The organism is Janthinobacterium longum (genome assembly GCF_051380735.1).
Taxonomy (GTDB): domain Bacteria; phylum Pseudomonadota; class Gammaproteobacteria; order Burkholderiales; family Burkholderiaceae_D; genus Janthinobacterium.
Genome location: NZ_JBNYXQ010000007.1, coordinates 55804 through 113274, shown reverse-complemented (window position 1 = coordinate 113274; position 57471 = coordinate 55804). Strand labels below are relative to the sequence as shown.

Here is a 57471-nt window from a genome sequence, read left to right as displayed (position 1 = left end):
TATCGCCGATCAGGGACAGGTAATCGATAATGCGGTTCGGTGGCACGCCAAACTTGGCCAGCACGGCCGGCTCGTCGAGTTTTTCGTTGCTCATGGTATTGATCAAGGTTACCTGGCTGTTGACCAGCTGCGCCAGGTCTTTGTCGCCGGTCGACACCACCACGTTCATGCCGGCCGCTGCCGCCTGCACGGCCAGGGTGCCGATCACGTCATCGGCTTCCACGCCATCAACCATCAAAATCGGCCAGCCCATGGCTTTCACGGCTTCATGGATCGGTTCGATCTGCAAACGCAGATCGTCCGGCATCGACGCGCGCGTCGCCTTGTATTCCGGATACATATCGTCGCGGAAGGTCTTGCCCTTGGCATCGAACACGCAGGCGATATAGGCGGCCGGGTAATCGGCGCGCAGGCGGCGCAGCATATTGACCATGCCGTGCATGGCGCCGGTAGGGTAGCCGTCCGGGCTGCGCAGGTCGGGCAGCGCGTGGAAGGCGCGATAAAGGTAACTGGAACCGTCGACTAACAGCAGGGTGTTTTGCATAATGCCAATAAAATAAGGTGAGCCGCGCCTGCCAGAGGAAAACATGGGCCAGGCGGGTGGAATATCGTCCAATTATCGCAGAGTTTATGGGCGCGCAACCTTGCGCACGCAGCGCTGTTTTTGCCCGCCTGGCCGGGCGTGCCGGCGCGCCCGGCTATTTCTCTGCATTTAAAACAGCATCGCTTACCAGTTTGTTACAATGCCCCATAGATAACAACGGCTTATTGACAGCCTGTACACTGCAGCGTCACGCCGCAGTCACACTTGGAAGCGACCCCATCATGATGCCTACCTCCACCTTCTGGCGACTTCTGGCACTGCCTGTGCTGGCCGTGTCCGCGCTTGCCGGCGCCCAGACTCCACCGAAACCCAGCGATGCGCCACCGCAGCTGGAACGAATCGAAGAAATGGGCGAAGCGCCCATTACCGTCACGCCAGCGGCGCCAGCCCAGCAGGTCACGGAAAAACGCGAGAACGGCGTCACCTCGGAAGTGAAAGTCACCTCGGGTGGCAGTACCTATTACATGAAGCCGGGCGCCGGCAGCGACCAGGCACACAGCAACACCCTGCGCGGCCCGCAATGGAAGGTGATGGAATTTGACTTGGGCAAGAAAAAACAGAAACAGCGTGACGAGGAAGCAGCCGACGATGTGCCGGCGCCACCACCGCCAGCCAAGTAAGCAACCACTCTTGCACTGCCCTGCCCCGGCCGCCTGCGGGGCAGCCGGCTTTTTTTGACCTTTTTGATCTCACTTCTTTCCCATGGCAGTTTTTACCGCGCTAGACCTGGACGATATCGGCCAGTGGATCACGCAATTCCCACTCGGCAAGCCTCTGGCGCTCAAAGGCATCGCTTCCGGTATTGAAAACAGCAATTTTTTCCTCAGCACCGAGCGCGGCGAGCATGTGCTGACGATCTTTGAAAACCTGAGCTTCGAGCAATTGCCGTTCTATCTGAAGCTGATGCGCCACCTGGCCGAGCGCGGCGTGCTGGTACCGGCGCCGATTCCGAACGCCGACGGTGAACTGGTGACAGCACTGCAAGGCAAACCGGCGGCCATCGTCAGCAAGCTCGACGGCAGTTCGCAGATGGCGCCGCAGCCCGTGCATTGCGCGGCCGTTGGCGCCATGCTGGCCAAAATGCACCTGGCGGCACAGGATTTCACGCTGCAGCAACCGAATTTGCGTGGCCTGGACTGGTGGAACGCGACCACGCCGCTGGTCTTGCCCCATCTGGACGAAGCCAACGCGCATCTGCTGCGCGCGGAGATCCATTTCCAGGATGCCTTTGCCGCCTGCGCCACGTATAAAGCCTTGCCGCGCGGCCCAGTGCATGCCGACCTGTTCCGCAACAACGTGATGTTCGACGGCGAACAGCTGACAGGCTTTTTCGATTTTTACTTTGCCGGCTGCGATACCTGGCTATTCGACGTGGCCGTCACCGTCAACGACTGGTGCATCAACCTCGATACTGGCAAGCTCGACGCCGAGCGCGTACGCGCCCTGCTGGACGCCTACCAGGCCGTGCGCCCGTTTACCACCGAAGAACACACGGCCTGGCAGCCGCTGCTGCGCGCAGCCGCGCTGCGTTTCTGGCTGTCGCGCCTGTACGATTACTACCAGCCGCGCGCAGCCGAAATGCTGACGCCCCACGATCCCACGCATTTTGAACGCATCTTGCGCGAACGCATCGCTACACCTGCACCGGAACTGTTTTAAGAACATGGAAAAATTACCTGCAAGCACAGGCTGGCACTGGGTGAAACAAGGCTTCGGCCTGTTTATCAAGCAACCGGGCGGCCTGTCGATGCTGTTTCTCGGCTATATGGTATGCATGCTGCTGGTGAGCATCATTCCCCTGCTGGGCCAATTGCTGCCCGTCATACTGGTGCCGATCTTCTCGGTCGCCTTTGTCCAGGCGTGCCTGAATATCGACCACGGCAAGCGCGTCTTGCCCAACTTGCTGCTGTCGGGCTTTCGCAAGCCGGCCCTGCCGGTGCTGCTCGGCCTGGGCGTGTTGTATCTCATCATGGCCATCGTCGCCATCGGCGCCTCGTCACTGGTCGACGGCGGGACCCTGTGGCAACTGGTGACCGGCCAGCTCAATCCGCAAACCTCGCCCGAGGTGATACGCGAATCGAATATCGGCTCGGCCATTTTGCTGACCATCGCCATGTATATCCCGGCCGCGATGGCCTTCTGCTTTGCCGCGCCACTGATCTACTGGAAACATGTCAGCCTGGGCAAGGCGCTGTTCTTCAGCTTTTTCGCCGTCTGGCGCTCGCTGTCGTCCTTTGTCGTGTTTGCCTCGACCTGGTTCGCCATCAGCATCGTCACCAGCCAGCTGCTGTTCATGATCGTCGGCCGCACGCCAATGGCGATGCAGCTGATGATGCCGCTGTCGATGATACTGACCGTGATCATGCACTGCTCGTTCTATGCGGCGTACCGCCAGATATTCGGCGTGCCGGCAGATAGCAGCAAGACGGTGTCGCTGGACAAGGTTTAACCCACCGGCAACCGCCGGGGTCGGACCCTCCCTCAGGGTCTGACCCCAGCATTTGCTTTCAGGGTTAAAACTTCACCTTCCCAACCGCTCCAGCTTGGCAATCCCCAGATCCAGCACCTTCATGCCATGCTGGCCGAAGTTGATCTGGGCGCGCGCATTGCCGCCGCCGCCTTCGATATTGACAATCACGCCTTCGCCGAACTTGGCGTGGGCCACCGATTCGCCGATGCGCCAGCCGCCACCGGGTGACTTTTGTGCGATCTTCTGCGCAATCGCATTGTCCGAACCCAGGCTGCCGACCGTGCGCGGCGCTTCGTCCCAGGCCGACTTGCGGTTGCCGAACCAGTTGGCCTGCACTTTCGGTGACAGCCATTTCAATGCTTCTTCCGGCAGTTCGTCGAAGAAGCGCGACTTCATGTTGTAACGGGTCTGGCCGTGCAGCATGCGCGTCTGCGAAAAGCTCATGTACAGCCGCTTGCGCGCGCGCGTGATCGCCACGTACATCAGGCGCCGCTCTTCCTCCACGCCATTGTCTTCCTTGGAACTGCTTTCGTGCGGGAACAGGCCTTCTTCCAGGCCGGTAATAAACACGTTGTCGAATTCCAGGCCCTTGGCCGAGTGTACCGTCATCATCTGCAGCGCATCCTGGCCCGCCTGCGCCTGGTTGTCGCCGGCTTCCAGCGAAGCATGCGACAGGAAGGCCGACAGCGGCGACATCACGGCCGGCAGCGGCGCGTCGGCGTCCAGGATCTCGATGCCATCCTGGCTGACCAACGGTGCGCCCGATTGCGCTTGGGCCGCTGGCCCCAGGTGAGCTGGCGCAGCCTGGCCGAAACCTTCTTCGGACACGAACTGGGTGGCGGCGCTGACCATCTGTTCCAGATTCTCGATACGGTCGGCGCCTTCTTTTTCGTTCTGGTAGTGCTGCAGCAAGGTACTCGCTTCAAGCACCACGCGCACCATTTCCGGCAATGACAATTGCTGGGTTTCGAAGCGCACGCCCTCGATCAGCTTGACGAAGCCGGCCAGGCTGCTGCCCGCCTTGCCGGCCACATACGGTACCGACGCATACAGCGAAATGCCATACTGCTCGGAAGCGGCCTGCAATTGTTCGATCGAGCGCATGCCGATGCCGCGCGTGGGGAAGTTCACCACGCGCAAGAAGGCCGAATCGTTGTGCGGGTTGTCCATCAGTTGCAGGTAAGCGATCGCATGCTTGACCTCGGCGCGCTGGAAGTAGCGCTGGCCGCCATATACGTGGTAGGGAATCGCGGCCGAAAACAGCGCGTGTTCGATCACGCGCGACTGCGCGTTCGAGCGGTACAGAATCGCAATCTCGCTGCGCGAAGCGCCTTCGGCGATCAGGCTTTTCGCTTCCTCGATGATCCACTGTGCTTCCTGCAGGTCGGAACTGGCTTCATACACGCGCACCTGCTCGCCATGGCCGGCGTCGGTGCGCAAATTCTTGCCCAGACGCTTGCTGTTGTTGGCGATCAGCACGTTGGCGCTATCGAGGATATGGCCGTGCGAGCGGTAGTTCTGCTCCAGCTTGATCAGGTTTTTCACCTGGAACTCGTGCTCGAAGGCGCTCATGTTGCCGACGTTGGCGCCACGGAAGGCATAGATGCTCTGGTCATCGTCGCCGACGGCAAACAGCGCGCCGCCCTCGCGGCTGCCGTGGCCAGCCAGCAATTTCAACCAGTTGTATTGCAGATTATTCGTATCCTGGAATTCGTCCACCAGGATATGGCGGAAACGCGCCTGGTAATGCTCGCGCAGCGGCTGGTTGCGGCTCAGCAGTTCATAGGTGCGCAGCAGCAGTTCGGCAAAATCGACCACCCCTTCGCGCTGGCACTGGTCGTCATACAGCTGGTACAGCTCGACCATCTTGCGCTCGTGCGCATCGTACGCTTCCACGTCCTTGGCGCGCAGCCCCTGGTCCTTGGCGTTGTTGATAAAGTACATCACCGTCTTCGGCGGAAACTTTTCATCATCAATATTGTTTGCTTTGAGCAAACGCTTGATCACCGACAGCTGATCCTGCGAGTCGAGGATCTGGAAGGTCTGCGGCAAGGCCGCATCGCGATGATGCGTGCGCAGCAAGCGGTTGCACAGGCCGTGGAAAGTGCCGATCCACATGCCGCGCGTATTGATAGGCAACATGGCCGACAAACGCGTCAGCATTTCCTTGGCGGCTTTATTGGTAAACGTCACGGCCAGGATGCCCGGTGGCGACACCTGCTGGGTCTGGATCAACCAGGCGATGCGGGTAGTCAGCACGCGGGTCTTGCCCGAGCCGGCGCCGGCCAGTATCAGGGCATGCTGGGCTGGCAAAGTGACGGCGGCCAGTTGTTCGGGATTGAGGTTGTGAAGAAGATTTTGCATCCCGTGATTATACCGACACCGGGCTGTCGCGCCGCAATCTACTGTGGATTTGTCCAGTTCTTGTGCGGCGCGGCCCCGCGTCAGCCGGCCCGTACCGGTTTTGCCTTGCCGGTACGCAAAGCCTCATCGATCACACCGCGCGTGGCGCATTCGGCGTCCTTGCTGGCGCGCCCCTGGCGCTCGCCCAGTTCGCCCATGCGCTTGCCCAGGCTGTCCATTGGCTTGGCGGCCTGCTCCATCTGGCGCGCTTTCGCATCCAGGGTGGCCTCGCTGGCGCCCTGGCGGCCCTGCTCGCCCATCTCGTGGCCCAGCTTGCCCATCTGCTTGCCATGCCCATCCATCTGCTGGCCCAGCGCCGACATTTCCTGGCCCAGCGTTTGCACCGGTTTCCAGGCAGCCCCGGCACGCTCCAGCAAGACGGGGTCTTCGATCACATACGACTTGCCATGGTCACGGAACCACAGGAAGGGTCCCTGGCTGGTGCGCTTTAGACGGTCCAGTTCCTCGTTATCGGAGCCACTGCCATACGTGGAAATGGCGCCATGCTTGCCTTGCACCAAGGTAAATGGCTCACCGGCAGCAGCGATGGCGTTGAAGGACAGGATGGTGCCGGCAAGGGCCAGGCACAGACGGGATCGGATCGACATGGTGTACTCGCTAGTGTCAAAGTTGGGAGCCTGACTGTAGCGCGATGGCGTGCACACGGCATGGACCATGCGATGGACGGCAGAAAACGGGGAATGAACGGCGCACCGGCCGGTGCGCCGCCGGGAAGAATGACTTGATGCTTATTTGATGACCTTGGCGCGGTTCAGGAAAGCGCCGTGCAAGCCGTTCAGGGTTTCTTCGGCCAGCAGCAGCTGGCTGGCGATTTCATTGATCTTGCGGCGACTGGAGCGGGCATGGTCGCGCAGCACTTCGAAGGCAGTATTGCGGTCGGTCTGGAACTTGCCCATCAGCAAACCCACGGCCAGGCTGGTTTCGCGGCCGGCAGCCAGCGCCGCGTTCAGGTTCAGCTCGGTGCGGCGCAACTGGCGGATATCGTCGGCGCGCGCCAGGCCCGCCTCAAAGGCGGGCATCAGGCGACCTTCGTCGACCGGCTTGACGACATAGCCGACGGCGCCATAGGCGGCCGCCTGCTTGCCCGACTCGCTGTCGCCGCTGCCGGACAGGAACATGAACGGTACGGCAGTTTCCGCGTGCAGGCGCTTGGCCAGTTCCAGGCCGGACATGCCCGGCATATGGATGTCGAGCAGGGCCAGGTCAGGCTCGCGCTTGGCGATCAGTTGCAGGGCAGCTTCGGCGGAACTGGCCAGTGCCGTTTCGTAGCCTGCATGGCGCAATATCTCACCAAAAAACTCCAGCAGCAGCTGGTCATCGTCAACGATCATGATAAGGCGTTTGGCGGCTGGCTGATTCATGGACAAGAAAACCTCGGTCATATAATAAAAGATGAACTTATTATAAGCCGATTACTGCGCGACACCAGTCCCCATTTGACCCGCTTGTGACCCGCTTTTTCCTCTGGCGTCAGCTACTGAACAGCGCGTTGAATCGGCGTACCGCCGTCGCGACATCGTCTGCCAGGTAGACGCTGCTGATGACCGCCACCAGGTCGGCGCCACGCGTCACCAAAGGCGCAGCGTTGTCTGGCGTCATGCCGCCGATTACCACGCACGGCAAGGTGATCTCGCGTCTGGCCCGCAGCACGATGTCGGGGTCGGTGGTGACCGGGTATTGCTTGACCAGCGACGGATAAAAGCCACCAAACGCCATATAGCTGGCGCCGCCAAGCTGCGCCTGGTGCGCCAGCCGCAGATCGCCATAGCACGACGCGCCCACCAGTTTTTGCTTGCCCAGCCGCGCGCGGGCCTCGGCTACCGACATATCCGTGCCGCCCACATGCACGCCATCGGCATCGAGCGCCTCGCACAGGTCAATAAAATCGTTGACGATGAAAGGCACGCCGTATTTGCGCGCCAGCCCCAGCAAAGCGCCCGCCTGTTCGCGCCGCAATGCAGCGTCTGCACTCTTGTGGCGGTATTGCAGCAAGGCCACGCCTTCCTGCAAAGCCTGCTCCGTTACTTCCAGCAAATGCTCGGTGTCATCCCAGTTCGGAGTGACCAGATACAGTCCACGCATGGAGTTTCCTTATAAAGTGGTGAGCCGCTGCGGCATCAGCTGGCCCGGTGCGACCGCATAAGCCTGCGCCAGGGCCGCATGGCAATACGCTTGCGCCGCCGCCAGCGCATCGGGCATGACCTGCCCCAGCGCCAGCTGCGCGGCGATGGCGGCGGCCAGGGTACAACCGCTGCCGTGAAATTCACCAGGCAGGCGCGGCCATTGCCATTCCAGCGCCTGGCCTGCCGCACCGAACCAGCGATTGACGACGCTGCTGCCCTCGCCATGGCCACCCGTAAGCAGCACATTGCGGCAGCCGCGCGCCAGCAAAATCGCTGCCTGGCCGGCCGCATCGGTGCTACCGGTGAGGCGTATGACCTCCGGTTCGTTCGGTACTATCACGGTAGTCACCGGCAACAGCGGCGCCAGCGCCGGCACCGCGTCATCACTGCCCAGTACATCACCATGGCCGCTGGCCAGCACGGGATCGAGCACGACAGGAAGATGCGGCTGGCTGCGCCGCAGCTGCACGATCACCCGGGCAATCGCTGCCGCATTGGCCGCGCTGCCCGGGATGCCGATTTTTACGGCATGAATCGCCATCTTGTCCGTCAAGGCTTGCGCCTGGCGCAGCAACAGCGCCGCGTCGACCGGCTGCACCTCGAATACGCGGTCGTTATCCTGCACCGTCAGCGCGGTAATGACGGGCAGCGCATGCGCGCCCTGCGCGGCAACGGCCAGGATATCGGCCGCGATGCCGGCCCCGCCGGACGGATCGAGCCCGGCAAACACCAGCACGCTGGGGCGCCGAGTGCCGATGGTGGCGACGGTGGCGATGTTCACGCCAGCCTGCCCGCCATCGGCGAGGACGGCGAAGCGGCGAATTTTTTCGGCATGCGGCCAGCCAAAAACGCCTCGCGCCCGGCCCGCACGGCCAGCTTCATCGCATGCGCCATGCGCACCGGATCGCGCGCGCCGGCAATCGCCGTGTTCATCAATACGCCGTCGCAGCCGAGTTCCATGGCAATCGCCGCGTCCGATGCCGTGCCGACACCGGCATCGACCAGCACCGGCACCCTGGCCTGGTCGATAATCAGCGACAAATTCCACGGGTTCAAAATGCCCATGCCCGAGCCGATCAGGGAGGCCAGCGGCATGATGGCCACGCAGCCGATCTCTTCCAGGATGCGCGCCTGGATCGGATCGTCGCTGCAATACACCATCACGTCGAAGCCATCCTTGACCAGCTGTTCGGCCGCAATCAGCGTTTCCGGCATATGCGGGAACAGGGTTTTCTCATCGCCCAGCACTTCCAGTTTCACCAGATTGCGGCCACCGAGCAGTTCGCGCGCCAGTTGCAAGGTGTAGACGGCGTCTTTTGCCGTATAACAGCCGGCCGTGTTCGGCAATATCGTGTATTGGTCGGGCGGCAGCACATCGAGCAGGCTCGGGGCGTTCCGGTCCTGGCCGATATTGACGCGGCGGATCGCCACCGTGATGATCTGCGCTTCGGCCGCATCGGTGGCGGCCCGCGTTTGCGGCAAATCCTTGTATTTGCCGCTGCCCACCAGCAGGCGCGAAGCATAGGTTTTTCCAGCAATGGTCAATACATCGTTGTTTGTTTCGGTATGCATAGGTATTCCTTGTTATGTTCAGCCGCCGCCGATGGCGCGCACGATGTCCACTTTGTCGTCTGCCTGCAGCACATGCGCAGGCCAGTTTTTCCGCTGCACCACCGAGCGATTGACGGCCAGCGCCAGCGCCTGGCCTTGCAGTGACAGCGCCTCGATCAGCTGGTCCAGCGTGTGATGGGGCGGCACCTGGTGCGGCGCGCCGTTGAGCATGATGGGGATCATGGCGCCCTCCTTCAAACCTTGCGGTACAGTTCGGCGCCGTTTTTGATGAACTCGATCGCCTTGACTGCCATGCCCTGCCTGACGGCACTCTCTTCCGGGATGCCGATGCCGGCCGCGTATTCGCGCACTTCCTGGGTGATCTTCATCGAGCAGAAATGCGGGCCGCACATCGAACAGAAATGCGCCACCTTGGCCGAATCCTTAGGCAAGGTTTCATCGTGGAATTCGCGCGCCTTGTCCGGGTCCAGGCCGATATTGAATTGGTCGTCCCAGCGGAATTCGAAACGCGCCTTGGACAGGGCGTTGTCGCGGATCTGCGCGCCCGGATGACCCTTGGCCAGGTCGGCCGCATGCGCGGCAATTTTATAGGTGATGATGCCGTCTTTTACGTCCGCCTTGTTGGGCAGACCCAGGTGCTCCTTCGGCGTCACGTAGCACAGCATGGCCGTGCCATACCAGCCGATCATGGCCGCACCGATGCCCGAGGTGATATGGTCGTAGCCGGGCGCGATATCGGTGGTCAAAGGTCCCAGCGTATAGAACGGCGCTTCGCCGCACTGCTCCAGCTGCAGGTCCATGTTTTCCTTGATCAGTTGCATCGGCACATGGCCGGGGCCTTCGATCATTACCTGCACATCGTGCTTCCAGGCGATCTGCGTCAGTTCGCCAAGAGTTTTGAGTTCGCCCAGTTGCGCCTCGTCGTTGGCGTCATAAATGGAACCGGGGCGCAAGCCGTCGCCGAGCGAGAACGACACGTCATATGCCTTCATGATCTCGCAGATCTCTTCGAAATGGGTGTACAGGAACGATTCCTGGTGATGCGCCAGGCACCACTTGGCCATGATCGAGCCGCCGCGCGAGACGATACCGGTCAGCCGTTTGGCCGTCAGCGGCACATAGCGCAGCAGCACGCCGGCGTGGATGGTGAAGTAGTCAACGCCCTGCTCGGCCTGCTCGATCAGGGTGTCGCGGAAGATTTCCCAAGTTAAATCCTCGGCCTTGCCGTTGACTTTCTCCAGCGCCTGGTAGATCGGCACGGTACCGATCGGCACCGGGCTGTTGCGGATAATCCATTCGCGCGTTTCATGGATATGCTTGCCGGTCGACAGATCCATCACATTGTCGCCGCCCCAGCGGATGGCCCAGGTCATCTTTTCCACTTCCTCGCCGATCGACGAGGTCACGGCCGAGTTGCCGATATTGGCGTTGATTTTCACCAGGAAATTGCGGCCGATAATCATCGGTTCGACTTCCGGATGGTTGATATTGGCGGGGATAATGGCGCGGCCACGGGCGATTTCCTCGCGCACGAATTCGGCCGTGATCTCGGCAGGAATGCTGGCGCCGAACGACTGTCCCGGATGCTGGCGTCCCATCATTTCTGCCATGCGCTCGCCCATGGGGCCGGATGCCTTCAGCTCTTCCAGGTATTGCTGGCGGCGCATGTTTTCGCGGATGGCAACGAATTCCATTTCCGGCGTGATGATGCCTTGCCGCGCGTAATGCATCTGCGTGACGTTCTTGCCGGCCAGTGCGCGGCGCGGCTTGCGGTGCAAGTTGAAGCGCAGCTCGGCCAGTTTCGGGTCGGCAAGGCGGGCGATGCCGTAGTCCGAGCTCGGGCCGGGCAGCTCTTCGGTGTCGGCGCGTTCCAGTATCCATGGCAGGCGCGGCGTATCGAGGCCCGAGCGGATATCGATGGCGACGTCCGGGTCGGTGTACGGGCCGGACGTGTCGTAGACGTAGATGGGCGGATTTTTTTCGCCGCCGAACGACGCCTCCGTGTCGGACTGGCTGATGGCGCGCATCGGCACGCGGATGTCAGGCCGGCTGCCCTGCACATAAATCTTGCGTGAATTGGGCAGCGGCGCGATCGCGGCCTGGTCGACCGTGGCGGTGGCGGAAAGAAATGTCGGATTGGCGTTCATTTTGGCTCCTTGGCTAGCTTGTGATAAGCCTGGAGCCAGCTAAGGAGATTCGGCTGCGCGCACGCGGAAAATGCGAGGTGCGTTCATCCTAAAGCTTCCCTTCGCTGGCATTATCCAGATCAGGTTCGGAGGGTATTTCTCACCCGCATCTCACCGTGTTGCCACGGCGAGGCAGGACCCCTAGCGTTTGCCGCCTTGCGGCAGCGGAGCAATTATACGCGTTTCAGGCCGCGCGGCCAGCTGTGTTCAGTTATTTCTTCTTGCCCCAGCGCCACTGCGGCGGCTCGCCCTTCCACCAGCAGATGCCAACCAGCAAGACGAAGACGACCATTTCGTAGGCGATATAGGCGGCCAGCAGCTGATTTGGAGGAAACAGCACCACGCCGCAAGCGAGCAGCGCCAGCGCGCCGATGAACACTGCCCAGCCCTGCCAGACGATGGGCAAGCCCCAGCCGTAACCGTAGGTCTTGGCGGGGAACCAGTAGGAAGGCGATTTGTCGGTCATGATTTCTCTCGGACGATGCGAACAGCCGCCAGTATAAATCAGCTTTTTTGCTGGCGCGCCGTAATATCGAGCCCGATCCCGCGATAGCCGACAAACCGGCTGCCATGGTCGAACATCGGTTCGCCGCTGACCTGCAGGTATTGCGTGCTGCCGTCCGCATTCTGGCGGCTGTAGATAAAATCGAGGAACGGTTCGCGGGCAGCGATTTTTTCGTCGAGCAGGGCACGTTCGGTGGCGTTCCAGCGCTGCGGTTCATCTTCGCTGCCGATGCCCAACATTTCGGCCACGGGGCCGGAAAAGCGCGTCAGGTTGCCATCGGCGTCCTGTTCCCAGTACCAGTCCGACGACAGTTCGGTAAAGCGCTGGAAGCGCGCTTCGCTCTCGCGCAGTTCCGCCGTGCGTTCCTGCACCGCTTGTTCGAGCGACTTGTTGTAGTCGGCCAGCTTCTGGTACAGCAAGCGCACTTCCAGCATATTGTGGATGCGGGTTTTGACTTCCACCAGGTCAAACGGCTTGGCGACGAAATCCTTGGCGCCGGCCTGCAGCGCGCGCAGCTTGTGGCCGGGCTGGGCGGTGATCACCAGTACCGGCAGGTAGCTGCCCGCTTCGATATCGCGCAAGCCTTCCATCACTTCGAAGCCATCCATTTCCGGCATCTGCAAGTCGAGCAGGATCAGGTCGTAGCGGTGCTGCTGGTGCAGCGCGCGCACCGCCTGCGGGTCCATGGTGGAGGTAATGCGGGTATAGCCCGCGTTGCGCAGCACCTGCTCCAGCAGCATCACATTGGCTTCCTGGTCGTCGACGATCAGTATGCTGGCGTTCAATATCTCGGTGGCTTGTAACATGGCGGTAGTCCTGGTAGTTTTGTTTAGCGTACTGCGGTGTAGTCATCGGCCAGGCCATGCCTGGCCGCATGGTGCAGCGCCACGTCGAGCGCATCCATGAATTCGACAACCTTGATCGGTTTGGTCAGATAGCGGAAAAAGCCCGCCTCCAGCCCTTTTTCTATATCGCGCGGCACGGCGTTGGCCGACAGCGCCATCACCGGGATATGGCTGGTCAGCGGATCGTCGTGCAGGATGCGCAGCGCGCCAAAGCCGCTGATGCCGGGCAGGTTGATGTCCATCAGGATCACGTCGGGCTGGCAGGTGCGCGCCAGGTCGATGCCCAGGTGGGCATCGATGGCCGTCAGCAGTTTCAAATCGCTGCGGCGCGCGATCAGTTGCTCGACCAGCGCCAGGTTGGCCGGGTTGTCTTCCACGTACAGCAAGGTGCGCTGGGTATCGGAGTTTTCCTGCACCACCGGCAGCACTTCTCCTTCGCCCAGCACCAGCTGCGGCGCACGCGAGGCCTTGAATTCGACCCAGAAAGTGGTGCCGACACCGACCGTGCTGTCCACGCCGATCTTGCCTTTCATCAGCTCGACCAGCTGCTTGGTGACCACCAGACCGATGCCGGTGCCCTCTTCCTGGCTGTTCTCCTGGCCCAGGCGGTTGAAAGGCTGGAACAGATGCGCCATCTGTTTCGCATCGAGGCCGGCGCCGCTGTCGGTCACACTGACGCGCACGCAGTCGCTGCGCTGGCTGCAAACGACCTGCACACTGCCGCCGCTCTGGTTGTACTTGATGGCATTCGACAACAGGTTGATCATGATCTGCTTCACGCGGGTGCGATCGGCATGGATGAAGAACGCCGCGCCGCAGCGCGGGAAATGCATGCTGATGCCGCGCTTTTGCGCCTGCGGCGCGATCATCGCCTCGCAATCTTGCAGTACGTCGAGCAGCGACATCGCCTCTTCAGACATGGTCACCTTGCCCGATTCGATCATCGCCAGGTCGAGAATTTCGTTAATCAGACGCAGCAGATACCAGCCTCCCTTGAGTATCTGGTCGAGCGAGCGCTGCTGGGGCTGGGTCGGTGGCGGCACGTCGGACGCCATCAGTTGGGCGAAGCCCAGCACGGCGTTCAAGGGCGTGCGCAATTCATGGCTCATGCTGGACAAGAATTCGGACTTGGCAAGGTTGGCTTTTTCGGCCACCTGGCGCGCTTTTTCCAGCTCGGCATTATTGGTTTCGATCAGCGAACGCGTATAGGCCTGCTGCTCCTGCAAGCGCTTGTCGAGCATGGCCTGCTCGGCCTCGACCCGCTTGCGCGCGGTGTTGTCGGTGCCGATCAGCAGGTAGCCGATGACCTTGTTCTGCGCGTCGCGCAAGGCCGTCACCGAGACGATGGCGGGAAAGCGGCTGCCATCCTTGCGGATATACGTCAGCTCATAAATGTCTTCGATGCCGCGCTTGGCCTTGAACACCAGCGCTTCGACGCCCGGCGTGATGGGCGTGTCGAGCTCGGTGCTCAGGGCTTGAGCGCGGGCGACGATTTCCTGCGCGTCGGAAATACTGGCGGGGGTCAGCTTGTCGACTACCTCATGCGCCGCATAACCAAGCATGCGTTCGGCACCGACATTGAAGATCTGGATGACACCCTGGGCATCGGTGGCGATGCTGGAAAAATTGGCGCTGTTGAAAATGGCGTCCTGCAGGGCGCCGGCCTTGAGCAGCTGGCGCGGCAGGCCTGCAGCCAGCGTACGCTGGTAAAGCGCGGCCAGCAGCACCAGCAGCAAGACCACCAGGGCGCCGATCAGGCTGGCGGTATCGGAGCCGCCGCGCCAGGCCAGCGCGGCGATCGCCAGCAGCACGATGGCGCTGAAAGAAAACGCCAGCGCGACAGGCCAGCGCGATGGCAGGCCGGCGGAGCTTTTTTTAACTGTTTGCATGAGATGGTCCGATCAGTACAAGGTGTCGCGAGACAACGCGGCTTACGCCTGGCGCTGGCGCCCGTCCGACAACAGGCGGGCGAACTCTTTCTTGACCACGCCATAGCATTCGCAGGTCGTGCTCTCCAGCCCGCTGCGGTCAAGCACCGTGATATGGCCGCGCCGGTAGCTGATATGGCCACGCGCCTGCAGTTTGCCAGCCGCCTCCGTCACGCCTTCGCGCCGCACGCCGAGCATATTGGCGATCAGCTCCTGGGTCATGGTCAGTTCGCGCCCGGGCAGGCGGTCCAGGGTCAGCAGCAGCCAGCGGCACAGTTGCTGCTCCACCGTGTGATGGCGGTTGCACACGGCCGTTTGCGACATTTGCGTCAGCAAGGCCTGCGTGTAGCGCAACAGCAGCCGCATCACGGGGCCGGCGCGGTTGAATTCTTCCATCAGCAAATGTGCCTTCAGGCGATAGCCGACGCCGCCCGTCTGCACCACGGCGCGGCTGGGTGTGGAGTCGCCGCCCATGAACAGCGAGACGCCGACCACGCCTTCATTGCCGACGCCGGCGATTTCGGACGAACCGCCGTTTTCCAGCAGATAGTGCAGCGAAACGATGGCAGTGGTGGGGAAGTACACATGCTGCAGTTTGTCGCCCGAATCGTAGATCACGTCACCCAGGCGCATCGGCACCTGCTCCAGGTGCGGCGCCAGTCGCGCAAAATCGGCGTCCTGCATGGCGGCCAGCAAATGGTTCTGATTGGGGTTGTGCAATACGACATACGGACTCGACATAGGCAGATTTAATGGTTTCCAGTCGTCAGCTAGGTGGTAATCGGAGAGGCGTCTGAACGAGTGGCGCCGTCGCGCAGAGTAACACAGCGGTGTCTCTGAGCCGCAACTATATTTCCTATCGCAAACGGTCTCCGTTCGGTAGCGAACGGACTTGCAAGGCCGTCAACACCTACAGTCAGTTATTGCACAAGACAGCCAGGTCGCCGATCCGGTCCGACGCAATCACAGACCGAAAGCACGCGATGCAAAAAATCCTCCGGCGGGTACGCATCTCGGTCTCGGTCTCGGTACTGATCACCATGCTGGCAGGGCTGGCGATAACGGCCTTGTGTTATGTGTCGGCGCGCCAGATCGAAGCGGAAAGCGCGCGGCTGCTGTTCCAGCACGACGCCAGCGTGCGCACCGCCGCCCTGATGTCGGGCCTGAACAACGCCGTGGAACAATTGAAGGTGCTGAACCAGCTGTTTCGCAGCATCGATCCGATCAGCCGCGAACAGTTCCGCAGTTTCAGCGCGCCGCTGCTGCAGCGCTATCCGGAAATCCAGGCCTTCAGCTACCGCCGCGTGCTCGACCATGCGGACCGTGCCGGCTACGAACACGCCATGCGCCAGGCTTATCCCGCTTTCATGATCGCCCAGGGTGACGACGACGGCGCCAACAGTCAGCCGGCGCCGCAGCGCGATAGCTATAACGTGATCGACTATGTCGAACCGCTGCAAGGCAATGCACAGTTGCTGGGCCTGGACACCAGCAACTCGCCCGGGCAGCAGGTGGCGCGCCTCGCCTCGCGCGACAGCGGCCTGCCGACTGCCACAGAGTTGCTGACGCTGACGCAATACCCTGGCCGGCAGACGGGCTTTCTGGTGCTGGCGCCCGTGTACCGTGCCGGCATGCCGCTCGATACGCCCGAACAGCGCCAGCGCGCCGTGATCGGCGAGACGGCCGCCACCTTTCGCATCACGCACCTGATTACCACCATCCTCGGCAACGCCAGCCTGCTCGACAGCGGCTCTGCCGGCATCGAAGTATTTGCTGGCGCACAAGGCAAGACCCTGGTTTACCGGCATGATGCCGCTGCCTCCAACCGCGCCCTGCCCGCATGGATGGAAGCCGCACATGGCCAGCCCACCCTGACCAGCTTCAACCTGGCCGGCCAACCCTGGCGCGTGCGCGTGACACCGGCGCGTGCGCTGTGGAATGATCACCAGGGCTCGCTGTATGTGCTGCTGGGCGGCTTGCTGTCGACCATGCTCGCCGTTGCGTATGTCTATCAGCTGGTATCGCGCAACAGCGTGATCGAACGCATCACCGGCGAGCGTACGGCGGCACTGAAATTTGCCAACCTGCGCCTGTCCGAAGACATCGCCGCACGTATGCAAAATGAACAGTCGCTGCGCCTGCGCGAACGCATTATCGAGGTGTCGGCCAACGCCATCGTCATCTGCAGCGCCGAAGCGCCCGCCTATCTGGTCGAATACGTGAATCCGGCGTTCGAGCGCATTACCGGCTACCCCGCGCACGAGGCAGTGGGCAAGCCGCTGGCCGGCCTGCAGGGTAATATCATGGACCAGCCAAACATGAACCTGTTGCAGGCGGCCATCCGCGAAGAACGCGAAGGCAAGGCCATCTTGCGCTACAGCCGCAAGGATGGCGAAATTTATTGGAGCGAAACGTTTGTCGCGCCGGTGCGTGGCCAGGCCGGCGACGATGGCACCGTGCCGATCAGCCACTTCGTGCTGGCGCAGTACGATATCAGCGCCGTCATGCGCTTCGAGGCCGAGCTGGCTTTCCAGGCGCGCCACGATATCCTGACCGGGCTGGCCAACCGCCGCCTGCTGCGCGAGCGACTGGAGCATGAAATGGCCGTCGCGCAGCGCACCGGCCTGCCGCTGTGGGTGGTGTTCATCGACCTGGACCGCTTCAAGTTCGTCAACGACACCCTGGGCCACGATGCCGGTGATACGCTGCTCAAGGGCGTGGCAGAGCGCCTGCTGGTGGCCACCCGCGAAGTCGATACGGTGGCGCGCCTGGGCGGCGACGAATTCGTGCTGCTGTTGCCGCAGCATGGCAATGGCGACCCCGGCATGGCCATCCTGCAGCGCATACTCGAGACCGTGGCGCAGCCCATGCAGCTGGGCGAATACGAATTTTTCCTCAGTTGCAGCATGGGCGTGGCGGTCTATCCCGACGACGGCAGCAGCGCCGAAATGCTGATCAAGCACGCCGATATCGCCATGTACCGTGCCAAGGAACAGGGCCGCGGCCACTGGCAGTTCTATGCCTCGAACATGAATGCGGACACGCTGGAGAGGCTGAGCCTGGAGAGCGAATTGCGCCATGCGCTCGAGCGCGACCAGTTTCACCTCGAATACCAGCCGCAGCTGGACCTGGCCAGCGGCCGGATGGTCGGCATGGAAGCGCTGCTGCGCTGGCACCACCCGCAGCTGGGACTGATTTCGCCGGCCAGCTTTATCGGCCTGGCCGAGGAAATGGGCCTGATCATACCGATCGGCGACTGGGTGCTGCGCACCGCCTGCGCCCAGACGCGCGCCTGGCAACTGGCCGGCCATGGCCAATTGCGCGTGGCAGTGAACCTGTCGGCGCGGCAATTCAAGCAAAGAAATCTGCTGCATGCGGTGGCCGCTGTATTGATGGAGACCGGCCTCGATGCAAGCTGCCTGGAGCTGGAGCTGACGGAAAGCATGGTGATGCACGATGTGGAGCAAGCCACCGCCATCATGGGCAACCTCAAGGCGCTGGGGGTGCAGCTGTCGATCGACGACTTCGGCACCGGCTACTCCAGCCTGGCCTATCTGCGCCACTTTCCGATCGACGTGCTGAAGATCGACAAATCGTTTGTCAACGACATCACGCACAGCAACGATGATGCGGCCATCGTCTGCGCCATCATCTCGCTGGCGCACAACCTGCGCCTGAAAGTGATCGCCGAGGGCGTGGAAACGGCGCCGCAGCTGGAATTTTTGCGCGCGCACGGCTGCGACCAGATGCAGGGCTATCTGTTCAGCCGTCCGCTGGGCGTGCCGGCCTTCGAAGCGCTGCTGCACCAGGGCCGCATACTGGCGGCCTGATGCTTTACAAGCTTAAAAAGCGTGGCGCAAGCCGAGGTTGAAGGCGCGGTCGCCGGTGCCAACCTCGGTGGCGTTGCCGACCATATAGGCGGCGCCGTGGTGGTTGCGGATCTGCGCATACGCCAGATAGAGCTTGCTGCGTTTCGACAAGGCATAGGTGGCGCCGATGGCCAGCTGCTGCGCGTCGCGGTTGGCTGGATTGCGGTCATCCTTGTGCACCACCGACGCCAGCAAGGTCGCGGCACCCAGCGGTACCGATACGCCGACAATCGCGTCGCGGCTGTCGGTCGATTGCAGCGGCGCCGTGGCTGCGCCATAAGGATTGTCGGCAAAGAACAGCGAACTGCCCTCGCCCGTATTGCTGCCATAGCCGGCGAAGGCCGTGGCCACGCCAAAATTGTAGTTGCCCGCCAAAATAGTATTGTTGACCTTGCTCTTGCCGGCCTCGCCGTCACGGCTCTGGCGCGCAAGGCGCAAGGTCAACGGGCCGTTCACATAACCGAGCGCCAGGCCCAGTGTACGCTGGTCGGCCGCAATGCCGCTGTGTTCACCGGCACCGAACATCACGGTGGCCGTCACGCCACGCATGGTGGGCGAGGTATAGCGCACCGTATTGTCGATGCGGGTGGCCGAATAGCCGGCCACGTTGGTCGAGGCGCCGGCCATGCCGCCCTCGAACGGGTCGGCCACGTCGGTCAGCGCCTGGCTTTGCAGATTGTACTGGCGGCCGAAGGTCAGCATGCCCAGCGGGCCATCGAGGCCGACGAAAGCCTGGCGGCCGAACAGCTGGCCGGCCTGGTCCGAACGCCCTGTGTCGGCCAGCAAGCCGGCTTCCAGCGTGAATACTGCTTGCCATCCCTTGCCCAGCGCTTCGGCGCCGCGAAAACCGAGGCGCGAACCGGCCGAAACGCCACTGGAGACTTTGCTGATCGAGCGCTCCTGCACCAGCGCCGCATCCATCAGGCCATACATGTCGACGGAGGACTGGGCGTGGGCGGTCATGGCAGGCAGGATGAGGGTCGAGGCGAACCCCAGGCAGACGGTATTGATTTTCATGCGACTCCTTGATAAACGCCAGGCCGGCAATCTCGTGCAGGCGGCAAGGCGCATGCGCGTCGAGGCACCATCAAAAAAGATGACGAACCGGAACTTTCCTGGCGAAGTTGTGACGGATGCGGCCCGCAGGGCACGCTTCGAAAAGAGCCTGCCGAGCAGATGGTGTCATCTGCGGGGACAGCCTCCAGGTGCCGGCATCGCTGATGCACTGGCATGGCCGTGAGTTGGATAAAACTGCGGCCGCTGGCGCCTTCTGCAAGTCATTGCAAGAAGCGACAGGGCCGTAAGTATAGCATTGCAGCAATTCCAACCCCGTTCGATTGCCCGCTGAGGCACGTTACACGGTGCGCCGGGCAGCCAAAAATACTACTTCACTTTGTCATACCTGATCAGCTGTCCATCGCGGTCCCACAGCAGCCTGCCCTCCTCGATGCCGATCACGGCATGGAAATCGCGCAGGCCGGCGGGCGGCGGATAAACCAGGAAGCGCAGCAGGCCGCCACGGCGCTTTGCCAGCGCGATCGTGGCGCGGCCCGTTTCCGGGTGCGACAGCACCAAGTGGCGCAGCGGGCCGGCAAACGGCACCGGCCACGGCTGCTCGCTGCTGACACCTCTGGCCAGTTGCGGAGCGTCGCCTAGCGCCAGCAGCGCGATGCCGGCCACCGGTTCGTCGCGGTATTCGACGATGACGCTGGCCGGGCCATCGACGGCATCGCCACCGCGCGGCGCCTGCAGCACGAAGGGCGCGGCGCGCGAGGCGGCGTCGCCCTGCAGCACCAGTTCACCGCCGCGTACCGACCAGCGCCCTTGCGCTGCCTCCTCAGTGGCGCCATACAGCAACTCGTAGCTGAAGCGGCCATCGGCGCGCAACACGATCTGCGACGCCACTTCGATCTTGCGCTTCAACCCATAGCGTCCCGGCAAGCGTTTTTGCAGCGCCAGGTCGGCGGCCTTCTGGGCCGGCGTCAGGGCCGTGGCGCCGGGATCGACAGCAGGCGCTGCGACGGCGGGTATCGGCCAGCCAGCCGCCTTCAGGATCGACAGCACATCGTCGCGTCCGGCGCTGCGCAGTTGTTCCCACGCTGCTCCATCAAGTTGCCGGCGCTTGCCCGCCAGGCGCGCCAGGCGCGTCGTGAAACGCTGACCCAGCCAGCCTGCCAGCGAACGCTCGGGTTGACGCGCAAATGCCGTCACCAGACGCGCCGCCATGGGCTCGGTACAGTGCGCTGGCAAGGCGGCAAAGCCATGCTTGAGCAGCAGTTGCCAGTATTCATCAGTGGCGCCCATGACGGTCGCCAGCAACTGCTGCGCCTGCGGCAGGCAGACGGTGTCGAGCGGCACGCTGCCATCGCGCGTCACCACTGCCAGCGTGGCAGGATCGAGGCTGGCGACAGCCAGGTCCAGCGGCCCGCCCCAGGGCTGGTCGGCGGCGGCGTCGATGCGCGCGCCGCGCGCCAGCAGCAGGCGCACTGCAGCGGCGTCGCCGTTGCTGATGGCCAGTTCCAGCGCGCTCATCTGCTTGCTGGCGCGCCAGTTCGGATCGAGCCCCAGGTCCAGCAGCGTGGGCAGCAAATCGAGCCGGTGCGCGCGCACGACATGGCGCAGCACCACAGAGTCGGCGGGCTGGCGCGGCTGGCCCTCGGCATCTTGCAACAGGCCGTATTCGAGCAGCAGCGGCACCAGCGCGCGCTGCGGGGACTCGATGGCGGCAACGATGGCGCGATTGCCCACCGCACTGAGTGGCAGGCCGTGCGACAGCATCAGGCGTATGCGTTCCAGACCGGCGGCGTCCGTCACCGAAGCGAGCGCCTTTTCCAGCGGCGACGGTTTGACGTCGGCCAGCGGCTTGCGCGCCGCGATGCTGCGCAACAGCATGTCCAGCACCACATTGTTTTCCGGCGTCGCCGGCAATTCCAGTGCCAGGTTCAGCACGGCAATTTCACCACCCAAGGGATCGGCGCCCAGGCCGAGCAGCAATTTCACCATGGCCTCGTCGCCATCCTCGACGGCCACCAGCAGGGGCGGACGATAGCCATCGCTGGTCACTGGCGCGCCCATCGATGCCAGCCGGCCTACCCAGTCATGGCGGTGGCTGCGTACCGCATGCCATAGCAGGGTGCCAGGCTCGAGCTGCAGGGAAGCGAGCGCCGACGACTCATACTGATACGATTCTTCGTTCACCGGCCCGTATTGCGTCCACGGCATGGACGGTACCAGCAGTTGGGCCAGCACAGCGTCCGATGCCGCAGGTGGCAGGTACAGGGCGCGCATCGCGGCGTCGAGCCAGCGATCACCACCCTTCGCATCGTGCCGCGGCACGCGCTGTTTGAGCCAGTCCAGGCCGCCGGCATTGCCCACCTCGGCCGCATAGGCGTACAGTGACTTGCCCTTGTCATCGATATACGGCGTGGTGCCGGTGGCCAGCATTTTGTCGAGTACCTCGGGGCCGCGCGTCAGCCGCAGCAGCGGCGCCCACAACAGATAATCGGCCGTCGCGCGCTTGTCGTCATCGTCTTCCTTGCCCTTGCCCTTGCCCGTTGGCGGCTTGTCTTTCGCCGCTTGCGCCTGGCGTTCATCGGAGATCAGATAGGGCCGGCCCGAGCCCGCGTCCAGCAGCGCGATCATCAGCGCCGTGCGCTCGCCGGCATCGATCAGCTCGGGCAAGATGCCGGCCTCTTTTTGCTCCAGCGCATATTCGAGCGGTGCAAGCATGCGGTTGCCGGCGCCATACTGGCGCACATCGGCGCCATGCGCCAGCAACAGGCGCACCATTGCGGCATTGCCGTACAGGGCAACCAGGTGCAGCGGCGCGCAGTTGTCCTGAAACGTGCCTTCACCGACCGCCACGCCGCGTGCAAGCAGCGAGGCCATCATGCGCACCTTTGCCGGCAGCAGGGACGCATGCCGTGCGCGCAGTTCCTCGCGATGCTTGCGCAACTGCGCCAGGGAAGCGGGCTCGCGCGCGGACGGATGCGCGGCGCGCCAGGTTTTCTCATACGCCAGCAGGCTGGGCGCCGGCAGTATCAGCGCGTGCAGCAAGGTATAGCCGTCCATCACATAATCGCCGGGATTGGGCAGGCCGGCCAGCAGCGTGGCGAACGCAGCTTCATCGCCCTCACCTGCAGCCTGGAACAGCGGCTCGACGGCAGGCGTGGCCGGCAGCTTGTTGCGCGCCGCACGCACATAATTGACCTTGCGCTCTATGCCGTGCACCGACGCCTGGGGCAGCGGCGTGCCGACCTGCCAGGCGCGCGCCAGCTGGGCCGCTTCGGCAATTTGCGCCGGATTCATGGCCCGCTCCCAGGCAGTCACGTCCGCCTTGGCCTTCTGCTCGCCGCCGCGCGCCGCGAGCTGGCTCAGCATTGACGCCAGCACATAATCCTGCGGCAAGGTGTCATCAATGCCGTACAACATGGCCAGATGCGACTGCGCCGGCGCATTGCCCGCTTCGGCCGCCTTGCGCAGCCATTGCACGGCCAGCTTGTCATCATGGCCGCCGATGCCCTTCCAGTACATTACGCCCAGGCGGTAGGCCGCCTCCATGTTGCCTGCCTCGGCGGCGCGGCGATACCAGTCCTGCGGCGAGCGCCGGCCCGTCACCGACGTGCCAGGCAGGCGCGTGCCGGCCTGCCACTGGGCAACGAGCCGTTCGGCTTCCTTGACCTGGTCGGGCGACATATTGTTGCGCTGCACCGGCAGGTATTTTTCCACCTCGGCCGCGCCGGTCCATTTTTTATCGCGCAGCGCCAGCAGCTTGTAGGCATGGGACAGCACGCTGTCGGCCGGCACGCCCTCGCCCTGCTCATACAGACGCCCCAGTTGCGCCAGCGGCCCGCCATCGCCGCCCTTGGCCAGATCTTGCAACCAGGGCAGCGCGCGCGCCGGATTTTTTACGGAACCGTAACCGTAGAGATATAGCGATACAAGTTCATCCTGCGCGACGCGATCGCCGCTTTTGGCGGCCAGCAGATACCAGCGCTCGGCGTTGGCGTCGTTGCCCGGCAGGTCAGGACAATCGCGCCCCGCCTTGTACAGGTCGCCAAGCAGTTTTTGTGCCTTGGCATTGCCAGCCTGCGCCACCGGGCGCAGCTGCGCCACGGCCTCGACGCAGCGCCCCTGCTCGAAAGCCGCGACGCCTTCCTTCACGCCGGCGCGCGCGCCGGTGCTTGCCAGGCCAATACCGATGCCGCAGATGGCCAGTTGCCAGATTTTTTTCATGGATTTCCAGGCTTGGATTGCACGTTGAGCTTGTTTGCTGAGGTGATTGCAAAGATGATAGCGTGAAAGAAATGCAATGTAGCAATATTGCGCAATCGTGCAGGGCTTTTCGGCCACTGCGACCGGCTATTTGCTGCACATGCTTTAAGCACCCCTTATAATGATTCCTTTTGCCAAACACACGCCAAATCATGGAATTAGCCAAGTCTTTCGAGCCCGCCGACATTGAACAATTCTGGCGCACCGAGTGGGAACAGCGCGGTTACTTTACCGCCACTCTCGATGCCGGAAAACCTTCATTCAGCATCCAGTTGCCGCCGCCGAACGTGACCGGCACCCTGCACATGGGCCATGCCTTCAACCAAACCATCATGGATGGCCTGACGCGCTACCACCGCATGCTGGGCCACAACACGGCCTGGATCCCCGGCACCGACCACGCCGGCATCGCCACCCAGATCGTGGTGCAGCGCCAGCTGGACGCGCAAAAGATTTCGCGCCATGACCTGGGCCGCGAAAAATTCGTCGAAAAAGTGTGGGAGTGGAAAGAAAAGTCGGGTTCCATCATCACCGGCCAGATGCGCCGCCTGGGCGCTTCGGCCGACTGGCAACGCGAATACTTCACGATGGACGAGCCGCGCTCGAAGGTCGTCACCGACGTCTTCGTACGCCTGTTCGAGCAGGGCCTGATCTACCGCGGCAAGCGCCTGGTCAACTGGGACCCGGTGCTGGGCACGGCCGTATCCGACCTGGAAGTGATCTCGGAAGAAGAAGACGGCTCGATGTGGTACATCAAATACCCGCTGGCTGACGGCAGCGGTTTTTTGACAGTGGCCACCACCCGTCCTGAAACCATGCTTGGCGACGTGGCGGTAGCAGTCGATCCGACCGACGAGCGCTATATGGCGCTGGTCGGCAAGATGCTGAAACTGCCTTTGAGCGACCGTGAAATTCCCATCATCGCCGACGAATACGTCGACAAGGAATTCGGCACCGGCTGCGTGAAGATTACCCCCGCGCACGACATGAACGATTACGCCGTCGGCCAGCGCCACAAGCTGCCACAGATCGTGATCCTGACGCTGGACGCAAAAATTACCGACGATGCGCCCGAGGCCTACCGCGGCCTGGACCGCTTTGCCGCGCGCAAGCAGATCGTCGCGGACCTCGATGCGCAGGGCCTGCTGGAACAGGTCAAACCGCACAAGCTGATGGTGCCGCGCGGCGACCGTACCGGCGTGGTGATCGAACCGATGCTGACCGACCAGTGGTTTGTCGCCATGAGCAAGCCGGCGCCGGAAGGCACTTTCTTCCCGGGCAAGTCGATTGCCGAGACGGCACTGGAAAAAGTGGCCAATGGCGAAATCAAGTTCGTGCCGGAAAACTGGAGCACCACCTACAACCAGTGGCTCAACAACATCCAGGACTGGTGCATCTCGCGCCAGCTGTGGTGGGGCCACCAGATTCCGGCCTGGTATGACGAGGCCGGCAATATTTTCGTCGCCAAGACCGAAGCCGAAGCGCAGGCCAAGGCGCAGGCCGCCGGCAGCACCGGCCCCTTGAAACGCGACGACGACGTGCTCGACACCTGGTTCTCGTCGGCGCTGGTACCGTTCTCGACCATGGGCTGGCCGGAAGAAACGCCGGACATGAAAGCCTTTTTGCCGTCGTCGGTACTGGTAACGGGTTTCGACATCATCTTCTTCTGGGTCGCGCGCATGGTCATGATGACGGCGCACTTCACCGGCAAGGTGCCGTTTGAAACCGTCTACGTGCATGGCCTGGTGCGCGATTCGACCGGGCAGAAAATGTCCAAGTCGAAAGGCAATACGCTGGACCCGATCGATTTGATCGACGGCATCGACCTGGACGGCCTGATCGCCAAGCGCACCACCGGCCTGATGAACCCGCGCGATGCGGAAAAAATCACCAAGGCGACACGCAAGGAATTCCCGGACGGCATTTCCGCCTACGGAACCGACGCCGTGCGCTTTACCATGGCCAGCTATGCATCGCTGGGCCGCAATATCAATTTCGACCTGGGCCGCTGCGAAGGCTACCGCAACTTCTGCAACAAGATGTGGAACGCCACCCGTTTCGTGATGATGAATACGGAAGGCCACGACTGCAGTGCGAACGAGGCCGATTTGTCGCAGGCAGACAAGTGGATTATCTCGCTGCTGCAAAAAGCCGAACTGGACGTGGCCAAGGGTTTCGAAGACTTCCGCTTTGACAATATCGCCGCCACCATCTACAAATTCGTGTGGGACGAGTATTGCGACTGGTACCTGGAAGTGGCCAAGGTGCAAGTGCAGCAAGGCACGCCAGGCCAGCAGCGCGCCACCCGCCACACCCTGCTGCGCGTGCTGGAAGTGGTGCTGCGCCTGGCCCATCCGATTATTCCGTTTGTGACGGAAGCGCTGTGGCAGACCGTCGCCCCGCTGGCTGGCAAGACGCTGAAGGCTGAAGATTCCATCATGATGCAGCCTTACCCGATCGCCGACACCAGCAAGATCGACGAAGCGGCCGAAGCCTGGATGCAGCAACTGAAAGCGCTGACCGACGCGACGCGCAACCTGCGCGGCGAAATGCAGATCTCGCCATCGCTGCGCGTGCCGCTGTTTGTGGAAGCGGGCAACGCCGCCGACAAGGCCGCGCTGGGCAGCTACGCTCCATATATCCAATCGCTGGGCAAGCTGGCCGAAGTGCAGATCGTCGATGCACTGCCCGATTCGCCGGCAGCGGTGGCCATAGTAGGCACCACCAAGCTGATGCTGAAAGTGGAAATCGACGTGGCGGCCGAACGCGAGCGCCTGGGCAAGGAGATCGCCCGCATCGAAGCGGAAATTGCCAAGGTCAACAGCAAGCTTGGCAATGAAAGCTTCGTGGCCCGCGCCCCGGCAGCCATTGTTGCGCAAGAAAACGAGCGCTTGCTCAGTTTTTCGGCCACAATAGAAAAACTGCGCGAACAGTTTGCTAAACTACCTGTCGCATAAGGCAAGTTTGGAAAGATGGCACGGCGGCATGATGCCGCCGTGCCACGCTGCTGGTCTTGCCTTGGTAAAAAGTTCGCGTAACGTTCAAAAAAACCAATGGAGACTAGCGATGCGTACCTTGTTTACAAACAGCCTCAAAACCACCCTGTTGATGGCCTTGCTTGCCATCGCCGGCGGCGCCAGCGCTGCCAATGACAGCCCCGTGGGCGCCTGGAAAACCATCGACGACGCCACCGGCAAGCCGAAATCCATTGTCCGCATCACCGACAATGGCGGCGTACTGGAAGGAAAAATCGAAAAACTGTTCCGTGCCCCGGAAGAAAACCAGAACCCCACTTGCGACAAATGCACGGGCGCCAGCAAGGACCAGCCGATTATCGGCCTGACCATCCTGACGGGCCTGAAAAAAGACGGCAAGGAGTGGAACGGCGGCGAAATCACAGATCCGGCCACTGGCAAGGTCTACAAGAGCAAGGCCGAGCTGACCGAAGGTGGCGCCAAGCTGCAGGTGCGCGGTTATGTGGGTGTGCCGATGTTTGGTCGTTCGCAGACCTGGGTGCGCGAAGAATAAATCGTTTTTTCCAACAAAAAACCGGCTTGCGCCGGTTTTTTTTCGCCCATGCTCAAGCGGGTTTGCGGTGATATTTCTGCAAATGCCGGTCCAGGCTATTGGCAAAGCTCTGCCGGTCGCCGTGGTTGAACGCGGCCGGGCCACCGGTATCGACGCCGCCGCTGCGCAGCTCTTCCATAAAGGCGCGCATGCTCAGTTGCTGGGCGATATTATCCTGCGTATAGAACTCGCCGCGCGGATTGAGCGCGTAGCCGCCCTTCTTCAGCACGTCGGACGCCAGCGGAATGTCACCCGTCACCACCAGGTCGCCGGGGTTCAGCAGGCGCACGATTTCCTGGTCGGCCACGTCGGCACCCGACGGCACTTGCACCGTGCGGACAAAACGCGACGGCGGCACGCGCAGGCCCTGGTTGGCAACCAGCGTGACGGGCAGCTCCAGCCGGTCGGCAACGCGGTACAAAATCTCCTTGATGACCACCGGGCAGGCGTCGGCATCGACCCAGATCTGCATACCTGGCATGCCCGTTACACCGTCCAAGCTTCACCATTCGGGCTGATGCGCGGCGCGCTGACGCCGAAGTGCAGATAGGCAGCCGGCGTGGCGACACGTCCACGCGGCGTGCGCTGCAGGAATCCCTGTTGAATCAGGTAAGGCTCCAGCACGTCTTCGATGGTGTCGGCCGCTTCGCCGATGGCGGCGGCCAGATTGCCGATGCCGACCGGGCCACCGCCGAACTTGAACAGCACGGCTTCGAGCAGTTTGCGGTCCATCACGTCAAAGCCCACCGAGTCGACATCGAGCATGACCAGCGCACGGTCGGCCACCACCTTGGTGATCTCGCCATTGCTTTTCACCTCGGCAAAGTCGCGCACGCGGCGCAGCAGGCGGTTGGCGATGCGCGGCGTGCCACGTGCGCGCTGGGCGATCTCATGCGCGCCGTCCGGGTCGATTGGCGCCTTGAGCAAGGCCGCGCTGCGCGTGACGATACGGGTCAGCTCGGCAGTGTTATAGAACTCCAGCCGTGCCACGATGCCGAAGCGGTCGCGCAGCGGATTGGTCAGCATGCCGGCACGCGTGGTGGCGCCCACCAGGGTGAACGGCTGCAGGTCGAGTTTCACGGAGCGGGCGGCCGGGCCTTCGCCGATCATGATGTCGATCTGGTAGTCTTCCAGCGCCGGATACAGTATCTCTTCGACCACCGGCGACAGCCGATGAATCTCGTCGATAAACAGCACATCGTTCGCTTCCAGGTTGGTCAGAATGGCCGCCAGGTCACCCGGGCGCTCCAGCACCGGACCCGAGGTCTGCCGCAGGTTGACGCCCATTTCGCGCGCGATAATGTGCGCCAGCGTGGTCTTGCCCAGGCCAGGCGGGCCGAACAGCAAAGTATGGTCGAGCGCTTCCTTGCGCTGGCGTGCGGCGGTAATGAAAATTTCCAGCTGGTCGCGGATCTTTTCCTGGCCCACATATTCATCGAGCTGTTTGGGCCGCAAGGCCCGTTCGATCGCCTCTTCGTTGTGCGAGATCGGCGCCGCATCGATAATGCGCTGTTCCGTGAAGATATCGGTCTGGATACTCATGCCGTGTTCCCGTTAGCCTTTCGACAGCGCTTTGAGCGCCAGTTTGATGCCGTCCGAGACACCGCTGCTGGCCGGCACGTTTTTCACGGCCGCCTGCGCTTCCTTCTCGGAATAGCCCAGCGCGACCAGCGCGTTGAGGATATCGGACTGCGCGTCCGGCGCCGCGTGTGCGCCAAGCGGGCCGAGATCGGCACCGATCTTGCCCTTCAGTTCCAGCAGCAGCCGCTCGGCCGTCTTCTTGCCGATGCCGGGCACTCTGACCAGGCGGCCCGAATCCTGCAGCGTAATCGCCTGCGCCAGGTCGGCAATCGTCATGCCCGACAGGATGGACAAGGCCATGCGCGCACCGACACCGGTGATCTTGATCAGCTGGCGAAACACGGCACGCTCGGCCGCGTTGCCGAAGCCGAACAGCAGATGCGCATCTTCGCGGATCGCCTGGTGCGTAAACAGCACGACTTTTTCACCCACGTGTGGCAGATTGTAAAACGTGCTCATCGGCACATCGACTTCATAGCCGACCCCCTGGCAATCGACCAGCAATTGCGGCGGATTTTTTTCAAGCAGAATACCGGACAGACGGCCTATCATTGCGTGTTCCTCATGTAAATGTGAAGTATGCCCAAGTATGCCTTAGCCGACCAGGCGGCCGCGCTTCATGCGCAGGCCTTGCAACTGCGGCGCCAGCGCACCGATCATGGCCAGCGCATCGACGCTGTTGGCGTGACAAATCGCCACGCCCAGCGCATCGGCCGCATCGCTGCCGGGCAGGCCGGGCAAGCTGAGCAAGCGCGCCACCATCTGCTGCACCTGCTCCTTGGCCGCCTTGCCGTGGCCGGTAACGGCCTGCTTCAGTTGCAGCGCCGTATATTCGGCCACGTCCAGGTCGGCATGAACCAGCGCGCAGATGGCCGCACCGCGCGCCTGGCCCAGCAGCAAGGTCGATTGTGGATTGACGTTGACAAAGACTTTTTCGATGGCCGCGCAGTCGGGCCGGTAGGTGGCGACGATTTCCGACACACCCTGCAGAATGATCTTCAGGCGCGGCGGCAAAGCCCCTTCGGAAGCGGTCTTGATGGTGCCCGAAGCAATATAGCGCAGCTTGCTGCCGTGTTTTTCGATAACCCCGAAGCCAGTAGTGCGCAAGCCAGGATCGATGCCAAGAATAATCATCGCCAGATTCTATAATGAATACGGCAGGCACCGGTGAATAACCGGTGCCTGCCGTTTTACAACTCAGACCCAGCATTTGCCGCTGGGTTAAATATTAATGACGGAAATGACGCGTACCCGTGTACAACATCACGACGCCGCGCTCATCGGCCGCATCGATCACTTCCTGGTCGCGCATCGAGCCGCCCGGATGGATCACGCAGGTGGCACCTGCGTCAACTACCACGTCAAGGCCATCGCGGAACGGGAAAAAGGCATCAGACGCCACCACTGAACCGGCCAGCGACAGGCCGGCGTTCTGCGCCTTGATCGAGGCGATGCGGGCCGAGTCGATGCGGCTCATCTGCCCTGCACCCACACCCAGGGTCATGTTATTGCCACAGAAGACAATGGCGTTCGATTTGACGAATTTTGCCACTTTCCAGGCGAACATCAGATCCGACAGTTGCTGCGGCGTCGGCTTGAGTTTGCTGACCACGCGCAGGTCGCCCATGGCGACGTTTTTCGCATCCGGCGACTGCACCAGCAGGCCGCCACCGACGCGCTTGAAGTCCATCGCGTTCACGCCATTGCCCAGCGGGATCTCCAGCATGCGCACGTTCTGCTTGCTCGACAGGATTTGTTTCGCTTCAGCGGAGAATGATGGGGCGATCAGCACTTCCACGAACAGCTTGGCGATCTCGCTGGCGGTGGCGCCGTCGAGTTCGGTATTGAAGGCGATGATGCCGCCAAACGCTGAAGTCGGGTCCGTCTGCAGCGCGCGCGCGTACGCTTCGGCAGCATTCGCACCGAGCGCCACGCCGCATGGATTGGCATGCTTGACGATCACGCAGGCGGCGCTTTGCTCGAAGCCGCCCAGGCTCTTCACGCATTCCCAGGCCGCGTCGGCGTCGGCGATATTGTTGTACGACAGTTCCTTGCCTTGCAGCTGGCGATAGTTGGCCAGTGCGCCGTCGGTCACCACCAGGTCGCGGTAGAAGGCGGCGCTCTGGTGCGGGTTTTCGCCGTAGCGCATGTCCTGCACTTTTTCAAACGCCACGTTCAGGGTTTGCGGATAAGCACCGCGCTCGGCGTGCACTTTGGTCGGGCCCAGGCTGGTCAGGTAGTTGGTGATGGCACCATCGTATTGCGCCGTGTGGGCAAACACTTTCTTGGCCAGCATGAATCGGGTATCGTAGCTCACTTCGCCAGCTTTGCCCTCAGCCGCACTGTCAGACGCACGCATTTCGGCCAGCACCACTTCGTAATCGCTCGGATCGCAGATAACGATCACGTCCTTGTGGTTCTTGGCCGCCGAACGCAGCATGGTCGGGCCACCGATGTCGATGTTCTCGATCGCGTCTTCCAGGGTGCAATCGGCCTTGGCCACGGTGCCCTGGAAGGGGTACAGGTTGACCACCACCATGTCGATGGTCGGCATGTCGTGTTCAACCAGCTTGGACATATGCTCGGGGAAATCGCGGCGCGCCAGGATGCCGCCGTGTACTTTCGGGTGCAAGGTCTTCACGCGGCCATCGAGCATCTCGGGGAAACCCGTGTAGTCGGCCACTTCCGTGACGGGCACACCGTTATCGGCCAGCAATTTGGCGGTGCCGCCGGTCGACAGCAGGTTGACGCCGAGGGCAGACAGGGCGCGCGCGAAATCGAGGACGCCGGTCTTGTCGGAAACGGAAAGGAGAGCTTGTTTGATCATGGCTGTGGCTAGGTGGTTAAGTGTTCTTGGCGAATGCGCAGTCCGGTGTCAGTACCGGCCTGCGGCGGATTCAAAACTTGGCGTCACTTGCAAGCCGGCGTTACAGCAGACCGTGCTCCTGCAACTTCTTGCGCAAGGTATTGCGGTTAATGCCCAGCATTTGCGCGGCATGCGACTGGTTGCCATCGGCGCGTGTCATCACGACTTCCAGGATGGGCTTTTCGACGGTCAGCACCACCATGTCATAGATATTCGACGCTTGCTGCTCGCCCAGGTCATTGAAATAATCTTCCAGACTTTTCTGAACGACTTCCTGTATGCTTTCTTTGCTCATTTTTTATGCTTGAACCGGCTAATTGATTTATCAAGGCGCTCCCGGGTGCATCACCGTCGCGCAAACGCGCAAGTCTGGTGCAAGCCGGAAAAGCCCTTTTCTTTATACTGCTGCGGCCATTTCGGTCAAACCGCTGTCACTATCTTCGGAGAGGCGGTATTGTAACCGCTCGCCAAACTTCCATTGCGACTCAAAAAATTGATCGACGGCCAGCAACTGCGCGTCCGTCGATTCCAGCAAATTCATTTGCTGGCGGAACTGTTCGCCACCTTCCAGATCTTTCACGTACCAGCCTATATGCTTGCGCGCCGTGCGCACACCGAGAAATTCGCCATAAAACGCGTAATGGGCGCGCAAGTGCTCGTCCATCAGGCCGCGCACTTCGTCCACATACGGCGCCGGCAATAAAGTGCCGGTACGCAAAAAATGGTCGATCTCGCGGCAGATCCATGGCCGGCCCTGCGCCGCACGGCCGATCATGACGGCATCCGCCCCCGTCTGATCGAGCACGTAGCGGGCTTTTTGCGGGCTGGTGATGTCGCCATTGGCCACCACGGGTATGCCTACCGACGCTTTCACGGCGGCAATGGTTTCGTACTCGGCATCGCCCTTGTAACCATCGGCACGCGTGCGGCCATGCAAGGTCAGCATCTGGATGCCGGCCTGCTCGGCGATGCGGGCGATGCGCAAGGCATTCTTGTTTTCGCGGTTCCAGCCGGTGCGAAATTTCAGGGTCACGGGCACGTCGACGGCGTTCACCACCGCATGCAGGATCTTTTCAACCAGGCTTTCGTTTTGCAGCAGGGCCGAACCGCACCAGCTGTTGCAGACCTTTTTCACCGGGCAACCCATATTGATGTCGATGATCTGCGCGCCCCGATCGACATTGAACCTGGCGCAATCGGCCAGGTCCTGTGGATCGGCGCCCGCGATCTGTACCGCTTTTGGCTCCATTTCGCCTTCGTGGTCGGTACGGCGGCTGCTTTTTTCCGTGGCCCACAGGCGCGGATTCGAAGCCGCCATTTCCGATACGGCATAGCCGGCGCCCAGCTGTTTGCACAACTGGCGAAATGGCCGATCCGTCACGCCAGCCATGGGTGCGACGAAAACGTTGTTGCGCAGAATGTGAGGGCCGATTTGCACTGAAGAACCTGGAATGGACGGGGGAACCTGCTATTTTAACCGATACCCTGCCTAATTAATAAGCACTATTTTTCAGGCCCAGTGCGCCAGGGCATCACAGGTGCAACTACCCCAGCTCATCCATCGCGGGCACCGCCAGGTGTTCGATGTTTCCCCAGTGCACCAAATGCAACTTGCCGTCGGCATATGAAAAACGATTCACGCTGGCATTCCTGACCTGGAAATCGCGCGGACTGTCGAGTGTCATGCCGACCGCCTCGCGGTAGGCGCACTCAAGCACGCCGCCGTGGGCGACGATGGCGATGGTCTGGCCATCATAGCGCCGGGCCCAGCGCGCGATGGCCGCATTGGCGCGTGTATAAAACTGGCGAAAACTCTCGGCCTGGCGCTCGCCGGACGGCATCACGGCGTCGATCTGGCGCGCTTGCCACTGCGCATACTCATGCGGGTAATGCGCCGCGATATCGGCATACAGCAATCCTTCGAAGGCGCCATAGCAGCGCTCGCGCAGCAGTTGATCGGTCTGCACCGGCAAATCGTGCAAGTCAGCCACGGCCTGCGCCGTCTGTCGCGCGCGCTGCAGGTCGCTCGACAATACAGCTGCCAGCGGTTCGCCGGCCAGCGCCTGGCCCAGCGCCGCAGCTTGCTGCAGGCCAACGTCGTTCAGGGGAATGTCGATATGACCCTGCAAGCGGCGTTCGGCGTTCCACGGCGTTTCGCCATGGCGTATCAGTAAAATCGTCGTGTTCATCGTATCGATCTTCAGGTGAGTTCTTCAGCGCGGGCCGGTTTTGGATGAACTTGCAGCCAGAACGTGACCGGGCCGTCGTTCGTCAGCGACACCTGCATGTCGGCGCCGAACTGCCCCGTCTGCACGCCGGCGTGGCGCCTGCGCGCCTGCTCCACGAAATGACAGAACAGGCGCAAGCCGTCCTGCGGGCTGGCGGCCGGGGTGAACGACGGTCGCGTGCCGGACTTGGTATCGGCTGCCAGGGTGAACTGCGGCACCAGCAGCAAGCCGCCGGCCACATCGGTCACGCTGCGGTTCATCTTGCCCGCTTCGTCGGCAAAAACGCGGTAGCCCAACAGCTTGGTCAGCAAGGCGTCCGCTTCCTTTGCGGTATCGCCGCGCTCGGCACACACCAGCACCAGCAGGCCGGCGTCGATGGCGCCGATGGTATTGCCATCGACCTCCACGCTGGCCCATGTCACCCGTTGCAGCAGAGCGATCATGCGCTCAGGGTGACGCGCGAAAATTTACGCTTGCCCACCTGCAACACGCATACGCCGGCCTCGACTTTCAAGGTCTTGTCGCTGATCACGGTGCCGTCGATGCGCACGCCGCCCTGGTCGATCATGCGGGCTGCTTCCGAGACCGACGGGCACAAGCCTGTTTGCTTGAGCAGCTGGGTGATCGCCAGCGGCGCGCCGGCCAGCGTCACTTCCGCAATATCGTCCGGGATGCCGCCCTTCGAGCGGTTGACGAAGTCGGCCAGCGCATCCTCGGCCGCCTGCTGCGAGTGGAAACGGGCGACGATCTCTTGCGCCAGCGCCACTTTCGCGTCGCGCGGATTGCGCCCGCCCTCGACTTCGCTCTTCAGTTGCGCCAGTTCGGCGATCGAACGCCACGACAGCAGCTCGTAGTAGCGCCACATCATCACGTCGGAAATGCTCATCAGCTTGGCAAACATGGTGTTGGGCGCTTCCGTGATGCCGATGTAGTTGTTTTTCGACTTGGACATTTTTTCCACGCCGTCCAAGCCTTCCAGCAGCGGCATGGTCAAAATACACTGCTGTTCCTGGCCGTACTGCTTTTGCAGCTCGCGGCCGACCAGCAGGTTGAACTTCTGGTCTGTGCCGCCCAGTTCCAGGTCGGACTTCAGCGCCACCGAGTCGTAACCCTGCATCAGCGGGTACAGGAATTCGTGCACGGAAATCGGCACGCCGCCCTGGAAGCGCTTGGTGAAATCGTCGCGTTCGATCATGCGCGCCACCGTGTAGTGCGAAGCGAGCTGGATAATGCCGCGCGCGCCGAGCGGATCGCACCACTCGGAGTTATAGCGAATTTCGGTTTTGCTGGCGTCGAGCACCAAAGAGGCTTGCGCGAAATACGTCATCGCGTTAATCTCGATCTGTTCGCGCGTCAGCGGCGGGCGCGTGACGTTGCGGCCCGAAGGGTCGCCGATCATGGAAGTGAAGTCGCCGATCAGGAAAATGACTTGATGGCCGAGGTTTTGCAACTGGCGCATCTTGTTCAGCACCACAGTGTGACCCAGGTGCAAGTCCGGTGCGGTCGGGTCCAGGCCCAGCTTGATACGCAGCGGTACACCTGTTTGTTCGGAGCGCGCCAATTTTTGCGCAAATTCGCTTTCGATCAAGAGTTCATCGACGCCACGCTTGGTAATCGCGAGGGCTTCTTGTACTCTGTCCGACAGCACGAGCGGCGTCTGAGCTGGGTTGGCCTTGGCAGGTGATGCGGTGGTGTTGATTTCCATAAATTTTTGCCGTCGATCTCAAAATGGTAGTAGGTTTGCAGAGTTTGTTATAATGTTCGATCCCATCAATCTTGCCGCATGAAAACGAACCAAAATAACAATAAAAAAGAGTAGCAGTTCACGAATCGTTCAAGGGCAAATTTTAACTGATTGCATGAACCCTATACATAAAATCACAAGCTCACGCTTGTACATCCAGCTAGCGACCACTCGCAAAGCACGCATCGTCGGCGCGTCCGCAGTGCTGCTGACCGTGGTCGCCTTTGGCGCCGTGGCGGTCTCTCCGATGGTTCCCGATGCGTCGGACCTGCCGGTCCGTTCGATCGCCGAAAATCTGGAAATGCCTGATCTGTCGTCGCAAATCACCGCGCTGGAAAAGGTAGACCAGAACTTCACCCACGAAGAAAGAGTGCGCCCTGGCGATACGCTGTCCGCCATGCTGATACGCTTGGGCGTCGATGATGCGGCTGCCGCCAATTTCATCAAGACCGACAAGGTCGCGCGCCGCGTGATGATGCTGAAAACGGGCAAGCGCGTGCAAGCGCAAACGACCGAAAACGGCGAACTGAACTGGCTGCGCGCCACTCTCGTCGATGACACCGGCAGCTCGGCCAAGAATATCCTGATCACCCGCAAGGGCGACAAGTTCGTTGCTACTGAAGTGGCCGCGCAACTGGAGCGCCGCGTGGAAATGCATGCGCGCAAGATCACTTCGACCTTGTTTGCCGCCACCGATTCCAGCCTGGACGGCACCCGCCTGCCAGATGCGATCTCCAAGCAGATCGTCGAAATGTTCTCGACCAATATCGATTTCCGTTCCGATGTGAAACGTGGCGACTCGTTCAACGTGGTTTATGAAACTTTCTGGCAAGACGGCGAATTTGTCCGAGCGGGACGCATCCTGGCCGGTGAATTCACCAACCGCGGCAAGACGTTCCAGTCCGTGTGGTTCGAAGACCCGGCCAGCAAGCAAGGCGGCGGTTACTACAGCTTCGACGGCAAGTCCCTCAAAAAAGCCTTCCTCAAATCCCCACTTGAATTCTCGCGTATCTCGTCCGGCTTCTCGATGCGCGTGCATCCGATTTCGGGCAACTGGAAAGCACACAAAGGCATCGATTTCGCGGCCGCCACCGGCACCCCGATCCGCGCTTCGGGCGACGGCGTGGTCGATATGGTCGGTACACAAAACGGCTACGGCAACGTGGTGGTCCTGAAGCACTGGGCCAACTACAGCACTGCCTATGCGCACATGAGCCGCTTCGCTGCGGGCCTGAAAAAAGGCCAGAAAGTCAGCCAGGGCGAGGTTATCGGCTACGTTGGCACGACCGGCTGGTCGACCGGCGCCCACCTGCACTACGAATTCCGCGTAGGCGGCGAGGCGCAAGATCCAACCAAGCTGAACGTGCAGGCACAGGCGCCGCTGACGGCCGCCGAGCTGGCCCGCTTCCGCATGGTGTCGGCCGACATGATGCACCGCTTCACCCTGCTGCGCCCGAACGACACAGCACTCGCTTCGCGCTAAATACCAAGCCCCTGCGGGGATAACGACAAGGCACCGCCCATTCCGATGGCCGGTGCCTTTGTTTTATCGAGCCAGTTTTTAAAGACAAGGAAACAGCATGTTGTATATCGGTCTGATGTCCGGCACCAGCCTCGACGGCGTCGACGGTGCCCTGGTCGACTTTTCACACGATCGCGTGCACAGCCTGGGCGACGCCTATGTGGCCTTCCCCGCCAGTTTGCGCGCCGACCTGATGGCCCTGCAAGCGCCTGGGCACAATGAGATCGAACGCGAGGCGCAAGCTGCCAACGCACTGGCGCGCCACTATGCCGATTGCGTCGGCAGCTTGCTGGCCCAGGCCGACATCGGCCCGGACGCCGTGGCCGCCATCGGCGCGCATGGCCAGACCATCCGCCATCGTCCCGAACTGGGTTTTACGCGCCAGTTGAACAATCCGGCCCTGCTGGCCGAGCTCAGCGGCATTGACGTCATCGCCGACCTGCGCAGCCGCGACGTGGCGGCCGGCGGCCAGGGCGCGCCGCTGGTGCCGGCGTTTCACCAGGCGCTGTTCAATGCGCCGGGCCAGACGCGGGTAGTGGCCAATATTGGCGGCATCAGCAATATCAGCGTACTGCAGGCCGATGGCACGGTGACCGGCTACGATAGCGGACCGGGCAACGCCCTGATGGATGGCTGGATTCTGCGCCACCAGGGCCAGCCATATGACACGAACGGCGCCTGGGCCGCCAGCGGCAAGATCATCCCTGCCCTGCTGGCAGCGTTGCTCAATGAACCGTATTTTGCCCTGCCCGCGCCGAAAAGCACCGGCCGCGACCTGTTCCATGCCGACTGGCTGGCCACCAGGCTGGCCGCCTATCCGGACGCACAGCCGGCCGACGTGCAGGCGACCCTGACACAACTGACGGCCGCCAGCCTGGCGCAGGCGATCTTGCGCGACGGCGCTTTGGCCGACACGGTATATGTGTGTGGTGGTGGCGCCTATAACACCACCCTGATGGCGGCGCTGGCGCGAGAGCTGCCAGGCATGGCAGTGGCGTCGACGCAGGCGCTGGGCGTGGCGCCGAACCAGGTCGAGGCGCTGGCGTTTGCCTGGCTGGCCTGGCGTTTTACGCAAAGAAAACCGGGTAATTTGCCAGCAGTGACGGGGGCGAGGGGACTGCGCGTGCTGGGCGCCCTGTACCCGCACTAAGTGACAGCAGTAACAAAAATAGCGGCTCCGTGGAGCCGCTATCTATTTACCTGCCCGTTTTTTACACCGAGAAGGACGAACCGCAACCGCAGGTCGACGTTGCCGTTGGATTCTTGATCACGAACTGCGCGCCTTCCAGGTCATCCTTGTAGTCGATTTCCGCGCCGACCAGGTACTGGTAGCTCATGGAATCGATCAACAGCTGGACGCCGTTCTTGACCATGGTGGTGTCATCTTCATTGACGATTTCGTCGAAGGTGAAGCCATACTGGAAGCCGGAGCAGCCGCCGCCCTGCACGAACACGCGCAGTTTCAGGTCGGGATTGCCTTCTTCCTCGATCAACTGGGCGACTTTTTCGGCGGCACTATCGGTAAAGACGATGGGCGATGGGATCACATCTTGCATTTCAGCGACAGCATTCATTTCAACCTCCTGAGAAAACATGTATTCATTATAGACTGTTGGCGCAAGTCACGCTGCGGCTGCCTTTTTTTCAGCGGCCACGGCGTTGTTATTGCTCACAGCGCGGGGGCCTGCCCCGCAAGGCTTACGGCAGCAGCGCGATATGCTGCAAGCCAGCCGTTTCCGTCAAGCCAAACATCAGATTCATGCATTGCACGGCCTGGCCCGATGCGCCCTTGACCAGGTTATCCTGTACCACCAGCACGATCACGGTATTGCCGCCTTCAGGACGGTGCAGCGCCAGGCGCAGCATGTTCGAACCGCGCGTGGAACGGGTTTCCGGATGCGAGCCGAACGGCATCACATCGACAAATGCCTCATCCTTGTATTGCTCTTCAAACAAGGCTTGCAGTTCTTCATTGCTGACATCCTTGTTCAGCTGCGCGTACAGGGTCGAATGCATGCCGCGTATCATCGGCACCAGGTGCGGCGTAAACGTCAGCGCGACTTTTTCGTCAGTGAAACGCTGCAGCTGGGCCGTGGTTTCCGGCAGGTGGCGGTGGCCAGCCACGCCATAGGCCTTGAAGCTGTCGCTGCTTTCCGAGAACAAAATACCGATTTCCGCCTTGCGGCCGGCGCCGGACACGCCCGACTTGCAGTCGGCGATCAGGCTGCCGGCGTTGACCAGGCCGGCTTTCAGCAGCGGGTAGAAGCCCAGCTGCATGGTGGTCGGATAGCAACCCGGGTTGGCAATCAGCTTCGCCTGCTTGATATCTTCGCGATTCAGTTCCGGCAAGCCATACACGGCCTGTTCGATCAGCTCGGGGGCGGTATGGGGAATCTTGTACCATTGTTCGAACTTGGCCTGGTCTTTCAGGCGGAAGTCGGCGGCCAGGTCGATCACTTTCACGCCGGCAGCGAGCAAAGCCGGTGCCTGCGCCATCGCCACGCCGTGCGGGGTGGCGAAGAACACCACATCGCATTGCTCCAGATTAGCCTTGTCGGGCGAGGAAAACGCCAGTTTCACATGGCCGCGCAGCGAAGGATACATGTCGGCCACCGGCAGGCCGTCTTCCTTGCGCGACGTGATCGCCGTCAACTCGACGTCCGGGTGGGTTGCCAGCAGGCGCAGCAATTCCACGCCAGTGTAGCCAGTGCCGCCGACGATGCCAACTTTGATCATGTTTTTTCCTTGTGTAAATTATTCAGATAAATCAGGGAGATACCGCAAGCCTGCGCGGTTTTGCGCGTATTTTACAGTGCAATGGCGCAGCACGTTGAAATGCAAAAAGCCGCCTGCCCGAGGGCCTGCGGCTTTTGAGACAGCGCCCGAAAGCGCTGCAGCGTAGAAATTAACGCTTCGAGAATTGTTTTGCGCGACGTGCTTTGCGCAGACCAACTTTTTTACGCTCGACTTCACGTGCATCGCGGGTCACGAAGCCGGCTTTCGCCAGTTCCGGTTTCAACGCTGCATCGTAGTCGATCAGAGCGCGGGTGATGCCGTGACGAACTGCACCAGCCTGGCCCGACTCACCGCCGCCATGGACGTTGACTTTGATGTCGAAACGCTCGACATTGCCGGTCAGTTCCAGTGGTTGACGGATAACCATCAGGCCGGTTTCGCGCGAGAAGTACTCGTTTGCCGGTTTGCCGTTAACAACGATCAAGCCTGTGCCAACTTTGATAAAAACGCGAGCCACTGCACTCTTGCGACGGCCGGTTCCATAATTGTAATTACCGATCATGTCAGTTCCTTAGAGAACAAGTGCTTTAGGTTGCTGAGCTGCGTGCGGATGGGAACCTTCCGCGTACACTTTCAGCTTCTTGATCATTGCGTAGCCGAGTGGGCCTTTAGGCAGCATGCCTTTGACCGCTTTCTCAAGCGCGCGACCTGGAAAACGCTGTTGCATTTTCTGGAAGTTGGTTTCGTAGATGCCGCCTGGATAGCCAGAGTGACGGTAGTAAATTTTCTCAGTAGCTTTGGTACCGGTCACACGCAGTTTGCCTGCGTTGATGACGACGATAAAGTCGCCGGTATCGACGTGAGGAGTAAATTCTGGTTTGTGTTTGCCGCGCAGTCGGAGTGCCACTTCGCTGGCAACACGTCCGAGGACTTTGTCCGTCGCGTCAACCACGAACCAATCGCGCTGGACTTCATGTCCTTTAGCGGAAAATGTTTTCATGTTGACTTCCTAGTAGATTACACGCTCAAATGGTGGTTCCGCCTGTGTACTTGCGCGGACTCTGCCTTATTTACTTTTCCTGAGCGAACGGAAAGCCGACAAGTATAAGCGGCTTTGGCCTGCCGGGTCAAGCTGCAATCACGGCCTGTTGCGCCGCTGCGGGCCGGACATGGGCAGTGCTTCCTCCATTACAATACAAAACGCCTACAATTTTCGGAGAAGTACGATGGAATGCAAAGTTAGCTGGAATGGCCCGTCGGGCATGAGTTTTCGGGCCGAAACCGGCTCCGGCCACCTGGTGACGATGGATGGCGCACCGGACGGCGGCGGCCACAACCTGGCGCCGCGGCCGATGGAGATGGTCTTGCTGGGTACGGGCGGCTGCACCGCCTATGACGTGGTGCTGATCCTGAAACGTGGCCGCGAAGCGGTCAGTGGCTGCGAAGTGACGCTCAAGGCCGACCGCGCCGAAACCGACCCGAAAGTATTTACCAAGATACACTTCCACTTCACCGTCCGTGGCAAGGCCTTGAAGCCGACCGCCGTGGAACGCGCCGTGGCGCTGTCGCACGATAAATATTGCTCGGCATCGATCATGCTGGCAAAAACAGCGGAAATTACGCACTCGTTCGAGATCATCGAAGAGTAACTTATACGTAATACGCCGTTTTCGTCATCACTTTCCCCATCAGCCCCATCAAGGCTTTCACCGGCGCCGGGGTGTCGGTGGCACCGAGGCGCTGGGCGGCGGCGCCGTGTTCGATCTCGTCAAGTTGCATCTGGCGCACGATGGCGCGCGATTTGGCGTCCTGCGGCGGCAACTCGCCCAAATGGCTTTGCAGGTGGGCTTCCACCTGTTTTTCCGTTTCCACCACAAACCCCAGGCTGGGTCCGTCGCCCATGCGCGCGGCCAGGGTGCCCAGCGCAAACGAGCCGGCATACCACAGGGGATTGAGCAGGCTCAGGCGCGAGCCCAGTTCATGCACGCGCTGCGCTGTCCAGGCCAGATGATCTTCCTCTTCGCGGCCCGCTTCGCCGAACTGTGCGCGCACCGCCGGGCTGTGCGCATGGCGCGCTTGCGAGTTGTACAAGGCTTGCGCGCATACTTCGCCCACATGATTGACCCGCATCAGGCCGGCGCTGTGGCGCTGTTCGGCCGCGCTCAGGGTGGCGTCGGGCGACTGCGCGGCCGGTGTCGGGCGCGAAGCCGAGGCCACGCCGGCGATCACGCGCAAGGCCTTGTCGACATCGACAATCAAGCGATCCAGGGGGTTGAAATAGCGGTGTGCGGTCATCGTCACGGAACTCATGTCTAGGGTAAAACATGATTATAGGACGATCGCGGCAAGCCGTCCCGGCCCTGTCCACAGGCGGACCCGGCTTTATTGGCTTGCTTGACCTGTGCGCGCTTTTTCCTTTTCGATCCAGTCCACCACAGGGCCGACCGCATCGAGGCCCGACAGGCTTTTTGCCACGCCCAGGTTCAGTGAAATCAGGAAGAACATGCTGTCGATGGGAATATCGGGGCAATGGGCGGCGAAGGCGGCCAGGAAACGCGGCGACTCGAGCACGCGCAGCACTTTTTCACCGCTCATGAATTGCAATACGCTGGCAATACTGTGGCCACCACCGAGCGTGTGGTAAATGAAACGGTTGTATTTGGCATCGATCTTCTTGAAATCGAGCTCTTCCTGCGTCATCAGGCCGGCCAGGTAATACAGTCCAAGGCTGACGCGAAAGAAGCCGATGGCTTCCGCGCTGGTCATGCCGGCGCGCGCCACGGCCAGCACTTTCTGCTGCATCGCCTCGTCTATGTTTCTCATTAAACTCCCCCTGCACCGCCAAGCAGCGCCCATCGGCGCAGCTTGCATGAAGATGCGGCCTTTTTCAATAGCTGTTCACTATTTCCTTCTTGCAAGTTACTTTTTTTACATGCTACCCTGAAGTTCCCACCATAATGGATGCGCCCATGATAGAGGTAAAGCACCTGGCCAAGCGTTTTCGCATGGCGCCACACAAAAGCACGGCGGCTCCCGATCCGCGCGACCACGACGGCTGGTTTCACGCCGTGCGCGACGTCAGTTTCAGCTGCGCTCCCGGCGAAGTGCTGGGCTTGCTGGGGCCGAATGGCGCCGGCAAGACCACCACCTTGCGCCTGTTGTCGACCGCGCTGCAGGCCGATGCGGGCAGCGCATTCGTCAATGGCGTCGATGTTTTGCAGCAACCACTGGTAGCACGCCAGAGCATCGGCTTCCTGTCCGGCTCGACGGGCCTGTATGGCCGCCTGACGGCACGCGAGAACGTGGAATACTTCGGCCGCCTGCACGGCATGCCGGCCGACAAACTCAGGCAGCGCTGCGATGAACTGTTCGCCCTGCTGCAGATGGAACACTACGGCAACAAGCGCGCCGACCAGCTGTCGACCGGCATGAAGCAGAAATGTGCGATCGCGCGCACGGTGGTGCATGCGCCACAGGTGGTGATCCTCGACGAGCCGACCAGTGGCCTGGACGTGATGTCGGCCAAGATCCTGCTGGACTTTATTGCCAGCTACAAGGCGCTGCGCGTGCCGCTGATTTTTTCCACCCACCATCTGCACGAGGTGGAAAAGCTGTGCGACCGTGTCTGCATCATCAACCATGGCACGACCGCCTTCAACGGCACGGTGGACGAGTTGCGCCACCTGGGCGGCAGTGCGGATCTGTACGACGCCTTTGTCGGCGTCATCAACCGGGGAGCCTGAACACATGTGGACCATTTACCTGAAGGAATTGCTGGAACTCACGCGTGACCGCAAGACCCTGATCTTCACCATCCTGATTCCGATCTTCGCCATGCCGTTGATCTTTGGCGGCTTCGCTTATGTGTCAAACAATATGTTCAAGAACGCCAAGTCGGCCGAATTGCGCTACGCCCTGTTCGGCCAGCAGCACGCACCGGCACTGAGCGCGCGTTTTGGCCAGCAAGGCAATTTGCGCCTGGTGCCCCTGAAGGACGAAAGCGAGATCCGCCAGGCCATCGCGGATGAGCGCATCAAGTTCGCGGTGGTGATCCCGCCGCAGTTTGATGCCGCCCTGCAGCGGCAACAGCAAGCGAGCGTCACCTTGCACTACAACAGCGCCAGCACGGTCGACGTGACGCAGCAGCGCGTGCGCGAAGTGATCGACGACTACAACACCAGCTTGCGCCAGCAGGCGCTGTCGGCCCTGAACCTGAGTGCCGACCAGCTGACGTTTGCCCTGGCGCCGGTGCTGCTGGAGAAAAAATCCACCGCCGACCAGCGCGAACAGATGGGCGCAATCATCGGCGGCATGCTGCCTTACCTGCTGCTGATGGTGTGCCTGACGGCCGCCATGTATCCGGCCATCGACATGGGCGCCGGCGAAAAGGAACGGGGCACGCTGGAAACCTTGCTGCTGGCACCGGTGCCGCGCGGCGCCATCGTGCTGGCCAAGTTCCTGGTCCTGTTTACGGTCGGCATGACCTCGGCCGTGCTGATGGTGGGCAGCATGGGCGTGCTGCTGACCGTATTCGGCGGCTCTCTCGAAGGCAATCTTTCCATGATGGTACGCAGCATTACCTTGCCCGACCTGGCGATGATCACCCTGATGCTGGTGCCAACGGCCGCCATCTTCGCCTCGCTGCTGCTGTCGATCTCGATCTACGCCAAGAGCTACAAGGAAGCGGCCGGCATGATCACGCCGCTGATGCTGCTGACCATTTTGCCCATCGTGGTGGCCATGTTGCCTGGCGTGACCCTGAACTGGATGTGGGCAATGGTGCCGCTGACCAATGTCTCGCTGGCCATGAAGGAGCTGGTCAAGGGCACCATGGACTACAGCATGTTCGGCGTGATCCTGGCTTCGACCACGGTGATTGCCGGCGCCCTGCTGCTGCTGTGCCGCTGGTGGTTCAAGCGCGAAGCGGTGCTGTTCCGTAACTGATCGCTTGCGGCGCGCGCCGGCACGGCGGCGCCGCCATTCCACCGCGCCAATTGCACTCTGGGCACGCGAAAATACCGTACATCGCAAGCAACTGCCCAGCACGTCCTTTATTCAATACAATGCCATCATGGAAAAGCCCCGGATCGCCTGCCAGGCGCCGGGTGCCGCACGTCTAACAGCATGAGCAAGGAATTGTATGGAATTGCAGATTCGTCACTTGTCGAAGACCTACGCCAACGGCGTCGTGGCGCTGGACGATATTTCGCTGGCGATCCCACCCGGCATGTTCGGCTTGCTGGGCCCTAACGGCGCCGGCAAGTCGACCTTGATGCGCACCCTGGCAACTTTGCAGGAATGCGATTCCGGCTCGGTCTTCTTTGGCGACTACGACGTGCTCGACGACAAGGACGAGATCCGCCGCATGCTCGGCTATCTGCCGCAGGACTTCGGCCTGTATCCGAAAGTGACCGCCTACGAACTGCTCGACCATTTCGCCAATTTGAAAGGCCTGTCGCAGCGCGCACGCCGGCGCGAAGTGGTCGATGGCCTGCTGCAGCAAACCAATCTGTTCGATGTGCGCCACCAGCGCCTGGGCACGTTTTCGGGCGGCATGCGCCAGCGCTTCGGCATCGCGCAGGCGCTGCTGGGCGACCCGAAACTGATCATCGTCGACGAACCGACGGCCGGCCTCGATCCGCAGGAACGGGTGCGTTTCCACAACCTGCTGTCGGACATCGGCGAAGACAAGACCGTCATTTTATCGACCCATATCGTGTCCGACGTGGCCGACCTGTGCGCCAACATGGCCATTATCAACAAGGGCCATGTGCTGTTGTGCGGCAAGACGCAGGAATTGATCGACGCTGTCAGCTGCAAGATCTGGGCGCGTTTCGTCGACAAGAAGGAACTGGCCAGCTTCCAGCAGCGCCACGCTGTGATATCGACCCGGCTGCTGTCGGGCCGCACCCTGATCCATGTCTACAGCGATATGGACCCGGGCGACGGTTTCGAGGAAGCCATCGGCGACCTGGAAGACCTGTATTTCGCCACCATCGCCGGCCGCCACCGCGTCGCCCCCGGCTGCGGCGAGGAGTAAGCATGTTTGCGATTGCCTTCTTTGAAGCACGACAGCGTTTCAAGCTGCTGTCCACCTGGGTGTATTTCGCCATGTTCCTGGCGCTGTCCATGCTGTGGATGGCCGCCTCGGGCGGCGCCTTCAAGGAAATCTCGATCAGCATGGGCGGCCGCTTCCTGATCAATGCGCCCCGTTCGCTGGCCTTGAGCTGCGCCGTGCTGGGCTGCTTCGGCGCGGTGGTGGTGGCCGCCATGATGGGCCGCTCGGTGCAGCAGGATGTCGAATACGGCATGCAGCATTTCTTCTTCAGCGCACCGATCCGCAAATACGAGTACGTGTTCGGCCGCTTTCTGGGCGCCATGCTGGTGCTGGCAGTGGTGTTTGCCAGCATTATCCTCGGTGCCTGGCTGGGCAGCTGGTTGCCCGGCATCGATCCCGAACGGCTGGGGCCGCAGCGCCTGCTGGCCTATCTGATGCCGTATGTATTTACCCTGCTGCCCAACCTGTTCATCTTCGGCGCGATCTTTTTCGTGATTGCCGCGCTGACGCGGCGCATGTTGCCGGTGTACATCAGCTCGGTGGTGATGCTGATCGGCTATCTGGTGGCGCCATCGCTGGCGCGCGACCTGGACTTCAAGACGGTGGCTGCGCTGATCGACCCGTTCGGTACCACGGCGCTGATCAATCTGACCGAATACTGGCCCAATGCCGAACGCAACACGCGCCTGATCACGCTGGAAGGCGTGTACCTGGTCAACCGCGCCATCTGGTGCGGCCTGGCGCTGCTGGCCTTGCTGCTGGGCTACTGGCGCTTTCACTTCCAAGCCGCGCCCGACAGCGGCTCGGCCAGGCGCCAGGGCGACGCCACGCCGCCCACACGCCTGTCGAACAGCGCCCTCGATACGCATGAGGCACCCGATTTTGCCCGCCGCAGCCTGGCCGCCCTGCTGCTGCAGATGAGCTGGCTGAACCTGCGCGAAACCATCAAGAACATCTATTTTGTCGTCATCGTACTGGCTGGCGTGCTGGTGATGTATGCGGGCGCGCTGGACATGGGTTCGATCTACGGCACCAATACCTACCCGGTGACGGAAAAAGTGCTCGATGTCGTCAGCGGCTCCTTCGTCCCGTTCATGCTGGTGATCACCACCTTCTATGCGGGCGAACTGGTATGGCGCGAGCGCGAAAACGGCTTGCAACTGATGCTCGACGCCCTGCCCGTGCCGAACTGGCTGCCGCTGCTGTCGAAACTGTTTGCGCTGATCGGACTGCAGGCATTGCTGAGCCTGGTGATCATGTTGTGCGGCATGTCGATCCAGATCGTCAGGGGCTATTACCGCCTTGATCCCGGCCTGTACTTTGAAGCACTGTTTCTGACCCAGCTGCCCGGCTATGCCCTGATGGCCGTGCTGGCGATTTTCCTGCAAGTGCTGATCAACCAGCGCTACCTGGCCTACTTTGCCATGATCGTGTATTACGGCGCGACCCTGACCCTGGCCTCGCTGGACCTGAGCAATCCGCTGCTGCTGTATGGCAGTACGCCCGGCTTTATTTACTCGGCCATGAACGGCGCCGGCCACTATTTGCTGCGCGAACGCTGGTACTTGCTGTACTGGAGCGGCGCGGCCGTGATGCTGACCGTGCTGGCCCTGCTGTTCTGGCCGCGCGGCGCGCACGACAGCTGGCGCATCCGCCTGCGCCTGGCACGCCATGCCCTGAGCCAGCCGGTGCTGGCCAGCTTCGCTGCCGGCCTGGCCATATTCCTGATGTCCGGCGCCACCCTGTTCTACACCTTCCATATCGCCAACGACTACAAGTCCGGCTATGCGCGCGAAGCGGACCGCGCCAGCTTCGAGCGCCAGTACCGCAAGCTGGCGGCCACGCCGCAGCCGCGTGTCGCCGACGTCAGGCTCGACGTGGCCATCTACCCGGCCCAGCGCACCCTGAAGGTGAAGGGGCGCTATCTGCTGGAAAACCGCACTGCCCTGCCGATCAGCCAGATTTTCATCCAGCAGGACCCGACCGCCAGCATGCGGCTGCGCTTCGATACGCGCGTCCATCCGGGACTGGACGATACGCGCCTGGGTTTTTACAGCTACCGCCTGGCCGCGCCGCTGTTACCAGGCGCCACCCTGGGCCTCGATTTCGACGTCGATTACGCGCCGCGCGGCGTGCTGGGCCTGGGCCAGGATACGCCGGTGCTGGCCAACGGCACCTTCTTTACCAATGCCGTGCTGCCCCATGTCGGCTACCAGCCACAGCTGGAACTGAGCGACCCGCGCGACCGCAAGCGCCACGGCTTGCCGCCACGCGCGCCTGCGCCGGCACGCGACGATGCGCGCGGCCTGGCCGACAGCCAGGTCGGCAACGACGCCGACCGCATCAACTTTGAAGCAACCGTCAGCACCGTCGACGGCCAGACGGCGATCGCGCCCGGCATGCTGGACAACGACTGGATAGACAAGGGCCGCCATTATTTCCATTACAAGATGGACCAGCCCATCCTTAACTTTTATTCCATCCAGTCGGCCCGCTACGCCGTCCGGCACGAACGCTGGCAGGACGTGGCCATCGATGTGTATTACCAGCCGGGCCACGAAGTCAATCTGGACCGCTTCGTACGCGGCAGCAAGGAAGCGCTCGAGTACTACACCAAAAGCTTCGGCCCCTACCAGCACAAGATCGTGCGCATCGTCGAGTTTCCGCGCTATGCAACCTATGCGCAGTCGTTTCCGGGCACCATACCGTTTTCCGAAGGCCTGGGCTTTGTCGCCAGGGTCGACGACAAGAACCCGAAAGATCTCGACTACCCGTTCTACGTCACCGCGCATGAAGTGGCGCACCAGTGGTGGGGCCACCAGCTGGTGGCAGGCAACACCCGCGGCGCGAGCGTGCTGAGCGAAACCCTGGCCGAATATTCTGCCTTGATGGTGATGAAAAAAACCTTTGGACCGAACAAGATGCGGCGCTTCCTGCGCTACGACCTGAACCGTTACCTGATGGGCCGCGCGGAAGAGCGCAACCGCGAGCTGCCGCTGGCCGACAATGAGCGGCAGGATTACATTCACTACCACAAGGGCGCGCTGGCCATGTATCTACTGCAGGACATCGTCGGCGAAGACAAGATCAACGGCGTGCTACGCGAACTGCTGCAACAGCCTCACCGCCAGGGTCCGCCGTACGCCAGCGTGACGGCGCTGATCGACGGCTTGCGCAAGGTCACACCGCCGGAACAGGCGTATCTGATCGATGACCTGTTCGAGAAAATCGTGCTGTTTGATAACCGTGCGCTGGCGGCGACGGCGCGCAAGCTGCCGGACGGAAAATACGAGGTCAGCATCAAGGTGCAGGCCGGCAAGCTGCAGGCAGGCGAACAGGGAGAAGAGCAGGAAGCGCCGCTGCGCGACCTGATCGAGATCGGCGTGGACGACAAGGATGGCAATGCGCTGCTGCGCGAACGCAAGCTGATGAACAGCAAGCAGGCCAGCTACACGGTGGTGGTGGCCAGCCTGCCAGCCAGGGCCGGCATCGATCCCGATAACAAGCTGATCGACCGCAAGCCAGACGACAATATGATCGCGGTCGATATCAGCGCACGCTAATGCCGGTTGTCAGGCGCGGGTGGCCACGCTCAGGCTGATGCCCATTTCGCTGAAGACGGCCAGGTCGCCCAGCGGCAAGTCCAGCGGGACTGCCGCCGGGGTGCCTGGCGCGTCGCCACCGCGCAATTCAAATTGCAGCTCGGCCACGATGCGCGGCATGCTGAAGGTGACGCCGCGCGAGCGGCATTCGGACAAATAGCTGCGTATGCGCGAAGGCAGGACCTGCGCCTGGCTGGCCTGGGCCACCAGCAATTCGAAACCGGAATCGAGATACACGCGGCCCGCGCCTTTCGGCTCGCCCTTGCGCCACTGGCGTTCGGGTTCGGTCGGCAAGACTTCCAGGATGGACTTGAGCGTGAGGTCGTCCCCATGCACGGTCAACTTTGCCATATTCATCGTCAAACTTTCTAGCCTGCACGCCACCAAAGCGGCCGCGTGATCGTCAAGCATCCTAGTCTACGCATGGTCGGCAACTATGTCCATGCGGCAATATTTGATAACTGCTTGATCTTGTGCGATATCAAGCCCGTCCCACATGGTGCGGGACGGGCCAGCCGCTTACGCCTGCTTGCCTATCGCTTGCATTGCAGAGCGCACACCGGCGCCGTAGGCCGGATCGGCGCGGTCGAAATGGGCCAGCTGGCGTTGCAAGGTTTCCTCGCGCACCTGACTCAGGGGACCGGCCAGGTTGTCGAACAGGTTCTGCTTGCCCTCTGGCGTCAGCAAACGGAACAGATTGCCGGCCTGCGTGTAGTCGTCTTCGGTGCCACGGCCGTCATGGCGCGCTGCAGCACCATCGATCACCAATGCCGGCTCGCCATGGCCCAGGCCCTGCGGCGCACTGCCGCTGGCGGCCACGTTGGCGTAATTGCGTGCCGAACCGCCATTGTTGACCGCCATCGCACCGTCGCGCTGCTGGTTATGGAAGGGGCAGCGGGCAGCATTCACCGGCAAATGCTGGTGATTGGTGCCGACCCGGTAGAGCTGGGCGTCGTGGTAGGCAAACAAACGGCCCTGCAACATTTTGTCAGGCGAATAGCCCATGCCCGGCACCGCATTGGCTGGCGAAAACGCGGCTTGCTCCACTTCTGCGTGGTAATTGTCGGGATTGCGGTTCAATTCGAAGATGCCGACCGGCAGCAATGGAAAATCCGCATGCGGCCACACTTTGGTCAGGTCGAACGGGTTCCAGCCCGTGCGCTGTTCCCATTGCGCCAGTTGCTCCTCGGTTGCCACCTGCAGTTTCACCTCCCACTGCGGGAAGTCGCCGCGCTCGATGGCGCCGAACAGGTCGCGCTGCGCGTAGTCAGGGTCGCTGCCGGCCAGGCGGCCAGCCTCGGTAGCCGACAGGTTCCTGACGCCCTGGCGCGTCTTGAAATGCCATTTCACGTAGACGCGCTGGCCGTCCGCATTGATCAGGCTGTAAGTGTGGCTGCCGAAACCATCCATATGGCGGTAGCCGTCGGGCGTGCCGCGGTCCGAAAACAGCATGGTGACCTGGTGCAGGCTTTCCGGCGCATGGCTCCAGAAGTCGAACATCATCTCGGCCGATTTCAGATTGCTTTGCGGATCACGTTTTTGTGTGTGGATAAAGTCGGGGAACTTGATCGGATCTTTGATAAAGAACATCGGCGTGTTGTTGCCGACCAGATCCCAGTTGCCCTCTTCCGTATAGAAGCGCAGGGCGAAGCCGCGCGGATCACGTTCCGTGTCGGCGCTGCCGCGTTCGCCACCCACGGTGGAAAAGCGCGCAAACATGGGCGTCTGCTTGCCCACTTCACTGAACAGCCTGGCCTTGGTGTAGGCGGAAATATCGTGCGTGACAGTAAATGTGCCATAGGCGCCCGAGCCTTTCGCGTGCACCACGCGCTCCGGAATGCGCTCGCGGTTGAAGTGCTGGAGTTTTTCAAGCAGGTGAAAATCTTGCAGCAGCAGCGGGCCGCGTGGGCCGGCGCTGATGGAATTCTGATTATCGGCCAGCGGAATGCCGGAAGCGGTGGACAGGGGAGTATTTGGCGGCGGCGTGCTCATGGTGCTTTCCTTCGTTGTTGACTGATGGACACAGTGTAACGAGGGAAGCGCCAAAGTAAAAGGTAATTGATTTTATCGAATCAATAGATATTTACAATGAAAGAGCTATCTGCCTGCTGCTGACCGGCAGACGAAAAAAAGCCAGGGAATTGCCTGGCTTTTCATTTTCTGCAAGCCGCTGCTTACTCTGCCGCTGCGGCCTTTTTGGCTGGCGCTTTTTTCACCGCCGGCTTTTTCACTGCCGCCGCTTTTTTCGCTGGCGCTTTCCTGACGGCGGCTTTTTTCGCTGGCACCGCACCTTCTTCGCCCTCAACTTCGGCGGCGGCCGCCTTGCCCTTGGCTGGCGCCTTGGCGCCCGGCTTGGCCTTGCGCTCTTCGAACTCGAAGCTTACCTTGCCGTCCTTGCCGCGTACCAGGAAGGCCTTGAACGGACGGCGCGTGCGCTGCGATACAAAACCGGGCAACAGGTCGGTCTTGCCTTCATTGAGCAGTTTTGCCATTTGTTCCGGCAAGATTTCCTGCTGCAAGATAATACGGCCGCTGCGGAAGTCGCACGTCTTGGGTTTTGCCACGCTGTGTTCGCACACATAGGCCAGGCCCATTTCATACACGCCGCCATTGCACTTGGGACAAGGTCCCAGCGCCGTCTGGCCCGTGAAGTCGACGCCCTCGCCGTCTTCGCTTTCGTCGTTCTGGCCGAAATCGAATTCCAGCTTGGAATTCTTGATTTCTTCATCGCGCACGATGCGCAAGATGGCGGCAAACGGACGGCCCATTTTCGAGCGGAAACCTTGCAGCGGGCCGATGGTGCGGTCTTTCAGCAATTGCTCCACTTCCGCGATTTCAAACTGGCGCGAGCCCGGCGTCTTGCTCATCGAAAAATCGCATTTGGTGCAGGCAAAGCGGCGGTAGTTTTCCTTCACCACGCTGCCGCAGTTCGGGCAAGGCGTGCTCAAGGTGGCGTACTCGCCCGGAATCGTGTCGTTGTCGTATTCCTTGGCGCGCTTGACGATGATTTGCGTCATCTGCGCGATTTCACGCATGAATTCATCGCGCGAAATCTTGCCCTTTTCCATTTGCGACAGCTTGTATTCCCACTCGCCCGTCAGCTCCGGCGCCGTCAGTTCGTTGACGCCGAGGCCTTTGAGCAAAGTCATCAGTTGCGATGCCTTGGCGGTCGGCATCAGTTCGCGCCCTTCGCGCAGCAGATAGCGTTCCGTCAGCAGGCCCTCGATGGTGGCAGCGCGCGTCGCTGGCGTCCCGAGTCCCTTGCCGGCCATCGCATCACGCAGCTCGTCGTCATCGATCAGCTTGCCCGCGCCTTCCATGGCCGACAGCAAGGTTGCCTCGGTATAGCGCGCTGGCGGCTTGGTCACCAGGCCGTTGGCGCTGACGCTTTCGGTCTGCACTTTTTCGCCCTTGACGACCGGCACCAGATTGCCGTTGCCATTGCTTTCCTTGTCGGCGTCGGTCGATGCTTCTTTGCCATAGATCGCCAGCCAGCCCGGATTGGTCATCACCTTGCCTTCAGTCTTGAACTGATGGCCCGACACTTCCGTGTAGCGCGTGGTGACCTGGAATTCGGCAGGCGGGAAGAACACGGCCATGAAGCGGCGCGTGACCAGGTCGTATAGTTTCTGTTCCGGCTCGGACAGGTTCTTCGGCGCGATCGTGGTCGGGATAATGGCGAAGTGATCCGATATCTTGGTGTTGTCGAAGATGCGCTTGTTCGGCTTGACCCAGCCCTTGTCGATAATCTGCTTGGCGAACTGATGGTAGTTGCTGTTCTGCTTGACCGTATCGAGCGCCTGCAGCACGGTCGGCATATAGTCTTCCGGCAAGTGGCGCGAATCGGTACGCGGATACGTCAGCACCTTGTGCTTTTCGTACAGTGCCTGGGCCAGGCCCAGTGTGTTCTTGGCGGAAAAACCGAAACGCGAGTTCGCTTCGCGCTGCAAGCTTGTCAGGTCAAACAGGCCCGGCGCCATCGAGGTGGTCGGTTTCGATTCTTCCGTGACGGTGCCCTGGCGGCCGCGGCAGGCAGTGGCGATCGAGTCGGCCGCCGTCTTGCTCCACAGGCGCTCGGCGCGTTTTTCCGGGTCGTTCTCGTCTTTCTTGAACTTGGTGTCGAGCCAGCGGCCTTCGTAGATGCCGGCCGCGCAGACGAATTCGGCGCGCACTTCCCAGAAGTCGCGCGGCACGAATTTCTTGATCTTGTCTTCGCGTTCGACCACGATCGACAGGGTCGGCGTCTGTACGCGGCCCACGGTAGTCAGGTAAAAACCACCCTCTTTCGAGTTGAACGCCGTCATGGCGCGGGTGCCGTTGATGCCGATCAGCCAGTCCGCTTCCGAACGGCAACGCGCCGCATCGGCCAGCGGCAGCATCTCTTCATCAGTACGCAGGTGGGCAAAACCGTCGCGGATCGCGCCCGGCGTCATCGACTGCAGCCACAAGCGCTTGACCGGCTGCTTGGCTTTGGCGTTTTGCGCGATCAGGCGGAAAATCAGCTCGCCTTCCCGCCCGGCATCGCAGGCGTTGATCAGGGTGGTGACGTCTTTGCGCTTGATCAGCTTGTTCAATACTTTGAGGCGCGCTTCCGTCTTGGCGATCGGGTTCAGCGCGAAATACGGTGGAATCATCGGCAGGTGCGCGAAACTCCATTTGCCGCGCTTGACGTCGAATTCTTCCGGCACGGCGATTTCCAGCAAGTGGCCAACCGCCGACGACAGGACGTATTCATCCGATTCAAAGTACTCATCGTGCTTGGTAAAGCCGCCAAGCGTCTTCGCGATATCGTTCGCGACAGAAGGCTTCTCGGCGATGATGAGGGTTTTTGTCATAGTTATTAGTCTCGAAAAATGCTCTAGGATAGTGTCAGCATGCGCATCATACAGTGCATTGCCGGGCGCCGACGCATTTGCTGCGCGGGGCCGTGTGACTTGTGGTCTTGTCAAGCGGCCAATGATAAGCGCCGATGATGGAAAACCGCAAGTTATCTAAAGACAACAATGCGCAGAAGCAAAGTCTATCGGCTGGCTTGGTGAATGGCGCGCAAAAAGCGGCGAGGGACAGGCATGGGCCGGTTCGCCCTGCCCGGTTCAATGTAGCAGGCGGGGCGATAATTCTTCATCGGAACCGAACAGGTCGTCGAACATCAGCGCGTCCGGTTCCTTGCCCTGGCTCCACAGCAGCATCAGCACGATGACTTTCAGCTTGCCCAGGGTAACCGGTGCTTCATCGAGAGCCAGCGCGCGTTCGATCACGATTTCGCGCTGCAGCGGCGACAGCACCTTGGCGCTTTCCAGGAACTGGATAAAGCCGATGGCGGCCGTGCCCAGTACGTCGGTTTCTTGCTGCACATAAAAGCGCGTGCCGGTGGAACTGGCGGTCAGCACTTGCTCGGCACCGGCCATCGCGTTCAGATCGGTCAGCCAGACCAGCGCTTCGGATATCTCCACGTCGTCAAAGCCAACGGCCGACAGTTTGCGCGCCAGCGCCGCCGGCTCGGGGCAGGCGTCGGGGCGATAATAAGTCTCGTAGAGATAAACCAGGATATCGAACATGACTCTACTCTATCAGCTAAGCTCGCTGCGACACAAGTGTGCCAGCCGACAAAGCAGCGCCGTGCGGCAAGGCCGCCACACAAATGACAAGCTGTCATTTGCAGCGTTGAAACAGTCCTCTCGGCAGGCGTTCCACCAGCCCCGCCATTTCCAGCGCCAGCAACTCGCCCATCACCTCGGCCATCGGCAGCTTGCTGCGCGCCGCGATGGTGTCGGCGTCGCAGGGGTCGTAGCCCAGCGCCGCCAGCAGGGGGTGGGCCGGCGCAGTCAGGAGGGGGTGGGCCGGCAGCGCCGCGCCGGCGACATCGGGCCACTGCAACTCCTGCAGCACATCGTCGACCGAATCGACCAGCTTGGCCCCCTGCTTGATCAGGGCGTGGCAACCCTTGGCCAGGGTGGCATGGATAGAGCCCGGCAAGGCGTAGACGTCGCGCCCGTACTCGCCGGCCAGGCGCGCCGTGATCAAGGAACCGGACTGCGCCGCCGCCTCGATCACCAGCACGCCACGCGACAGGCCACTGATCAGGCGATTGCGGCGTGGAAAATTGCTGGGAATGGCGGGCAAGCCCAGCGCATATTCACTGACGATGCAGCCTTGCACGGCAATCCTTTGCGCAAGCTCAAAGTTGCGCCGGGGGTAGACCAGATCAGCGCCGGTGCCGATCACCGCCACCGTTGCGCCCTCGCCGCGCAAGCCGCCCTCGTGCGCATGGGTGTCGATGCCCAGCGCCAGGCCGGATACGATCGTCAACCCCGCCTGGCTGAGCGCCTCGGCAAACGCGGCCGCGTTCTGCATGCCCTGGGTGCTGGCGTTGCGGCTGCCGATCACGGCAACGCAGGGCCGCGACAACAGTTCAGGGCGGCCGCGTACATATAAGAGCAGCGGTGGATCGGGAATTTCCAGCAGTTGCAAAGGATAAGCCAGGTCGGCCAGGGTCAGCACGGCATTGCCGGGCCGGCTCAGCCATTGCAAGGTGAGTTCCAGCTGGCTGTTGGCAACCGGCTTCGGTGGCAGCAGGATGGCGCGCGCCACGCCCGCCGGCACCACCTCGCGCAGCGCTTCGTAGGATGCGGAAAATATGCCCCGAGGCAAGCCGAAGCGCGCCAGCAAGGCACGCGCAGCCACCGGCCCCACGCCGGGCAGCCATTGCAGGCGCAGCCAGAACGCCAGTTCGCCGCCCCTGTCTTCGACCACCGTATTTGCATCCATGACACCCTCGCCATCCCGTCCCACGACGTCCGTCCTCCATGGTAGCGGCGCATCAGGACGGCCGATATCGACGGGCGCAACAAAGGTTCACACTTCGGTGCACGGTTCCTGGCGGCAAACAGCCTGCCTTGCACAGCGCGACGGGCGTCTGTGATAAAATTTGCCCTTCAATCAGCGTAAAACCACCGGCGATCCAGCGCCGCGCACAGCCTTCATGTGCCCAGCTAATTCAACCAGCCCAACAGTCCAATTCGTATGTCCATCTTAAATATCCTGCGTTACCCCGATCCGCGCCTGCACACCGTCGCCAAGCCGATCACCGACTTCGGCGACCAGTTGCAGACCCTGATCGATGACATGGCCGAAACCATGTATGACGCGCCCGGCGTGGGGCTGGCGGCGTCGCAAGTCGACCAGCACATCCAGATGATGGTGATCGACATCACCGAAGAAAAGAACCAGCTGCAAGTGTTCATCAACCCGGAGATCACCTGGGCCAGTGAAGAAAAGCAGGTTTATGACGAGGGCTGCCTGTCGGTGCCGGGCGTGTACGACGGCGTCGAGCGCCCTGCCCGCATCAAGGTGCGCGCGCTGGACCGCCATGGCAAGCCGTTCGAACTGGAAGCCGATGGCTTGCTGGGCGTGTGCATCCAGCATGAAATGGATCACTTGCTGGGCAAGGTCTTCGTGGAATACCTGTCGCCGCTGAAGCGCAACCGTATCAAGACCAAGATGGTCAAGGAAATCCGTGGTCTTGAACGCGAAGCGAGCCTGCGCGCGCAAAATCGCCGTTTCTGAAGCATGAACTGGTAAACTGGCGGGCATTGTCATACCCGCCAGGCCCAGGCCTGCGCACTTCACAACAAGGAACCCGATGAAAGTGATCTTCGCAGGCACGCCCGAATTTGCCGCTACCGCCCTGAAAGACTTGCACGAAGCGGGTTTCGAGATTCCCCTGGTGCTGACCCAGCCCGACCGCCCTGCCGGACGCGGCATGCA

At 61.6% G+C, this 57471-nt stretch carries 51 protein-coding genes and 1 riboswitch (2 of these 52 cut by a window edge); of the genes, 15 read left to right on the top strand and 36 right to left on the bottom strand.

Annotation, left to right across the window (positions count from 1 at the left end; genetic code table 11):
• Positions 1-544, bottom strand: partial view of a DNA polymerase I gene (gene polA, locus ACQ4WM_RS18010; RefSeq protein ID WP_436548027.1) — the start only. 2213 nt of this gene lie to the left of the window's left edge; the window shows 544 of its 2757 coding nt (coding positions 1-544); the start codon lies at positions 542-544; the stop codon falls past the left edge of the window.
• 281 nt (positions 545-825) lie between these two features.
• On the opposite strand from polA, the gene ACQ4WM_RS18005 reads away from it, so the two are divergent.
• From ACQ4WM_RS18005 to ACQ4WM_RS17995, 3 genes are all read left to right on the top strand, one after another.
• On the top strand, positions 826-1224 hold the full coding sequence (locus tag ACQ4WM_RS18005; RefSeq protein WP_436548026.1) for a hypothetical protein: 399 nt from the start codon (positions 826-828) through the stop codon (positions 1222-1224).
• Between the two features lie 82 nt (positions 1225-1306).
• Positions 1307-2263 carry a homoserine kinase gene (locus ACQ4WM_RS18000; RefSeq protein WP_436548025.1) on the top strand — a complete coding sequence of 319 codons (957 nt, stop codon included), beginning with the start codon at positions 1307-1309 and terminating at the stop codon, positions 2261-2263.
• Positions 2264-2267: 4 nt separating this feature from the next.
• Complete coding sequence (locus ACQ4WM_RS17995) at positions 2268-3053, top strand: BPSS1780 family membrane protein (RefSeq protein WP_436548024.1); 786 nt, start codon at positions 2268-2270, stop codon at positions 3051-3053.
• Between the two features lie 72 nt (positions 3054-3125).
• On the opposite strand, the gene ACQ4WM_RS17990 is transcribed toward ACQ4WM_RS17995, so the two are convergent.
• The 12 genes from ACQ4WM_RS17990 to ACQ4WM_RS17935 form a co-directional block, all read right to left on the bottom strand.
• Entirely contained in the window at positions 3126-5438 is a 2313-nt protein-coding gene (locus ACQ4WM_RS17990) for a UvrD-helicase domain-containing protein (RefSeq protein ID WP_436548023.1), read from the bottom strand.
• An 80-nt stretch (positions 5439-5518) separates the two neighbouring features.
• Positions 5519-6085, bottom strand: coding sequence for a hypothetical protein (locus ACQ4WM_RS17985; RefSeq protein ID WP_436548022.1), 567 nt, complete (start codon positions 6083-6085; stop codon positions 5519-5521).
• Between the two features lie 141 nt (positions 6086-6226).
• Positions 6227-6859 (bottom strand): ANTAR domain-containing response regulator, encoded by a 633-nt coding sequence (locus ACQ4WM_RS17980; RefSeq protein WP_436548021.1) that lies wholly within the window; start codon positions 6857-6859, stop codon positions 6227-6229.
• A 109-nt stretch (positions 6860-6968) separates the two neighbouring features.
• Positions 6969-7580: a thiamine phosphate synthase gene (thiE, locus tag ACQ4WM_RS17975; RefSeq protein ID WP_436548020.1), complete on the bottom strand. Its 612-nt coding sequence runs from the start codon at positions 7578-7580 to the stop codon at positions 6969-6971.
• Between the two features lie 9 nt (positions 7581-7589).
• Entirely contained in the window at positions 7590-8402 is an 813-nt protein-coding gene (gene thiD, locus ACQ4WM_RS17970; protein ID WP_436548019.1) for a bifunctional hydroxymethylpyrimidine kinase/phosphomethylpyrimidine kinase, read from the bottom strand.
• Positions 8399-9193: a thiazole synthase gene (locus tag ACQ4WM_RS17965; RefSeq protein ID WP_436548018.1), complete on the bottom strand. Its 795-nt coding sequence runs from the start codon at positions 9191-9193 to the stop codon at positions 8399-8401. The genes thiD and ACQ4WM_RS17965 overlap by 4 nt, the downstream gene beginning before the upstream one ends.
• A gap of 18 nt (positions 9194-9211) precedes the next feature.
• Positions 9212-9415, bottom strand: coding sequence for a sulfur carrier protein ThiS (gene thiS, locus ACQ4WM_RS17960; protein ID WP_308923850.1), 204 nt, complete (start codon positions 9413-9415; stop codon positions 9212-9214).
• 11 nt (positions 9416-9426) lie between these two features.
• Complete coding sequence (gene thiC, locus ACQ4WM_RS17955) at positions 9427-11340, bottom strand: phosphomethylpyrimidine synthase ThiC (protein WP_436548017.1); 1914 nt, start codon at positions 11338-11340, stop codon at positions 9427-9429.
• Positions 11341-11419: 79 nt separating this feature from the next.
• Positions 11420-11532, bottom strand: a riboswitch (TPP riboswitch).
• A gap of 58 nt (positions 11533-11590) precedes the next feature.
• Complete coding sequence (locus ACQ4WM_RS17950; protein WP_436548016.1) at positions 11591-11845, bottom strand: hypothetical protein; 255 nt, start codon at positions 11843-11845, stop codon at positions 11591-11593.
• A 38-nt stretch (positions 11846-11883) separates the two neighbouring features.
• A complete protein-coding gene (locus ACQ4WM_RS17945; RefSeq protein WP_436548015.1) occupies positions 11884-12690 on the bottom strand; it encodes a response regulator in 807 nt (268 codons plus the stop codon).
• Between the two features lie 23 nt (positions 12691-12713).
• On the bottom strand, positions 12714-14618 hold the full coding sequence (locus ACQ4WM_RS17940) for a hybrid sensor histidine kinase/response regulator (RefSeq protein ID WP_436548014.1): 1905 nt from the start codon (positions 14616-14618) through the stop codon (positions 12714-12716).
• A 42-nt stretch (positions 14619-14660) separates the two neighbouring features.
• Positions 14661-15398, bottom strand: coding sequence for a Crp/Fnr family transcriptional regulator (locus ACQ4WM_RS17935; RefSeq protein WP_436548013.1), 738 nt, complete (start codon positions 15396-15398; stop codon positions 14661-14663).
• Between the two features lie 242 nt (positions 15399-15640).
• On the opposite strand from ACQ4WM_RS17935, the gene ACQ4WM_RS17930 reads away from it, so the two are divergent.
• A complete protein-coding gene (locus ACQ4WM_RS17930; RefSeq protein WP_436548012.1) occupies positions 15641-18487 on the top strand; it encodes a bifunctional diguanylate cyclase/phosphodiesterase in 2847 nt (948 codons plus the stop codon).
• A gap of 12 nt (positions 18488-18499) precedes the next feature.
• Here the strand turns inward: ACQ4WM_RS17930 and ACQ4WM_RS17925 are convergent, their stop codons facing one another.
• Positions 18500-19543, bottom strand: a complete 1044-nt coding sequence (locus ACQ4WM_RS17925; protein WP_436548011.1) for a porin — start codon at positions 19541-19543, stop codon at positions 18500-18502.
• A gap of 366 nt (positions 19544-19909) precedes the next feature.
• Positions 19910-23761, bottom strand: a complete 3852-nt coding sequence (locus tag ACQ4WM_RS17920) for a hypothetical protein (RefSeq protein ID WP_436548010.1) — start codon at positions 23759-23761, stop codon at positions 19910-19912.
• Positions 23762-23952: 191 nt separating this feature from the next.
• Here ACQ4WM_RS17920 and ACQ4WM_RS17915 point away from each other — a divergent pair, with 191 nt between their 5' ends.
• Together ACQ4WM_RS17915 and ACQ4WM_RS17910 are read left to right on the top strand one after the other, a co-directional pair.
• A complete protein-coding gene (locus ACQ4WM_RS17915; RefSeq protein ID WP_436548009.1) occupies positions 23953-26757 on the top strand; it encodes a valine--tRNA ligase in 2805 nt (934 codons plus the stop codon).
• A gap of 109 nt (positions 26758-26866) precedes the next feature.
• Positions 26867-27328, top strand: a complete 462-nt coding sequence (locus ACQ4WM_RS17910) for a DUF2147 domain-containing protein (RefSeq protein ID WP_436548008.1) — start codon at positions 26867-26869, stop codon at positions 27326-27328.
• A gap of 52 nt (positions 27329-27380) precedes the next feature.
• On the opposite strand, the gene ACQ4WM_RS17905 is transcribed toward ACQ4WM_RS17910, so the two are convergent.
• From ACQ4WM_RS17905 to tyrS, 10 genes are all read right to left on the bottom strand, one after another.
• Entirely contained in the window at positions 27381-27839 is a 459-nt protein-coding gene (locus ACQ4WM_RS17905) for a YaiI/YqxD family protein (RefSeq protein WP_436548159.1), read from the bottom strand.
• A gap of 14 nt (positions 27840-27853) precedes the next feature.
• The gene (ruvB, locus tag ACQ4WM_RS17900; protein ID WP_436548007.1) at positions 27854-28909 is read right to left on the bottom strand and encodes a Holliday junction branch migration DNA helicase RuvB; all 1056 of its coding nucleotides are present in this window, start codon (positions 28907-28909) and stop codon (positions 27854-27856) included.
• A 12-nt stretch (positions 28910-28921) separates the two neighbouring features.
• Positions 28922-29500, bottom strand: coding sequence for a Holliday junction branch migration protein RuvA (gene ruvA, locus ACQ4WM_RS17895; RefSeq protein WP_436548006.1), 579 nt, complete (start codon positions 29498-29500; stop codon positions 28922-28924).
• 42 nt (positions 29501-29542) lie between these two features.
• Positions 29543-30082 carry a crossover junction endodeoxyribonuclease RuvC gene (gene ruvC, locus ACQ4WM_RS17890; protein ID WP_436548005.1) on the bottom strand — a complete coding sequence of 180 codons (540 nt, stop codon included), beginning with the start codon at positions 30080-30082 and terminating at the stop codon, positions 29543-29545.
• 94 nt (positions 30083-30176) lie between these two features.
• A complete protein-coding gene (purH, locus tag ACQ4WM_RS17885) occupies positions 30177-31775 on the bottom strand; it encodes a bifunctional phosphoribosylaminoimidazolecarboxamide formyltransferase/IMP cyclohydrolase (protein WP_436548004.1) in 1599 nt (532 codons plus the stop codon).
• Positions 31776-31875: 100 nt separating this feature from the next.
• Entirely contained in the window at positions 31876-32109 is a 234-nt protein-coding gene (locus ACQ4WM_RS17880; RefSeq protein ID WP_008445162.1) for a helix-turn-helix domain-containing protein, read from the bottom strand.
• A gap of 102 nt (positions 32110-32211) precedes the next feature.
• Positions 32212-33252, bottom strand: coding sequence for a tRNA dihydrouridine synthase DusB (gene dusB / locus ACQ4WM_RS17875; RefSeq protein ID WP_436548003.1), 1041 nt, complete (start codon positions 33250-33252; stop codon positions 32212-32214).
• A 106-nt stretch (positions 33253-33358) separates the two neighbouring features.
• The gene (locus ACQ4WM_RS17870; protein WP_436548002.1) at positions 33359-34003 is read right to left on the bottom strand and encodes a histidine phosphatase family protein; all 645 of its coding nucleotides are present in this window, start codon (positions 34001-34003) and stop codon (positions 33359-33361) included.
• 11 nt (positions 34004-34014) lie between these two features.
• Entirely contained in the window at positions 34015-34485 is a 471-nt protein-coding gene (dtd, locus tag ACQ4WM_RS17865; protein WP_436548001.1) for a D-aminoacyl-tRNA deacylase, read from the bottom strand.
• A complete protein-coding gene (gene tyrS / locus ACQ4WM_RS17860) occupies positions 34482-35747 on the bottom strand; it encodes a tyrosine--tRNA ligase (RefSeq protein ID WP_436548000.1) in 1266 nt (421 codons plus the stop codon). Before tyrS ends, dtd begins: the two co-directional genes overlap by 4 nt.
• Positions 35748-35901: 154 nt before the next feature.
• Between tyrS and ACQ4WM_RS17855 the strand changes: the two genes are divergently transcribed.
• Together ACQ4WM_RS17855 and ACQ4WM_RS17850 are read left to right on the top strand one after the other, a co-directional pair.
• Entirely contained in the window at positions 35902-37269 is a 1368-nt protein-coding gene (locus ACQ4WM_RS17855; protein ID WP_436547999.1) for a M23 family metallopeptidase, read from the top strand.
• Positions 37270-37366: 97 nt separating this feature from the next.
• Entirely contained in the window at positions 37367-38458 is a 1092-nt protein-coding gene (locus ACQ4WM_RS17850; RefSeq protein WP_436547998.1) for an anhydro-N-acetylmuramic acid kinase, read from the top strand.
• Between the two features lie 61 nt (positions 38459-38519).
• On the opposite strand, the gene erpA is transcribed toward ACQ4WM_RS17850, so the two are convergent.
• The 4 genes from erpA to rplM all read right to left on the bottom strand — a co-directional run bounded on the left by erpA (position 38520) and on the right by rplM (position 41044).
• On the bottom strand, positions 38520-38882 hold the full coding sequence (erpA, locus tag ACQ4WM_RS17845) for an iron-sulfur cluster insertion protein ErpA (RefSeq protein WP_065308248.1): 363 nt from the start codon (positions 38880-38882) through the stop codon (positions 38520-38522).
• A 124-nt stretch (positions 38883-39006) separates the two neighbouring features.
• Entirely contained in the window at positions 39007-40044 is a 1038-nt protein-coding gene (gene argC, locus ACQ4WM_RS17840) for an N-acetyl-gamma-glutamyl-phosphate reductase (protein WP_436547997.1), read from the bottom strand.
• Between the two features lie 169 nt (positions 40045-40213).
• The gene (gene rpsI / locus ACQ4WM_RS17835; protein ID WP_010393285.1) at positions 40214-40606 is read right to left on the bottom strand and encodes a 30S ribosomal protein S9; all 393 of its coding nucleotides are present in this window, start codon (positions 40604-40606) and stop codon (positions 40214-40216) included.
• A 9-nt stretch (positions 40607-40615) separates the two neighbouring features.
• Complete coding sequence (gene rplM / locus ACQ4WM_RS17830) at positions 40616-41044, bottom strand: 50S ribosomal protein L13 (RefSeq protein WP_010393282.1); 429 nt, start codon at positions 41042-41044, stop codon at positions 40616-40618.
• A 226-nt stretch (positions 41045-41270) separates the two neighbouring features.
• Between rplM and ACQ4WM_RS17825 the strand changes: the two genes are divergently transcribed.
• On the top strand, positions 41271-41693 hold the full coding sequence (locus ACQ4WM_RS17825) for an OsmC family protein (RefSeq protein WP_436506149.1): 423 nt from the start codon (positions 41271-41273) through the stop codon (positions 41691-41693).
• Between the two features lies 1 nt (position 41694).
• Here the strand turns inward: ACQ4WM_RS17825 and coq7 are convergent, their stop codons facing one another.
• Positions 41695-42339: a 2-polyprenyl-3-methyl-6-methoxy-1,4-benzoquinone monooxygenase gene (gene coq7, locus ACQ4WM_RS17820; protein ID WP_436548158.1), complete on the bottom strand. Its 645-nt coding sequence runs from the start codon at positions 42337-42339 to the stop codon at positions 41695-41697.
• A gap of 87 nt (positions 42340-42426) precedes the next feature.
• A complete protein-coding gene (locus ACQ4WM_RS17815) occupies positions 42427-42867 on the bottom strand; it encodes a hypothetical protein (RefSeq protein ID WP_436547996.1) in 441 nt (146 codons plus the stop codon).
• A gap of 146 nt (positions 42868-43013) precedes the next feature.
• Here ACQ4WM_RS17815 and ACQ4WM_RS17810 point away from each other — a divergent pair, with 146 nt between their 5' ends.
• From ACQ4WM_RS17810 to ACQ4WM_RS17795, 4 genes are all read left to right on the top strand, one after another.
• Positions 43014-43787, top strand: a complete 774-nt coding sequence (locus ACQ4WM_RS17810) for an ABC transporter ATP-binding protein (RefSeq protein ID WP_436547995.1) — start codon at positions 43014-43016, stop codon at positions 43785-43787.
• Between the two features lie 4 nt (positions 43788-43791).
• Positions 43792-44988 carry an ABC transporter permease gene (locus tag ACQ4WM_RS17805; RefSeq protein WP_436547994.1) on the top strand — a complete coding sequence of 399 codons (1197 nt, stop codon included), beginning with the start codon at positions 43792-43794 and terminating at the stop codon, positions 44986-44988.
• A 196-nt stretch (positions 44989-45184) separates the two neighbouring features.
• Positions 45185-46084: an ABC transporter ATP-binding protein gene (locus tag ACQ4WM_RS17800; RefSeq protein ID WP_436547993.1), complete on the top strand. Its 900-nt coding sequence runs from the start codon at positions 45185-45187 to the stop codon at positions 46082-46084.
• A 2-nt stretch (positions 46085-46086) separates the two neighbouring features.
• Complete coding sequence (locus ACQ4WM_RS17795; protein ID WP_436547992.1) at positions 46087-49665, top strand: ABC transporter permease/M1 family aminopeptidase; 3579 nt, start codon at positions 46087-46089, stop codon at positions 49663-49665.
• A 9-nt stretch (positions 49666-49674) separates the two neighbouring features.
• Here ACQ4WM_RS17795 and ACQ4WM_RS17790 read toward each other — a convergent pair whose 3' ends face one another.
• The 5 genes from ACQ4WM_RS17790 to dprA form a co-directional block, all read right to left on the bottom strand.
• Positions 49675-50055, bottom strand: coding sequence for a hypothetical protein (locus ACQ4WM_RS17790; RefSeq protein ID WP_436547991.1), 381 nt, complete (start codon positions 50053-50055; stop codon positions 49675-49677).
• A 168-nt stretch (positions 50056-50223) separates the two neighbouring features.
• Positions 50224-51696: a catalase gene (locus ACQ4WM_RS17785; protein WP_436547990.1), complete on the bottom strand. Its 1473-nt coding sequence runs from the start codon at positions 51694-51696 to the stop codon at positions 50224-50226.
• Positions 51697-51878: 182 nt separating this feature from the next.
• Entirely contained in the window at positions 51879-54539 is a 2661-nt protein-coding gene (locus tag ACQ4WM_RS17780; protein WP_436547989.1) for a DNA topoisomerase III, read from the bottom strand.
• Between the two features lie 258 nt (positions 54540-54797).
• On the bottom strand, positions 54798-55262 hold the full coding sequence (locus ACQ4WM_RS17775) for a Smg family protein (protein ID WP_065308234.1): 465 nt from the start codon (positions 55260-55262) through the stop codon (positions 54798-54800).
• Positions 55263-55356: 94 nt separating this feature from the next.
• Entirely contained in the window at positions 55357-56472 is a 1116-nt protein-coding gene (gene dprA, locus ACQ4WM_RS17770) for a DNA-processing protein DprA (RefSeq protein WP_436547988.1), read from the bottom strand.
• Between the two features lie 255 nt (positions 56473-56727).
• Between dprA and def the strand changes: the two genes are divergently transcribed.
• Positions 56728-57270: a peptide deformylase gene (def, locus tag ACQ4WM_RS17765; protein ID WP_436547987.1), complete on the top strand. Its 543-nt coding sequence runs from the start codon at positions 56728-56730 to the stop codon at positions 57268-57270.
• Between the two features lie 76 nt (positions 57271-57346).
• Positions 57347-57471, top strand: the start of a protein-coding gene (gene fmt, locus ACQ4WM_RS17760; protein ID WP_436547986.1) for a methionyl-tRNA formyltransferase. It continues 832 nt past the right edge of the window; the window shows 125 of its 957 coding nt (coding positions 1-125); it begins with the start codon at positions 57347-57349; its stop codon lies beyond the right edge, outside the window.

Bases quoted from the DNA above. Each gene is read 5' to 3' on its own strand.
- argC (WP_436547997.1), bottom strand. From the start codon at position 40,044: ATGATCAAAGTTGGCATCGTCGGCGGCACTGGCTACACTGGCGTGGAA.
- ACQ4WM_RS17785 (WP_436547990.1), bottom strand. From the start codon at position 51,696: ATGAGCACGCCGCCGCCAAATACTCCCCTGTCCACCGCTTCCGGCATT.
- ACQ4WM_RS17880 (WP_008445162.1), bottom strand. From the start codon at position 32,109: ATGAGCAAAGAAAGCATACAGGAAGTCGTTCAGAAAAGTCTGGAAGAT.
- ACQ4WM_RS17990 (WP_436548023.1), bottom strand. From the start codon at position 5,438: ATGCAAAATCTTCTTCACAACCTCAATCCCGAACAACTGGCCGCCGTC.
- ACQ4WM_RS17925 (WP_436548011.1), bottom strand. From the start codon at position 19,543: ATGAAAATCAATACCGTCTGCCTGGGGTTCGCCTCGACCCTCATCCTG.
- rplM (WP_010393282.1), bottom strand. From the start codon at position 41,044: ATGAAAACATTTTCCGCTAAAGGACATGAAGTCCAGCGCGATTGGTTC.
- ACQ4WM_RS17790 (WP_436547991.1), bottom strand. From the start codon at position 50,055: ATGGCAAAGTTGACCGTGCATGGGGACGACCTCACGCTCAAGTCCATC.
- ACQ4WM_RS17945 (WP_436548015.1), bottom strand. From the start codon at position 12,690: ATGTTACAAGCCACCGAGATATTGAACGCCAGCATACTGATCGTCGAC.
- ACQ4WM_RS17810 (WP_436547995.1), top strand. From the start codon at position 43,014: ATGATAGAGGTAAAGCACCTGGCCAAGCGTTTTCGCATGGCGCCACAC.
- ACQ4WM_RS17855 (WP_436547999.1), top strand. From the start codon at position 35,902: ATGAACCCTATACATAAAATCACAAGCTCACGCTTGTACATCCAGCTA.
- ACQ4WM_RS17805 (WP_436547994.1), top strand. From the start codon at position 43,792: ATGTGGACCATTTACCTGAAGGAATTGCTGGAACTCACGCGTGACCGC.
- thiC (WP_436548017.1), bottom strand. From the start codon at position 11,340: ATGAACGCCAATCCGACATTTCTTTCCGCCACCGCCACGGTCGACCAG.
- ACQ4WM_RS17825 (WP_436506149.1), top strand. From the start codon at position 41,271: ATGGAATGCAAAGTTAGCTGGAATGGCCCGTCGGGCATGAGTTTTCGG.
- ACQ4WM_RS17905 (WP_436548159.1), bottom strand. From the start codon at position 27,839: ATGCAGATCTGGGTCGATGCCGACGCCTGCCCGGTGGTCATCAAGGAG.
- dtd (WP_436548001.1), bottom strand. From the start codon at position 34,485: ATGATCGCTCTGCTGCAACGGGTGACATGGGCCAGCGTGGAGGTCGAT.
- ACQ4WM_RS17910 (WP_436548008.1), top strand. From the start codon at position 26,867: ATGCGTACCTTGTTTACAAACAGCCTCAAAACCACCCTGTTGATGGCC.
- ACQ4WM_RS17775 (WP_065308234.1), bottom strand. From the start codon at position 55,262: ATGTTCGATATCCTGGTTTATCTCTACGAGACTTATTATCGCCCCGAC.
- ruvC (WP_436548005.1), bottom strand. From the start codon at position 30,082: ATGATTATTCTTGGCATCGATCCTGGCTTGCGCACTACTGGCTTCGGG.
- ACQ4WM_RS17800 (WP_436547993.1), top strand. From the start codon at position 45,185: ATGGAATTGCAGATTCGTCACTTGTCGAAGACCTACGCCAACGGCGTC.
- ruvA (WP_436548006.1), bottom strand. From the start codon at position 29,500: ATGATAGGCCGTCTGTCCGGTATTCTGCTTGAAAAAAATCCGCCGCAA.
- ACQ4WM_RS17950 (WP_436548016.1), bottom strand. From the start codon at position 11,845: ATGACCGACAAATCGCCTTCCTACTGGTTCCCCGCCAAGACCTACGGT.
- ACQ4WM_RS17850 (WP_436547998.1), top strand. From the start codon at position 37,367: ATGTTGTATATCGGTCTGATGTCCGGCACCAGCCTCGACGGCGTCGAC.
- ACQ4WM_RS17795 (WP_436547992.1), top strand. From the start codon at position 46,087: ATGTTTGCGATTGCCTTCTTTGAAGCACGACAGCGTTTCAAGCTGCTG.
- ACQ4WM_RS17935 (WP_436548013.1), bottom strand. From the start codon at position 15,398: ATGTCGAGTCCGTATGTCGTATTGCACAACCCCAATCAGAACCATTTG.
- ACQ4WM_RS17940 (WP_436548014.1), bottom strand. From the start codon at position 14,618: ATGCAAACAGTTAAAAAAAGCTCCGCCGGCCTGCCATCGCGCTGGCCT.
- ACQ4WM_RS17815 (WP_436547996.1), bottom strand. From the start codon at position 42,867: ATGAGAAACATAGACGAGGCGATGCAGCAGAAAGTGCTGGCCGTGGCG.
- ACQ4WM_RS18005 (WP_436548026.1), top strand. From the start codon at position 826: ATGATGCCTACCTCCACCTTCTGGCGACTTCTGGCACTGCCTGTGCTG.
- thiE (WP_436548020.1), bottom strand. From the start codon at position 7,580: ATGCGTGGACTGTATCTGGTCACTCCGAACTGGGATGACACCGAGCAT.
- tyrS (WP_436548000.1), bottom strand. From the start codon at position 35,747: ATGGAAATCAACACCACCGCATCACCTGCCAAGGCCAACCCAGCTCAG.
- ACQ4WM_RS17965 (WP_436548018.1), bottom strand. From the start codon at position 9,193: ATGCATACCGAAACAAACAACGATGTATTGACCATTGCTGGAAAAACC.
- ACQ4WM_RS17980 (WP_436548021.1), bottom strand. From the start codon at position 6,859: ATGAATCAGCCAGCCGCCAAACGCCTTATCATGATCGTTGACGATGAC.
- dprA (WP_436547988.1), bottom strand. From the start codon at position 56,472: ATGGATGCAAATACGGTGGTCGAAGACAGGGGCGGCGAACTGGCGTTC.
- coq7 (WP_436548158.1), bottom strand. From the start codon at position 42,339: ATGACCGCACACCGCTATTTCAACCCCCTGGATCGCTTGATTGTCGAT.
- ACQ4WM_RS17870 (WP_436548002.1), bottom strand. From the start codon at position 34,003: ATGAACACGACGATTTTACTGATACGCCATGGCGAAACGCCGTGGAAC.
- ACQ4WM_RS17920 (WP_436548010.1), bottom strand. From the start codon at position 23,761: ATGAAAAAAATCTGGCAACTGGCCATCTGCGGCATCGGTATTGGCCTG.
- ACQ4WM_RS17985 (WP_436548022.1), bottom strand. From the start codon at position 6,085: ATGTCGATCCGATCCCGTCTGTGCCTGGCCCTTGCCGGCACCATCCTG.
- rpsI (WP_010393285.1), bottom strand. From the start codon at position 40,606: ATGATCGGTAATTACAATTATGGAACCGGCCGTCGCAAGAGTGCAGTG.
- ruvB (WP_436548007.1), bottom strand. From the start codon at position 28,909: ATGAGTATCCAGACCGATATCTTCACGGAACAGCGCATTATCGATGCG.
- thiS (WP_308923850.1), bottom strand. From the start codon at position 9,415: ATGATCCCCATCATGCTCAACGGCGCGCCGCACCAGGTGCCGCCCCAT.
- def (WP_436547987.1), top strand. From the start codon at position 56,728: ATGTCCATCTTAAATATCCTGCGTTACCCCGATCCGCGCCTGCACACC.
- ACQ4WM_RS17915 (WP_436548009.1), top strand. From the start codon at position 23,953: ATGGAATTAGCCAAGTCTTTCGAGCCCGCCGACATTGAACAATTCTGG.
- ACQ4WM_RS17780 (WP_436547989.1), bottom strand. From the start codon at position 54,539: ATGACAAAAACCCTCATCATCGCCGAGAAGCCTTCTGTCGCGAACGAT.
- ACQ4WM_RS17930 (WP_436548012.1), top strand. From the start codon at position 15,641: ATGCAAAAAATCCTCCGGCGGGTACGCATCTCGGTCTCGGTCTCGGTA.
- ACQ4WM_RS17995 (WP_436548024.1), top strand. From the start codon at position 2,268: ATGGAAAAATTACCTGCAAGCACAGGCTGGCACTGGGTGAAACAAGGC.
- ACQ4WM_RS18000 (WP_436548025.1), top strand. From the start codon at position 1,307: ATGGCAGTTTTTACCGCGCTAGACCTGGACGATATCGGCCAGTGGATC.
- erpA (WP_065308248.1), bottom strand. From the start codon at position 38,882: ATGAATGCTGTCGCTGAAATGCAAGATGTGATCCCATCGCCCATCGTC.
- purH (WP_436548004.1), bottom strand. From the start codon at position 31,775: ATGATCAAACAAGCTCTCCTTTCCGTTTCCGACAAGACCGGCGTCCTC.